This is a genomic window from Acidobacteriota bacterium (assembly GCA_039683095.1).
Classification (GTDB): Bacteria; Acidobacteriota; Aminicenantia; order Aminicenantales; family Saccharicenantaceae; genus RBG-16-66-30.
This window is the reverse complement of sequence record JBDKSB010000012.1, coordinates 339,932-397,602: the sequence shown is the minus strand read 5'-3', so window position 1 is coordinate 397,602 and position 57,671 is coordinate 339,932. Positions and strand designations below refer to the sequence as shown.

44 protein-coding genes (2 of these 44 running past the window's edge) are annotated in these 57,671 nt (G+C 68.7%); 35 read left to right on the top strand and 9 right to left on the bottom strand.

The annotated features are described in order from the left end of the window. From ABFD52_09670 to ABFD52_09540, 27 genes are all read left to right on the top strand, one after another. Positions 1-1,072: the 3' portion of a flippase gene (locus tag ABFD52_09670; protein ID MEN6561030.1), read on the top strand. Its footprint begins 464 nt before the window's first position; the window shows 1,072 of its 1,536 coding nt (coding positions 465-1,536); its start codon lies off the left edge, out of view; the stop codon is at positions 1,070-1,072. Then, entirely contained in the window at positions 1,069-2,244 is a 1,176-nt protein-coding gene (locus ABFD52_09665; GenBank protein MEN6561029.1) for a glycosyltransferase family 4 protein, read from the top strand. Before ABFD52_09670 ends, ABFD52_09665 begins: the two co-directional genes overlap by 4 nt. After that, positions 2,234-4,258 carry a glycosyltransferase gene (locus ABFD52_09660; GenBank protein MEN6561028.1) on the top strand — a complete coding sequence of 675 codons (2,025 nt, stop codon included), beginning with the start codon at positions 2,234-2,236 and terminating at the stop codon, positions 4,256-4,258. The genes ABFD52_09665 and ABFD52_09660 overlap by 11 nt, the downstream gene beginning before the upstream one ends. Beyond that, positions 4,255-5,526: a glycosyltransferase family 4 protein gene (locus ABFD52_09655; protein ID MEN6561027.1), complete on the top strand. Its 1,272-nt coding sequence runs from the start codon at positions 4,255-4,257 to the stop codon at positions 5,524-5,526. Before ABFD52_09660 ends, ABFD52_09655 begins: the two co-directional genes overlap by 4 nt. After that, complete coding sequence (locus ABFD52_09650) at positions 5,523-6,728, top strand: O-antigen ligase family protein (protein MEN6561026.1); 1,206 nt, start codon at positions 5,523-5,525, stop codon at positions 6,726-6,728. The genes ABFD52_09655 and ABFD52_09650 overlap by 4 nt, the downstream gene beginning before the upstream one ends. Next, a complete protein-coding gene (locus ABFD52_09645; protein MEN6561025.1) occupies positions 6,725-7,936 on the top strand; it encodes a glycosyltransferase family 4 protein in 1,212 nt (403 codons plus the stop codon). Before ABFD52_09650 ends, ABFD52_09645 begins: the two co-directional genes overlap by 4 nt. An 8-nt stretch (positions 7,937-7,944) precedes the next feature. Next, on the top strand, positions 7,945-9,012 hold the full coding sequence (locus tag ABFD52_09640; GenBank protein MEN6561024.1) for a VanZ family protein: 1,068 nt from the start codon (positions 7,945-7,947) through the stop codon (positions 9,010-9,012). A 2-nt stretch (positions 9,013-9,014) separates the two neighbouring features. Then, on the top strand, positions 9,015-10,205 hold the full coding sequence (locus ABFD52_09635; protein ID MEN6561023.1) for an NAD(P)/FAD-dependent oxidoreductase: 1,191 nt from the start codon (positions 9,015-9,017) through the stop codon (positions 10,203-10,205). 20 nt (positions 10,206-10,225) lie between these two features. After that, on the top strand, positions 10,226-11,494 hold the full coding sequence (locus ABFD52_09630) for an outer membrane beta-barrel protein (protein MEN6561022.1): 1,269 nt from the start codon (positions 10,226-10,228) through the stop codon (positions 11,492-11,494). Between the two features lie 22 nt (positions 11,495-11,516). Next, positions 11,517-12,371, top strand: a complete 855-nt coding sequence (locus tag ABFD52_09625) for a polysaccharide biosynthesis/export family protein (protein ID MEN6561021.1) — start codon at positions 11,517-11,519, stop codon at positions 12,369-12,371. A gap of 24 nt (positions 12,372-12,395) precedes the next feature. Next, positions 12,396-14,738: a polysaccharide biosynthesis tyrosine autokinase gene (locus tag ABFD52_09620; GenBank protein ID MEN6561020.1), complete on the top strand. Its 2,343-nt coding sequence runs from the start codon at positions 12,396-12,398 to the stop codon at positions 14,736-14,738. Further along, positions 14,735-16,129, top strand: a complete 1,395-nt coding sequence (locus ABFD52_09615; GenBank protein MEN6561019.1) for an O-antigen ligase family protein — start codon at positions 14,735-14,737, stop codon at positions 16,127-16,129. The genes ABFD52_09620 and ABFD52_09615 overlap by 4 nt, the downstream gene beginning before the upstream one ends. 8 nt (positions 16,130-16,137) lie before the next feature. Then, positions 16,138-17,835, top strand: a complete 1,698-nt coding sequence (locus ABFD52_09610; GenBank protein ID MEN6561018.1) for a hypothetical protein — start codon at positions 16,138-16,140, stop codon at positions 17,833-17,835. A 90-nt stretch (positions 17,836-17,925) separates the two neighbouring features. Beyond that, positions 17,926-18,711 (top strand): carboxypeptidase-like regulatory domain-containing protein, encoded by a 786-nt coding sequence (locus ABFD52_09605; protein MEN6561017.1) that lies wholly within the window; start codon positions 17,926-17,928, stop codon positions 18,709-18,711. A gap of 54 nt (positions 18,712-18,765) precedes the next feature. Further along, positions 18,766-19,944 carry a nucleotidyltransferase family protein gene (locus tag ABFD52_09600; GenBank protein ID MEN6561016.1) on the top strand — a complete coding sequence of 393 codons (1,179 nt, stop codon included), beginning with the start codon at positions 18,766-18,768 and terminating at the stop codon, positions 19,942-19,944. A gap of 1 nt (position 19,945) precedes the next feature. Further along, positions 19,946-20,746, top strand: coding sequence for an ABC transporter ATP-binding protein (locus ABFD52_09595; GenBank protein MEN6561015.1), 801 nt, complete (start codon positions 19,946-19,948; stop codon positions 20,744-20,746). Beyond that, positions 20,743-21,546 carry an ABC transporter permease gene (locus ABFD52_09590; protein MEN6561014.1) on the top strand — a complete coding sequence of 268 codons (804 nt, stop codon included), beginning with the start codon at positions 20,743-20,745 and terminating at the stop codon, positions 21,544-21,546. Before ABFD52_09595 ends, ABFD52_09590 begins: the two co-directional genes overlap by 4 nt. A gap of 110 nt (positions 21,547-21,656) precedes the next feature. After that, complete coding sequence (locus ABFD52_09585; protein ID MEN6561013.1) at positions 21,657-22,289, top strand: hypothetical protein; 633 nt, start codon at positions 21,657-21,659, stop codon at positions 22,287-22,289. A gap of 1 nt (position 22,290) precedes the next feature. Then, a complete protein-coding gene (rsmD, locus tag ABFD52_09580) occupies positions 22,291-22,962 on the top strand; it encodes a 16S rRNA (guanine(966)-N(2))-methyltransferase RsmD (GenBank protein MEN6561012.1) in 672 nt (223 codons plus the stop codon). Beyond that, positions 22,959-23,828: a hypothetical protein gene (locus tag ABFD52_09575; protein MEN6561011.1), complete on the top strand. Its 870-nt coding sequence runs from the start codon at positions 22,959-22,961 to the stop codon at positions 23,826-23,828. The genes rsmD and ABFD52_09575 overlap by 4 nt, the downstream gene beginning before the upstream one ends. A 35-nt stretch (positions 23,829-23,863) precedes the next feature. Then, positions 23,864-24,121, top strand: coding sequence for a 50S ribosomal protein L31 (rpmE, locus tag ABFD52_09570; protein MEN6561010.1), 258 nt, complete (start codon positions 23,864-23,866; stop codon positions 24,119-24,121). 10 nt (positions 24,122-24,131) lie between these two features. Further along, positions 24,132-25,235, top strand: coding sequence for a peptide chain release factor 1 (gene prfA, locus ABFD52_09565; GenBank protein MEN6561009.1), 1,104 nt, complete (start codon positions 24,132-24,134; stop codon positions 25,233-25,235). Beyond that, entirely contained in the window at positions 25,225-26,076 is an 852-nt protein-coding gene (gene prmC / locus ABFD52_09560) for a peptide chain release factor N(5)-glutamine methyltransferase (protein MEN6561008.1), read from the top strand. Before prfA ends, prmC begins: the two co-directional genes overlap by 11 nt. 131 nt (positions 26,077-26,207) lie before the next feature. Beyond that, positions 26,208-27,350 (top strand): hypothetical protein, encoded by a 1,143-nt coding sequence (locus tag ABFD52_09555; GenBank protein MEN6561007.1) that lies wholly within the window; start codon positions 26,208-26,210, stop codon positions 27,348-27,350. A 7-nt stretch (positions 27,351-27,357) separates the two neighbouring features. After that, positions 27,358-29,058, top strand: coding sequence for a tetratricopeptide repeat protein (locus tag ABFD52_09550; protein MEN6561006.1), 1,701 nt, complete (start codon positions 27,358-27,360; stop codon positions 29,056-29,058). Positions 29,059-29,089: 31 nt separating this feature from the next. Beyond that, positions 29,090-30,181 (top strand): hypothetical protein, encoded by a 1,092-nt coding sequence (locus ABFD52_09545; GenBank protein MEN6561005.1) that lies wholly within the window; start codon positions 29,090-29,092, stop codon positions 30,179-30,181. 563 nt (positions 30,182-30,744) lie between these two features. Then, positions 30,745-33,798 (top strand): TonB-dependent receptor, encoded by a 3,054-nt coding sequence (locus ABFD52_09540; protein MEN6561004.1) that lies wholly within the window; start codon positions 30,745-30,747, stop codon positions 33,796-33,798. A 65-nt stretch (positions 33,799-33,863) separates the two neighbouring features. Here ABFD52_09540 and ABFD52_09535 read toward each other — a convergent pair whose 3' ends face one another. Continuing rightward, positions 33,864-34,682 carry a tetratricopeptide repeat protein gene (locus tag ABFD52_09535; protein ID MEN6561003.1) on the bottom strand — a complete coding sequence of 273 codons (819 nt, stop codon included), beginning with the start codon at positions 34,680-34,682 and terminating at the stop codon, positions 33,864-33,866. 104 nt (positions 34,683-34,786) lie between these two features. Between ABFD52_09535 and ABFD52_09530 the strand changes: the two genes are divergently transcribed. Next, positions 34,787-36,874, top strand: coding sequence for a GWxTD domain-containing protein (locus tag ABFD52_09530; GenBank protein ID MEN6561002.1), 2,088 nt, complete (start codon positions 34,787-34,789; stop codon positions 36,872-36,874). Here ABFD52_09530 and ABFD52_09525 read toward each other — a convergent pair. The 5 genes from ABFD52_09525 to ABFD52_09505 form a co-directional block, all read right to left on the bottom strand. Continuing rightward, positions 36,819-39,014 carry a sulfatase-like hydrolase/transferase gene (locus tag ABFD52_09525; GenBank protein MEN6561001.1) on the bottom strand — a complete coding sequence of 732 codons (2,196 nt, stop codon included), beginning with the start codon at positions 39,012-39,014 and terminating at the stop codon, positions 36,819-36,821. The genes ABFD52_09530 and ABFD52_09525 overlap by 56 nt on opposite strands. Before the next feature lie 76 nt (positions 39,015-39,090). Beyond that, a complete protein-coding gene (locus ABFD52_09520) occupies positions 39,091-41,943 on the bottom strand; it encodes a TonB-dependent receptor (GenBank protein ID MEN6561000.1) in 2,853 nt (950 codons plus the stop codon). 493 nt (positions 41,944-42,436) lie between these two features. Then, positions 42,437-45,190: a pitrilysin family protein gene (locus ABFD52_09515; protein MEN6560999.1), complete on the bottom strand. Its 2,754-nt coding sequence runs from the start codon at positions 45,188-45,190 to the stop codon at positions 42,437-42,439. A 339-nt stretch (positions 45,191-45,529) separates the two neighbouring features. Further along, on the bottom strand, positions 45,530-46,099 hold the full coding sequence (locus ABFD52_09510; GenBank protein MEN6560998.1) for a flavodoxin family protein: 570 nt from the start codon (positions 46,097-46,099) through the stop codon (positions 45,530-45,532). 5 nt (positions 46,100-46,104) lie between these two features. Beyond that, entirely contained in the window at positions 46,105-46,929 is an 825-nt protein-coding gene (locus ABFD52_09505) for an HD domain-containing phosphohydrolase (protein ID MEN6560997.1), read from the bottom strand. A 111-nt stretch (positions 46,930-47,040) separates the two neighbouring features. Between ABFD52_09505 and ABFD52_09500 the strand changes: the two genes are divergently transcribed. Continuing rightward, positions 47,041-48,357 carry a hypothetical protein gene (locus ABFD52_09500; protein MEN6560996.1) on the top strand — a complete coding sequence of 439 codons (1,317 nt, stop codon included), beginning with the start codon at positions 47,041-47,043 and terminating at the stop codon, positions 48,355-48,357. Here the strand turns inward: ABFD52_09500 and ABFD52_09495 are convergent. Continuing rightward, positions 48,354-50,363, bottom strand: a complete 2,010-nt coding sequence (locus ABFD52_09495) for a diguanylate cyclase (protein ID MEN6560995.1) — start codon at positions 50,361-50,363, stop codon at positions 48,354-48,356. The genes ABFD52_09500 and ABFD52_09495 overlap by 4 nt on opposite strands. Positions 50,364-50,525: 162 nt before the next feature. On the opposite strand from ABFD52_09495, the gene hutU reads away from it, so the two are divergent. From hutU to ABFD52_09465, 6 genes are all read left to right on the top strand, one after another. Continuing rightward, positions 50,526-52,196, top strand: coding sequence for a urocanate hydratase (gene hutU, locus ABFD52_09490; protein MEN6560994.1), 1,671 nt, complete (start codon positions 50,526-50,528; stop codon positions 52,194-52,196). 337 nt (positions 52,197-52,533) lie between these two features. Next, positions 52,534-52,749 carry a hypothetical protein gene (locus ABFD52_09485; protein ID MEN6560993.1) on the top strand — a complete coding sequence of 72 codons (216 nt, stop codon included), beginning with the start codon at positions 52,534-52,536 and terminating at the stop codon, positions 52,747-52,749. A gap of 67 nt (positions 52,750-52,816) precedes the next feature. After that, positions 52,817-53,872, top strand: a complete 1,056-nt coding sequence (locus ABFD52_09480; GenBank protein ID MEN6560992.1) for a 6-bladed beta-propeller — start codon at positions 52,817-52,819, stop codon at positions 53,870-53,872. Beyond that, positions 53,869-54,339, top strand: a complete 471-nt coding sequence (locus ABFD52_09475; protein MEN6560991.1) for a redoxin domain-containing protein — start codon at positions 53,869-53,871, stop codon at positions 54,337-54,339. The genes ABFD52_09480 and ABFD52_09475 overlap by 4 nt, the downstream gene beginning before the upstream one ends. Continuing rightward, complete coding sequence (locus tag ABFD52_09470) at positions 54,312-55,046, top strand: hypothetical protein (GenBank protein MEN6560990.1); 735 nt, start codon at positions 54,312-54,314, stop codon at positions 55,044-55,046. The genes ABFD52_09475 and ABFD52_09470 overlap by 28 nt, the downstream gene beginning before the upstream one ends. Before the next feature lie 9 nt (positions 55,047-55,055). Continuing rightward, complete coding sequence (locus ABFD52_09465) at positions 55,056-55,760, top strand: ATP-binding cassette domain-containing protein (protein ID MEN6560989.1); 705 nt, start codon at positions 55,056-55,058, stop codon at positions 55,758-55,760. 60 nt (positions 55,761-55,820) lie between these two features. Here ABFD52_09465 and ABFD52_09460 read toward each other — a convergent pair whose 3' ends face one another. Further along, entirely contained in the window at positions 55,821-57,095 is a 1,275-nt protein-coding gene (locus ABFD52_09460) for a glucose-1-phosphate adenylyltransferase (protein ID MEN6560988.1), read from the bottom strand. A 7-nt stretch (positions 57,096-57,102) separates the two neighbouring features. Beyond that, a protein-coding gene (locus ABFD52_09455; protein ID MEN6560987.1) for a hypothetical protein crosses the window boundary here: on the bottom strand, positions 57,103-57,671 show its final stretch. The gene runs 1,810 nt beyond the window's last position; only the last 569 of its 2,379 coding nucleotides appear in the window; the start codon falls outside the window, past its right edge; it ends in the stop codon at positions 57,103-57,105.

Sequence of the window (57,671 nt, the reverse complement as noted above, 5' to 3'; positions counted from 1 at the left end):
CTTCGAGCTGGTCAACGCGGTCAAGGTCCCGCTGAACATCCTGTTCTACGTCCTGCCGCTTCTAGGCGTGGCCCTGGGCTATTCGCTCCCGGGGATCGTCGTCCTGCTGGTCCTGTCGCGGGTCGCGGCCATGGCCGCCTGGGGGGCGATGGACCTCCGCGTCCTGCCGGCCCTGCGGGCCCGGCCCGTCCTGCGCCGAGACCTTGTCCGGCCGCTCTTTTCCTTCAGCGGCTGGCTGGGGCTGTCCGGCATCCTCTACGCCGTGACGACGTCCATCGACCGGCTGGTCATCGGCTCGCTGCTCTCGGTCGAGGCCGTGACCTACTACAGCGCGCCGTACGAGGCCATCAACCGGATCGGGGTCGTCCCCGGCAGCCTGTCGATGGTCCTGTTCCCGGCCTTCAGCGCCCTCGACGCCGGCCGCCGGGCCGAGAAGATCGAGGCGCTCTTCGCCCGGTCCGTCAAGTTCCTCCTGCTCACGACCGGGCCGATCTTCGTGCTGCTGATGTTCTTCGCCGGCGACGGCCTCCGGCTCTGGCTCGGGCCCGACTTCGCGGCCCGGAGCACGTTCGTCGTCCAGATCCTGGCCGCCGGCTTCCTCGTCAACACGGTCATCGCCGTGCCGAACAACTACCTGATCGGCATCGGCCGGGTCGATGTCGCGCCCAAGTACCAGGCCGTCGAGCTGGCGGTCTTCACGGCCCTGATCTGGGCCGGGGCCAGGCTCGCCGGCATCAACGGCGTGGCCGCCGCCTCGGCGCTGCGCCTGACCGCCTTCTCGGTCTTCCTGATGATCGTCTCGTTCGCCCCGGGCCGGATCCGCTTCGGCTACGTCTGGAAGAACGGCCTGGGCCAGGCCCTGTCCGTCCTGGGGCTCTTCGCCGCCGGCCTGGCGGTCAGCCGCGCCCTGGGCTTCGGGCTGTGGGGCGCCGGCGCCTGCTCGGCGGCCTTCGCCGCGGCCGCCTGGTTCCGCCTGCTCGACCCCGAAGAACGCGGTTTCGTCGTCCGGGCGCTCCGGCCCCGGCGGACACCGGCCCCGGCCGCGGCGGCGGGAACGGAGGAGCGGGGATGACGCCGCGCGTCGCCGTCGCCCATCCCTTCCTCGTCGCCGGCGGCGGCTCGGAGGCCTGCGCGTTGTGGACCATCCGAGCCCTGCAGGACGACCACCGGGTGACCCTCGTGACCATGGGCCGCCCCGACCTGGCGGCGCTCGACGCGAAGTACGGCGCGGGCATCGACCTGGCCGGGCTCGAGGCCCGCTTCCTGCCCCTGCTCCCCGGGACAAGGACGGGGGGCGACGCGCTGCGGGGCGTCCCGCTGGCCCGCTACTGCCGCCGCCATGCCCGCGAGTTCGACGTCATGATCTCGGCCTACAACGCCATGGATTTCGGCAGGCCCGGCATCCAGAGGATCGCCGACTTCTCCTTCGACGAGGGCCTGCGCCGCGAGCTCGATCCGGCCGAAGGCGCGATCGCCGCCGCGAGCCCGCTCCACAGGGCCTCGGCCTGGAGATCGGCCTATCTCGGTCTGGCCCGGGCCCTGGCCGGGGACTGCAAGGAGGCCTGGAAAAAGAACCGCACCGCGGCCAACTCCGAGTGGACCGCCGGGGTCCTGCGCGACCGCTTTGGCCTGGCCTCCGAGGTCGTTTATCCCCCCGTCGCCGGTGCCTGGCCGCGCCTGCCCTGGAGCGAGCGCGAGGACGGCTTCGTCGTCATGGGCCGGCTGGTCCCGGAAAAGGGCATCGACCTCGTCATCGACATCCTCGGCCGTGTCCGGGCGCGGAAGCCCGTCCACCTGCACATCCTCGGCCGCCGGGTCGGGAGCGCCTACGCCCGCGAGATCGAGGACTTGGTCCGGCGCAACGCGGATTGGGTGCGCCTCGAGGGCGAGATGTACGGGCCGGAGAAAGAGGCTTTCCTGGCCAGGCACAAGTACGGCATCTCCGGCCGCCGGGCCGAGCCGTTCGGCATCGCCGTGGCCGAGATGGCCGCGGCCGGCCAGATCGTCTGGGTCCCCGACCGCGGCGGCCAGACCGAGATCGTGGCCGACCCGCGGCTCGTCTACGCCGGGCGCGACGACGCCGTCTCGCGCATCGGCTCCGTCATCGGCGTCCCGGCCGTCGAAGCCGATCTTCGCGCCGGGCTCGAGCGCCGGGCGGCCACTTTCGCGCCGGAGCGCTTCGCGGCCGGCATGCGCCGCATCGTTCGCGATTTCCTGGAGGACGGCCGCCGCCATGGAGCCTAGGATCGCCTTCGTCGTCGCGACCAAGGACCGTCCGGACGAGCTGCGCCGGCTCTGGGCGAGCTTGCTCGCACAGAGCCGTCCCCCCGACGAGGTCGTCATCGTGGACGCGAGCGCGCGCCCGTCCCCGCCGGCCGGGCCGGGCGGCGGCCGGCCCGAACAGCGCTTCATCCGCTCGTCGATCGCCTCGGCCTCGCGCCAGCGCAACCTCGGGCTCGGCGCCGTCGGCCCGGACGTCGATCTCGTCGGCTTCCTCGACGACGACGCCGTCCTCGAGCCCGGCGCCGTCGAGGCGATGCTGCGCTTCTGGTCCCAGGCCGGCCCCGACGTCGCCGGGGCGGCCTTCAACATGGCCAACCATCCGCCGCTCGGCCTTCCCGGCCTCAAGCGGGCGCCGCTCGCCGAGCGCCTGGGCTTCTATTCCCGCCGCGGCGGCAAGGTGACCGCCTCGGGCTTCCAGACGATGATCGGGCCCGTCGACGCCGACGCCTGGGCCGATTGGCTTCCGAGCGGGGCCTCGGTCTGGCGCCGGGCCGTTTTCTCGCGTCATCGCTTCGACGAATGGTTCGAAGGCTACAGCTACCTCGAGGACCTCGACTTCAGCTACCGCGTCGGCAAGACCGGCCGGCTGGCCGTCGTCGCCGCCGCCCGCTACCTGCACCTGCCGGCGGCCGGGGGCCGCGGCGGCGGATGCGAGTTCGGCGTCCGCGAAGCGCTCAACCGCGTCCGCTTCGTCCGCAAGAACCCCGAGCTTTCCCTCGTCAGGTGCCGCGCGGCCCTCACGGCCAGGATGCTGATGAGCGTCGCGGCCGGCATCAGGGAGTTTCGGCCGGCGCATCTCGCGCGGGCCTGGGGCAACGCCGTGGGCCTGGTCCGTTCGCTCATCGAGCCCGGGCCGGCCGGCGGCGGCCGGGCCGCGATCCTGGTCTACGGCCAGGTCCCGCCGCCCCACATCGGGTCCAACGTCATGACGCGGCATTTCCTGGAGGCCGCGCGCAAGAGCGGCTTCGAGACGGTCCTGAGCCGGAAATCCCTGTCCGGGGACGTGGCCGACGTCAACAGGATCCGCCCCGCCAAGCTTTTCCGGCTTTTCGCCACCTGGGCCCGCTTCGGGAGCCGGATCCGGCGTGTCCGTCCCGCCTTGGCTGTTGTCTTCTCGTCCTCGACTGTCGTCGGGCTCGCGGCCGAATCGGTCATCGTCGGCCTCTGCCGCCTGGCCCGCGTCCCGTATGTGCTTTACCTACACACGGACGTCCACCGGCGGCTCCCGGCCGCGCCGTTCCCCCTGCGCCCGGTCCTTGCCGCCGAGTTCCGTTCGGCCGCCGCGTGCCTGGTCCTGGGCGGCGTCTTCCGGGACGAGCTGGAGCCGTGTCAGCCGGGGCGGGTCTTCGTCCTGCCGAACTGCGTGGACGATCCGGCCGGCCCGAACGGGACCCGTCCGGCCGGCGCGGCCCCGAAGATACTGTTCCTGTCGAACATCGAAGAGTCGAAAGGGATCATGACCCTGCTCCGGTCCGTCCCCCTCGTCCTGGCCCAGGCTCCGGGCGTCACGTTCTCGATCGTCGGCCCGTGGCGTGACGCGGCCATCCGCCGCCGGGTCGAGGACTTCCTCGCCCGAAACGCCCTGAAACGGTCGGTGATCCTGGCCGGCGAGGCCTACGGCGACCGAAAAAAAGAGATCATGGCCCGGCACGACATCTTCGTCCTGCCCTCGCGGCGGGAGGCCTTGAGCCTGGCCGTTCTCGAGGCCATGCGGGCCTCGCTGCCGGTCGTCTCGAGCGACGTCGGGGCGATGTCCGAGGCCGTCGTCGACGGCGTCACGGGCTTCCTCGTTCCGCCCGACGACCCGGAGGCCCTGGCCCGGCGTCTGCTGGACCTGGCCCTGAGCGCCACGCTCAGGTCGGCCATGGGACAAGCCGGCCGGCGCCGCTACGAACAGGAGTTCACGCCGGCCGTCTACGAGAAGAACGTCCGCGATATCCTGGCCCGGATCATGCCCGCGGAGGCCTCGTCGTGAAAAGGCTCAAGGTCCTGGTCTCGGCCTATGCCTGCCATCCGCTGGCGACCGAGGGATCCTTCCCCGGCGAGGCCATCCTGGGCTGGAACATCGTCCGGCAGCTGTGCCGCTTCCACGACGTCACCGTCCTGACCAGGCCGTACAACAAGGAGGCCCTGGAGCGCGGCCTGAAGGAGAAGGGCCTCGAAGCGACCTGCCTTTATCCTTCGCTGCCCCGGGCCTTCTCGCCCCTGCTCCGGCATTATCTCGGCTTCTCGCTCTATTATCTTTTCTGGCAGATCCGGGCCTGCGGCCTAGCCCGGCGGCTCGTCCGCGGCGGCTCTTTTGATATCTTCCACCAGGTGACTTTCGCCAACGACTGGATGCCGAGCTTCATCGGCGCCTATCTCCGGATGCCTTTTGTCTGGGGCCCGCTCGGCGGCGCCCACCGGACCCCTCCGGCCCTTTTGGCCGAGCTCGGGCCGCGCTTCCGGAGGAAGGAGCTGGTCCGGGAAGCCCTCAAGGACCTCTGGCGGGCCACGCCCTTCCGGCGGCGCGGCCTGAAGCGGGCCGCGGCCATCCTGGTCTGCAACCGCGAGACGGAGACCGCCCTGGCCGCCGCCGGTCCCCGGCTGAGGTTCTTCCCGGTTAACGGCATCGACGCCGCCGAGCTGCCTCCGGCGCCGCCGGCGGGCGATGCGCCAAGCCGGGGGTTCCGGGCGCTCTTTGCCGGCCGTCTCGACCCGATCAAGGGGCTAAAGCTCGGCGTCCGGGCCTTCGCCGCGCTCGGCCGCTCCTGCCCCGGCGCCACGTTCGAGATCATCGGCTCCGGCGAGGCCGAAGCCGAGGTCCGGGACCTCGTCCGGCGTCTCGGCCAGGAGGACCGCATCCGCCTGGTCCCCTGGCTCGACCGGCCGGAGCTGATGCGGCGCATGCGCGACTGCGACGTCCTTCTTTTCCCCAGCTTCCGAGACGGGGGAGGGGCCGTCGTCGTCGAGGCCATGGCCTGCGGCAAGCCGGTCATCTGCCTGGATACGGGCGGCCCGGCCTTTCACGTCCAGGACGCTTGGGGCATCAAGGTCGCGCCGGGCGATCCGGCCTCGGTCGTCGACGGCCTGGCGGCCGGGCTGGCGCGCCTGGCCGGGGACCGCGCCCTCCGGGAGCGGATGGGCCGGGCCGGCCGGGAGCGGGTCGCGTCGTTCTATCTCTGGGACAAGCTCGGCGACAGGCTCGCGGAGATCTACCGGGAGGTCCTTTCGGCGGGCCGGGCGGAGGAGGGGCGCCCATGACCCTGGCGCTCATCCTCTGGGGCCTGGTCTGGGGCGGCATGTTCACCGGACCGTACAACTTCATCCCCTGGCCGTCGCTCTACGACCGCCTGGCCCTCTTCCAGGCCGTCCGGGCCTTCCTGCCGCCGGCCGCCGCTTATTTCTGCGTGCTCTGGGCCCTGGCCTCGCGGGCCCGCTTCCGCTTCGGGCTGACCACGCTCGGCTGCCTGACCATTTACGGGGCGTTCGGCCTGGTCGCCTCGGTCTTCTATTCGCCCGATCCGGTCACGGCTGTCTACTGGGGCTCGGCCTACCTGGCGCCCCTGCTTGTCGCCTGGTTCGTCATCGAGCTTCCCGAGCCGCTGCCCGCGCTCAGGACCATCCTGCGGCTGAACGGAGCCATCATAACCCTGCTGCTGCTGGTCCTCCTGCCCGAGGCCTATCGCTTCGGGTTCGGCCGGGCTACGCGCTACGAGGTCTATCGCATGCCCTTCGGACTCGGCGAGGTCCGGGCCAACGGCGTCGGCCGCTACGCCGTCATCGTCCTCATCCTGGCCGGCGTCAGCCTGGCCATGTCGGCCACGAAGAAGCGCCTCCTCTGGCTGCCGATCGTCCTGCCGGCCGCCTTCATCCTGATGCAGACCCAGTCGCGCTCGTCCCTGCTCGGCCTGGCCGTGGCCAGCATGCTCTACGTCGTCGTCCGCGGCGTCGACCTCCGCTTCCTCGTCGCCGGCCCGGCCGTGGCCTACATCATCTGGATCTCGGGCGTGACCTGGCGGGCCAAGGGCGCGCTCGGCTCGCTCGTCTTCCTGACGGGGCGCGAAAGCACCTGGCGGAAGGGGCTGGGCCGGATCGGGGAGTCGCCCTTCTTCGGCTGGGGCTTCCAGGCCGACCGCCTCCTGCTCGATTCCCAGCACATGCACAATTCGTATCTCCACGCCGGCATCCAGGCCGGCCTGCCCGGGGCCCTGCTCTTCACCGCGGGCATCATCGTCCTCTGGGCCTTCCTGGTCAGGAGCGGCATCCTGAGGCGGATCGCCTCGGCCGAGGCGCCGGACCGGGCCCTGCTGACGCAGTCCGTCCTCATCCTCGGCTTCCTGACGGCCCGCAGCGCCTTCGAGTCGACCGCCGCCTTCTACGGCGTCGACCTCCTGCTCTTCGTCCCGGCCGCCGCCTACCTCTATCAATGGGCCTTCGACCATCCGGCCCCGGAGGGCCAGTGAAGATCCTCATCCACACGATGTACTTCTTCCCGGACTTCGGGAGCGCGCCGGTGCTCATGGACGAGCTAGCTCGCGGCCTGGTCGCCGCCGGCCACGAGGTCGAGGTCGTGACCACGCTGCCGCGGACGCGGGGCGCGGAGTTCCGCGGCCTGCTCTCCTCGACCCGGGTCGAAGGCGGGGCCGTCGTCAAGCGCCTGTGGGCCAACAGCGCCTCGCACCCGCTGGCCCGGCTCCTGGCCTGGAATATCTACACCGTTGGGGCGCTGGCCAACCTCCGGACCGTGCGCCGGGGCGACGTGATGTTCCTGCGGACGCCGCCCCTCCAGCTGGGCGTCCCGGCCCTGTTCGCCAAGGCCCTGCGCGGGGCCCGCGTGGTCGTCAACGTCCAGGACATCCACCCGGACCTGGCCATCGAGTCGGGCCTCCTGAAGAACCCGGCCGGCATCCGCTTCGCCCGGGCGCTCGAGAAGTGGGTCTACGGGCTGGCCGACCGCATCGTGGTCATCAGCGACGGCTTCGCCCGGAACCTCCTGGCCAAGGGCGTCCCGGCCGCCAAGATCGAGGTCCTGCCGAACTGGGTCGACACGGACTTCCTCCGGCCCGGGCCCAAGGACAACCCGGTGGCCCGCCGGCACGGCCTGGACCGGAAGTTCGTGGTCATGTATTCCGGGACGATCAGCATCAGCAGCAACCGGGCCCTGGAGAGGGCCCTCGAGGCGGCCGCGCTCCTGGCCGGCGACCGCGAGATCCTCTTCGTCCTGGTCGGGGAGGGGCTGAAGAAGCGGGAGCTCGAGGACAAGGCGGCGGCCCTGGGCCTGGCCAACGTCCTCTTCCTGCCCTTCGTGCCCTATCCCGAGCTGCCCGACCTGCTGGCTTCGAGCGACGTCCTGCTCGTGCCCCTCGACCGGGCCAAGTCGGACCTGTCCGTGCCGTCGAAGCTCTACACCTTCATGGCGGCGGGCCGGCCCATCCTCGGCCTGGCCGCCCCGGATTCGGAGGTGGGAGCGCTCCTCCGCGGCAACGATTGCGGCCTGGCCGCGCCGCCGGACGATCCGGCGGCCGTCGCGGCGGCCGTGCGGGCGCTGGCGCGGGAGCCGGAACGCCGCCGCGCCCTCGGAGCGAACGCCCGCGGCTACGCCGTCCGCCGCTTCGCCAAGGACAAGGTCCTGCGCTCCTATGACGCGCTCTTGAGGTCCATGGTATCCTAAGGGTCCCGATGTCGAAGCTCAAGAAGTTCCTCGTCTACGTCCTGCCGCTCCTGCTCTGGATGGCCTTCATCTTCCCGGTCTGGAACCGGGCCCTGGGCTCGAGCCGGATCTACGACATCTTCGCCGGCGTCTTCCGCTGGCTCGTCCCGCACGCTTCGGCCCGGGCCCTCGGCGCGGCCTACATCGTCTTCCGCAAGAGCCTGCATTTCGTCGAATACGGCTTCCTGGCCTTCCTTTTCTACCGGGCCTTCCGCGGCGGCCGGGGCCCGGCCTGGTCGCGGAAGGCGGGCGCCCTGGCGGCGGCCGCCGCGATCGCCTATGGCTTCCTCGACGAGTTCCTCCAGTCGTTCGTCCCCCGGCGCGTCGGCAGCCCGATCGACTGGGCCGTGGATGCCGCGGGCATCCTGACCGTCATGACGATCGTCGCCGCGGCGAGCAGAAGGAAGGACCGGAGCGGCGGCGGGGCGGCGGTCCTCAAGCGGACGTTCGACGTCGCCCTGTCCTCGCTCGGACTCCTGCTCTCGGCGCCGCTCTGGATCGTGATCTCGCTGGCCATCCGGCTCGAGGACCGCGGCCGCGTCTTCTACGCCCAGGACCGCGTCGGCCTGAACGGCCGGACCTTCCGGGCGCTCAAGTTCCGGTCGATGATCGAGGACGCGGAGTCGGGGAGCGGCCCGGTCCAGGCGACGGCCCGCGATCCCAGGGTGACGCGCGCGGGCCGGATCCTGCGGGCCACGGCCATGGACGAGCTGCCCCAGCTCCTCAATATCCTCAAGGGCGACATGAGCTTCGTCGGCCCCCGGGCCCTGCGGCCGAACGAGAAGGAAGTGAACGACGGCGCGGCCCCGGTCGCGCTCGCGGACATCCCCGGCTACCGGGAGCGCCACGCCGTCCGGCCGGGGCTGACCGGCCTGACCCAGGTGTTCCTGCCGGGCGAGACGCCGCGAAGGAAGAAGTTCCGCTACGATCTCGTCTATGTCCGGCGGCGCAGCTTCGCGCTCGATTTGCGGCTGATCGCGCTGTCGTTCTGGATCACCTTCCGCGGGAAATGGGAGTCGCGGGAGCCCAAGGTCTGATCATGTGCACGTCCGACGTTATCGTGGTGGGAGCGGGGCCGAGCGGGCTGCGGACCGCGGCCCGGCTGGCCGGCGCCGGCCTGGACGTGCTGGTCCTGGAGAGGAAGCCGCGCGTCGGGGCGGGCGTCGTCTGCACCGGGATCGTCGGCCTGGAGGTCTTCGACGACCGCGGCCTCGACCGCGGCGCGGTGGTCGACGATCTCCGCCGGGTCCGGCTGGTCTCGCCGCGCGCCAGCGAGCTCGTCTACGAGCACCCGCGGCCGTTCGCCTGCGTCGTCGACCGGGAGCGCTTCGACGGCGGCCTGGGCCGGGCCGCGGCGGCGGCCGGCGCCGAGATCATCTGCGGCGCCAGGGTCGAGGACATCGCCGTCGTCCGCGGCGGCGTCCAGGTCAAGGTGGCCGGCGCGAACGGCGGGGTCAGGCGCGAGAGCGCGGCCGTGGCCGTGCTGGCCACGGGCGTCGATTACGCCCTTCAGAAGCGGACCGGGCTGTCCTCGCCGCGCGATTTCCTGAAGGGGGCCCAGGTCGAGCGGACGACGCCGGACGCGGACATGACGACCCTGTTCTTCGGACGGAACGTGGCCCCCGGCGCCTTCGCCTGGTCGGTCCCGGCCGGCCCGGGCCGGGCCCGGATCGGCCTGCTGACCCAGAGGGACCCCAAGGGCTGCCTGCGCCGGCTTCTCGAAAGCCGCTTCGACGGCGCGGTCCCGCCGCCGGACGGGCCGGAGGCCATCCGGACCAGGCCCGTGGCCCAGGGCCTGCTCGCCCGGACCTGCGGCGACCGGATCCTGGCCGTCGGGGAGGCCGCCGGGCAGACCAAGACGACGACCGGCGGCGGGATCAGCTACGGCCTGGCCTGCGCCGACCTGGCCGCGGACGTCCTCCTCGAGTGCTTCGGCCGCGGGACCTTCGGCGCGGCCGCCCTGGCCGCCTACGAACGGCGCTGGAAGGCCCTGCTCCGGAAGGAGATACTGGTCGGCCGCTGCACCAGGCGCATGTGCGCCCGCCTGAGCGACGGCCGCATCGAGAGCCTGTTCCAGCTGGCCAGGACCGACGGCATCGTGCCAATCATCCGCGACAAGGCGGACTTCGACTGGCACAGCGGGCTTATCTTCGCCCTGCTCGAGCGGCTCTCCTTCATGAAGGTCTTCCGCGAGGTCCGGGACCGGCTCGGGCCGAACGATCTTTCCTAGATCCCGATAAAGAATCCCCCATGAAACGAACGATCGCCTGCGCCGCCGCCATCTGCGGGCTGGCCCTGGCCGCGGTTGCGCCGCTGGCCGGCCAGACCTACCGGAGCTTCCGCGAGGAGTACGAGGCGGTCCGCCAGCAGAACGGGCTCCGGCTCGGCTCTCTAAAGCTCGTGCCCCGCTTCCGGCTGACGGACGTCGGCTACGACTCGAACGTCTATTTCCGGGCCGAGGGAAGCCAGGTCGTCGCGGACGCCACGGCGACCGTCTCGCCGGAGCTCCGCGGCTACTGGCTCGGCGGCGGCTCGCTCATCCTCTCGGTCACCGAGAACCCGGAGTACCTGGCCTTCGCCCGGGAGAAGGAGCTGCGGGCCTTCTCCAACAGCTTCTCCGCCGGCCTGCGCTGGCTGGCCCTGCGTCGCTTCTCGCTCTCGGGCGAGTACCATGTCCTGAGCCACGTCCGCCGGGCCCTGAGCGAGTTCGCCGGCCGCATCCGGGACACGGCGACGGGAGGCGCGGCCGGCCTGTTCTTCGAGACGCCGCGGGGCACGGCCATCGGGATCACCGCAACGGTGGACGATTTCCGCTACCAGGACGTCGCCTCGAGCGCCCCGGACGACGCCTACGGCCGGGCCCTGGACCGCCGCGAGACGTCGGCGGCCTTCGAGGTCCACTACCGGGTCTTCACCCGGAGCTATCTCTTCGGCCTGGCCGAGTGGCGGGACTACGTCTTCCGCTTCGAGGGGTCGGCCTGGCGCGACGGCTCGTCGGTCGAGGCCGTCGCCGGCTTCCGCTTCCCTCTCACGGGCCTGGCCCGCGGAGAGGTGCGCCTCGGCTGGAAATCGTTCCGGCCCGATTCCCCGGACCGGAAGGCCTTCAACGGCCTGGTCGCGGCGAGCGAAGTCTCGCTGCGCCTCGGGCTCGCGGCCGTCAGCCTGGGCTTCGACCGGGACAACGCCTTCTCGTACAACGAGAGCGCCTATTATTACGTCGACACCCGCGGCCGGCTGACCCTGTCGCTCTATCTCGGCCGGTCCCTGCGGATCGACGGCGGCCTCCAGCTCGGCACGATCGTCTATCCCGAGCCGCAGACGGTCTGGACGGGAGGCGGCGCCGTCATCGTCGACCGCCGCCGCGACAGCCAGAGGAACTTCTCCGTCGGCCCGGTCCTCCGGATCTCCGGCACGGTCGGGCTCGGCCTGACCTACAATTTCTACAAGCGGACGTCGAACGCCCCCGGCTTCGACGTCCGCCGGAACTTCGTCGGGGCTTTCGTCACCTATGAATTCTAGCCTCCGGCCAAAGGAGCCTGCCATGAACGCCATCGCCCGGATCGCCGCGATCCTCCTGCTGGCCGCGGCCGCCCTCGGCGCCGCGCCGGCCGGCCCGCAGGACACCGGCGCCGAATACAAGATCGGCCCCAAGGATCTCCTCGAGATCACCGTCCTCGGGGTGCAGGAGATCAACAAGATCGTCGTCCGCGTCTCCGAGGAGGGCCGGATCACCCTGCCGCTCCTGGGCGAGGTCGTGGTCGGCGACCTGACCAAGTTCGAGCTCGAAAAGAAGCTGGCCGGGCTGGCCGGCGAGAAGATCGTCGTCAACGCCCCCCAGGTGACCGTCCATATCGTCGAGTACCGCAGCCGGCGCGTCTCGGTCGTCGGGGCGGTCGAGAAGCCGGGCCCGTTCGAGCTCCTGGGCCGGCAGACGGTCCTGGCCGCGATCTCCGAGGCCGGCGGACTGACCCGGGACGCGGGCGAGGACATCTTCGTCATCCGCCAGCTCCCGGGCGGCGAGAGCACCTCCATCCGCCTGTCCATCGACGGCCTGTTCGTCCAGGGCGACCCGAAGCTCAACATCGCCCTCGAGCCGGGCGACGTCATCAACGTGCCCGTCGACAAGGCCGTGCCCATCTACGTCTTCGGGCAGGTCAAGAGCCCGGGCGCACTCCAGGTCAAGCGCTCCAGCCCGCCGACCCTGACCCAGGTCATCGCCCAGGCCGGCGGCTTCACCGACCGGGCCAACCGCAAGAAGGTCCGGATCCGCCGCAAGGACGCGGCCGGCCAGGAGCTCGAGTTCACCGTCAACGTCCGCGACATCCTCAAGGGGAGGATCAAGGACATCCCCCTCCAGCCCAACGATACCGTGTACGTCCCGGAGAGCCTCCTCTAGGCCGGGCGACCGGGGAGAACCGCCATGAAAGGTTTCAGCAGCAAGACGGACAAGAAGGAGATCGACCTCCTCGAATACGTCCGGATCGTCCTCAAGCGCAAGTGGGTCCTGGTCGTCTTCACCGGGATCCTGGTCGCGCTCGCGGCCATCATGTCGTTCACCAAGACGCCGCTCTACCGGGCCACCGCCAGCCTGCTCATCGACGAGCCGGGGGCGAGCCTGCTCAACATCCAGGACGTCCTCAACGCCGGGGGCTACTACCGCAGCGACTACCTGGGCACGTACTTCAACACCCAGCTCCGGCTCCTGACCAGCCGGTCGCTGGCCGAGCGGGTGGCCAAGCGGCTAAACCTGGCGGCCCGGCCCGAGCTCAGGCAGGCCGGCGGCCCGCGCGCCGGGCTGCTGGCCGGCCTGAAGTCGGCGGTCACGTTCCGCTGGCTCTCCGGCCGCCGTGCCGGCGCCGCGGCCCCGCCCGCCGCCGCCGGGGCCTCCGCCGCGAGCTTCGCCTCGGTCGTCCAGGGCGGGCTCAGCATCGCCCCCGTTCCCGAGACGCGGCTCGTCAACGTCAGCTACGTCTGTCCCTACGCGGCCCTGTCCGCCGACATCGTCAACGCCGTGGTCGAGGAGTTCGTCAGCTTCTCCGTCGAGTCCCGCTACGAGGCGACCAAGCAGACCTCGGAGTTCCTGACCGAGCAGACGGCCCAGCTCCGCGACGAGCTCAAGCGCAAGGAGGAGGACCTCCAGAAGTACGGCCAGGAGAAGAACCTCCTCTACCTCAGCGACAACGAGAGCACGGTCGTCAACAAGTTCGCCGACGTCAACACGGCCCTGACCACGGCCCAGATCGAGCGCTACGCCAGGGAGTCGGCCTACCTCGAGCTCAAGAACCTCAACGTCGACAGCCTGCCGGAGTCGGTCAGCAACCCGACCATCCAGGCGCTGCGGACGACCTACACCCAGGTCAAGTCCGACTTCGAGGAGAAGGGCCGCATCTACCGGCCCGAGTATCCCGAGATGGTCCAGCTCAAGGCCAGGCTCGAGGCCACCCGCAACACGCTGCAGGAGGAGATCCGCAAGGCCGTCGACGGCGCCGAGTCCGAATATCGCGCCGCCCTCAAGAAAGAGAATTCCCTGCGGGGGCTCCTCGACGAGCAGCGGGGCGACGTCACGCGGATGAACAAGAACGCCATCTTCTATCACACGCTGAGGACCGAGGTCGAGAACATGCGCACCCTCCTCAGCACGCTGGTGGCCAAGCAGAACGAGATCCAGGTCTCGAGCCAGCTCGGCGGCCTGCGGACGAGCAACATCAAGGTCGTCGACCGGGCCCTCGTGCCGCCGGGCCCGTTCACGCCCGACATCCGCCGCAACCTGCTCATGGCCCTCCTGGCCGGCCTGTTCGGCGGGCTGGGCCTGGTCTTCCTCATCGAGTACCTCGACAACACGGTCAAGGGGCCCGAGGACGTGGAGAAGGTGGCCGGCCTGCCGTCCCTCGGCGTCATCCCGTATCTCTCGGCCGAGGCGGGCCGGAAGAAGTCAGACGTCTACGGCTCCTACCGCTCCTACGGCGCCGAGGAGGCCAAGGGCGCCGAGGGCCCGCCCGCGGTCCGGGAGATCGAGCTCATCAACCACCTCTATCCCAAGTTCTCCATCGCCGAGGATTACCGGACGGTCCGGACCTCGATCCTGTTCTCTCACGCCGACGGCTCGCCGAAAACGATCGCCTTCACCAGCACCCTGCCCCAGGAGGGCAAGACGGCCACGGTCTCCAACCTGGCCGTGTCCTTCGCCCAGCTCGAGGGCCGGGTCCTCCTCATCGACGCCGACCTGCGCAAGCCCCGCCTGAGCAAGGTCTTCGCCCTGCGGAACGCCAACGGCCTCAGCAGCTACCTGGCCGGCAAGAGCTCCTTCGAGGAGGTCGTCCAGAAGACCAGTATCGAGAACGTCTGGACGGTCCCGAGCGGCCCGCACCCGCCGAACCCGGCCGAGCTGCTGAACTCGAAGCGGATGAAGGAGCTCCTGGCCCGGGCCAAGGACGAGTTCAGCGTGGTCCTGCTCGACACGCCGCCGGTGCTGGCCGTCATCGATCCGGTCATCGTCAGCTCGCTCGCCGACTCGACCGTCTTCGTGGTCCGGGCCGGCAAGACGACGCGGCGGTCCCTGCAGCGGGCCGTCGAGGAGGTCCGCCGGTCCAAGGCCGACATCATCGGCGTCGTCTTCAACGAGGTCCGCGTCGGGCGGCAGGCGATCGGCACGCCGTTCTACCATTACTACGAATACGAGTACGAGTCCGCCGAGCCGAAGGATGCCGGCGACCGGGCCGGGTCCGGCGCCGCGGCCAGGAGCGGGGATCCGGGGCGTTCATGAAAAAGAAGATCCTCGAATACGGGCTCCTGGCCCTGCTCCTCTGGAGCCCGCTGCCCGCGGCCTCGGTCGAGGAGTGGTCGATCTTCGTCATCGAGCTCGTCGCGGCCGTCCTGGCCGGGGCCTACCTCCTCCTCGACCCCAAGCCGGGCCTCAATCCGCGCCTGGCGCCGGTCGTCCGGAAGGCGGCGCCGATCGCCGCGGCGCTCTTCGGCTTCCTGGCCCTCCAGGTCGTGCCGCTGCCGGCCTGGCTCGTCCGGATCCTCTCGCCCGGGAGCTACCACTTCCGCGAGATCTACGCCCCGGAGTTCGCCAAGATGAAGTTCATGACCCTGTCGATCGCCCCCGCTTCGACCGTCGCCGCCGGGCTCTTCCTGGCCGCGCTCGTCATCCTCGGCGCCCTCGTCCTGCGGACGGTCGTCCGCGGCCGGCAGATCCGGACTATCCTGGCGGCCCTGGCCGCTGCCGGCGTCTTCCAGGCCATGTACGGGCTCTTCGAGCTGACCCGCGAGAGTCCGCGCCTCCTTTTCTATAAGAAGCTGTTCAGCCCGGAATCGGTGACCGGGACGTTCGTCAACCGCAACCACCTCTCCGGCTACCTGGAGATGATCGTGCCCCTGGCCCTGGGCCTGGCCCTGGCCCGGATGAACATGATGACCTTCGGCGTCAAGGGCTTCCGCGAGAAGCTGATGCTCTGGACGTCCAAGGGCGTCCTGGCCAACGTCCTCATCCTGGCCGGCGTCGTGGTCATGTCCCTGGCCGTCATCCTCTCGAACTCCCGGTCCGGGGCGGCCGTCCTGGGCTTCTCCGTGTTCCTCTTCCTCGGCCTCTCGGTCGCGGCCTTCAGCCGGACCGGCTTCCGCCAGCCCTGGATCGGCAAGCCCGTCCGCTGGACGTTCCTGTGCGTCACCGTCCTGGCCGTCGCCGTCGGCGTCGGCTCGACCATCCGCCGCTTCTCGCTCGACTCGCTCCTCCGCGAGGACCGGCCCCAATACTGGGCCAACACGGTCGAGATCATCGGCGACTTCCCGCTCTTCGGCACGGGGCTGGGGACGTTCGCCTCGGCCTACGGCGCTTACGAGAAGACAGCCTCGTCGGAGCTCCTCCTGACCCACGCCCACAACGACTTCCTCGAATACGCCGCCGAGCTCGGCCTGGTCGGCTTCGCCCTCCTGGCCGGAATGATCCTCTATCTCGCCGTGTCGGCCTTCCTGGCCTGGCGGCAGCGGCGGAACCCCCAGGCGCGGGCGCTGGCCCTCGGGGGGCTCGTGGCCCTGGCCGGGGCCGGCCTTCACGCCGTCACGGATTTCAACCTGCACGTCCCGGCCAACATGGTCCTGTTCGCCGTCGTCCTGAGCCTGACGCTGGTCATGGCCTACTACCGGAAGACTTGAGGTCCGCCGTGAAGAAGAAGATCCTGTCGCTCGCCGGGCTGGCGGTCCTCGTGGCCGTCCAGGCCGCGGTGGCCCGAAACGCCTGGCTGTGCTGGCGGGCCCGGGGCGTCGAGTCCCTCCCGGAGGCCAAGATCCGCCTCCTCCGGCGGGCCGACCGCCTCTTCCCCTGGAACGAGGCCGTGCCTTTCGAGCTCGGCAAAGCCTATTTCCAGCAGGGCGCGGAGGCCCTGGGCGACCCGGCGGCGCGCGACCGCCTGTTCGGGCTGTCGCAGGCCTCGTTCCTGCGCTCGCTGCGGCTCAACCCGGCCTCGCCGGCCGCCCATTTCGAGCTCGGCCAGACGCTCCTTTATATGAGCTACCTCGGCCGGCCGGCGCCCCTGCGCTACTTCGACGAGTACCGCCGGGCGGCCGAGCTCACCGGGCACAACAGCCAGATCCGCTATGACGCGGGCAAGATCCTGCTCGGCCGCTGGCCGGACCTCGCGCCGGAGGAGCGGGATTTCGTCGCCGGCCTTCTCCGGAGCTCGCTGGCCGGGCGCGACCAGGATCGCCTTGTCGATTTCCTGGAAACCTGGAACGTCACGCTCCGGGATTACGACCTGGCCGGCCGGGTTCTGCCGGACGAGGCCGGCGCGCTCAGGACCTACGCCCGCTTCCTGGGGGAGCGGGCGCTCTCCCTCGAGGCCCGGCAGGCGGCGCTGGCCCGGGCCGACGCCCTCGAGGTGGCGCTGGCCAGGGCCGATCTCGACCAGGCCCGTCGCGAGGCCGATTCCTTCCGGACGGCGGAGGCCTCGGCTCGCTGCTCGACGGCCGTCGAAGCCCTCGGCTCCGTCCGCTTTTACCAGGACTTGGCCGGCCGGCCGCTCTTCGACCCCCGGGAATACGCCGAGGCGCGCCGGGGCGCCCGGCGGCTCCTGGCCATGAACCGCATCGACGAGACCCGGTCGTTCGCGGACCGGGACGGAACGATCGCGGCCTATCTCGCGGTCGAGGACGATTTCACCGCCCTGAGCGAGTTCGAGACCTTCATCAAGGAACGCGGGCTCCTCGCCGAGTCCGACCGGGATTCCCCCTTCAAGGACCTCGAGACGCTGGCCTTCCGCCTGGCCCTCGACTTCCAGCTGAACCGCTACCGGGACATCGCCAGGATGGGCGCGCTGCTCTCGTCGAGCTCGCTTGTCATCGCCCCCTCGGGGCGGCCGAGCTACGTCCGCATCCTCAAGCTCATCGGCGAATCGAACTTCAAGCTGGATAACATCTACGAAGCCGAGCGGTATTACCGCGCCGCCCTCGAGACCGTCCCGGACGACCTGGGGGCGCTCCTGGGCCTGGAGCGCTGCTACGGCCGCCTGAACGACGAGGCCAAGGCCGCCGAGGTCCGCCGGGCCGTCGACCGGCTGACCAGCCCGCCGTCGATCGATCTGGGGGGCCGCCCCGTCCCCAAGGGGGGGTCGTTCAAGATCGACCTCGTCACGGGGGGCGGCCGGCGGACCGTCCGCCTGGAATTCGCGCCGGCCGGGCCGTCCGGCCGGGCCCTCGTGTCCGTCTTCCTGGACGGCCGCGTCGTCTGGGAAGGTTATGGGGAGGCTGGATTCGCGGAATTCGCCGCGACCCTGGCTCCGGGGTCGTCGACCCTCGAGGCGGCGTCCGTCAGCGACACGGTCAGCCTCGTCCGCCTGACGATCTCCGGGCCCGGAGCGACGTAACCATCATATCCGATGGAGATGGAGCGGGTTATGGGCCTTGACAAGGGCCCGATCGGACGCTTATCATATTTATTGCCAAGGAGGAAGCCCATGAGGCGAGGTGCCAAGGGTGTATTGTGGGGATTGGCTTTTGTGCCGATCCTTATCCTGTTTTCATCGTTTGCGGCCGCCCAGGAGCCCGGCACGGGCAACCTGGTGGGGTTCGTCTACGGCCAGGACGGTTCGTCGCCCGTCGCGGGGGCGGTCGTCGTCGTCCGGAACCTGACGACCGGGATCATGACCGAAGCCGCCGCTTCCGACGCCCTGGGCTCGTTCAGGATCCAGGGGCTCGGCCCCGGGCTTTACGCCTTGGGCGTGAAGTCGGCGTCGCGGACGTTCAACTCCCAGGACTTTTTCGGGATCACGGCCCTGCAGACCTCCAAGCTGGCCATCGCCCTGAACCCGTATGACAGCGTGGCCGCCGCCGGCGCCGCGGCCGTCATCAAGGAGCAGAAAGAGAAGGGCGAGGCCTTTGTCGGGCGGGTTGTCCGGTATCACCCGGACAGCAAGGAGGCCGAGATCCTGGTTGAGATCGGGCTGATCCAGGTCGAGGACCGGATCCATGTCAAGGGCCAGGTCACGGACTTCTACCAGGACAACCGGGCCCTCAAAGCCTACGGGGCCAGGACGAAGCGGGTCACCTCCGGCTACACGGCCCTGCTCAAGACGGCCAAGCCGTGCCAGGAGGGCGACTTCGTCTACGTCGTCTGCAAGCGCGGCGTTCCGCCGTTCTTCCTGGCGCCGCTCGGCGTCGCCGCGATCGTGGCCGGGGCCGTGCCCCTGTCCGCCACCTTCGAGGAAGAGCACGCCTCTCCCTACAAGATCCGGAACGACTAGCGGGTCCTGACCCCGCCTTCGGACGGCGCGGCTCCCGCGCCCGGACATTCTTCCTTGAGCGAACATCTTCCCTTTGCCCTGCTCGCGCACTGCGCCCGCCCCGGCTGCGACGCCGGAGCGGCGGGGGAGGCCGTCCGCCTGGCCGGCGAGATCCGGGATTGGGACCGGGTCCTGAGCCGGGCCGGGAGGGAAGGCCTTCTGCCGCTCGTCTACTGGACGCTGCGCGACCGCGCCGAGGCCATGCCGGGTTCCGCCCGTGACCGGCTCCGGCTCGCCTACCTGAGGAACCTCGGCCGGGCGAGCCAGGTCTACCGCGAGCTCGAGCCGGTCCTGGCCTCTCTCCGCCGGGCCGGCCTACGCGCCGCCCTGACCAAGGGCGCCCGGCTGGCCATCGACGTCTATCCCGACATCGCCCTGCGCCCCTTCTGGGACATAGATTTCATCGTCCATCCCTCGGACTGGGGGGAGGTGCGGCGCCTCATCGTCCATCTCGGCTTCGCCGAGGTTTCGGGCCGGCCGGAAGGGGAGAGCGTCCCGCCGGACCGGCCGCTCGACTGGATGTTCTCCCCCTACTTCAAGAAGGGCTCGCTATTCCTCGAGTTCCACGCCCATCCCCTCGGTCTCCACTTCCCGAGGCGGGGGGAAGACGGCTTCTGGTCCTCGGCGGGCCGCCTGGCGGTCCGGGGCACCGAGGCCCTGGTCCTGCCGGCGGAGAACGAGCTCTGCTATCTCTGCGTCCACGTCCAGCAGCACTCGTACGACCGGCTCATCTGGCTGGCCGACATCGCCCGGCTGGCGGGGCGGCCGGAGCTCGATTGGGACTGGATCTGCCGCATCGCCGGCGACGAGCGGATCAGGGGTCCGGTCTTCTACGGCCTCCACCTGGCGGAGAGGCTCTGGCCGGGGTCCGTCCCGGCGTCGCCGCGGGCCGCCCTCCGTCCCGGGCCGGTCGAGTCGGCCGGGCTCCGGCTGCTCTGGCCCGAGGCCGCGACGGCCGCCCGGCGGGAGGCGCCGGCCTGGCCGTACTACATGCCCTCGATCTTCTCGCTCTGGGAGCGCCGCGATCCGGTCCTGGCGGCGCGGACCCTGAGGGAGATCTTCTTCCCGCCCCGGGCCTGGCTGGCCTCGGCGACCGGCGTCGCCGCATCCTCGCCCCGGATCTGGTGGCGCTACCTCGAACGGGTCTTCCGGCCGGCCGTCACCGCGGCCCGGCGGATAACGGGCGCGAAGTGAGATGAGCGAAACGCCGGCCGTTCTCGTCCAGGGCCTGGTCAAGAGGTACCCGGTCTTCCGCGGCTTCCGGGAGCTTATCCGCCATCCCCTCGACCGGCGCACGGTGACCGCGCTCGACGGGCTCGACCTCGAGATCGGCCCCGGCCGGGTCTTCTGCCTGCTCGGGCCGAACGGGGCGGGCAAGACCACGCTCGTCAAGATCCTGGCCGGGCTCGTCCTGCCGGACGGCGGCCGGGCCCTGGCCGGCGGCCGCGACGTCGCCCGCGAGCCCGGACCGGCCCGGTCGGCCGTCGGCTGCGCGATCGGCGACGAGCGGAGCTTCTACTGGCGCCTGACCGGCCGGCAGAACCTCGAGTTCTTCGGCGCCCTCTACGGCCTGCGCGGGCCGGCCCGCGGCCGGCGGATCGACGAGCTGCTGCGCCTCGCCGGTCTCGAAGAAGCCGCCGATCTCCGCTTCAGCGGCTACTCGACCGGCATGCGCCAGATGCTGTCCCTGGCCCGGGCGCTGCTCGCCGACGCGGCCATCCTGCTCGTCGACGAGCCGACGCGCTCGCTCGATCCCCAGGCCGCCGACCGGGCCCGGGCCTTCCTCCGCGGCGAGCTGGCAGGCCGCCGGGGCAAGACCATCCTCTGGGCCACCCACGATCTCGGCGAGGCCGCCGACTGCGCCGACGACATCGCCGTCATCAGCCGCGGCCGCATCCGCCTGAGCGGCCCGGCCGCGTCCCTGGCCGCGGGCGGGCGCGGGGCCCTGCGCCGGGCCTATGAACAGGCCGTCGGCGAGGCGGAGGGCCGGCCGTGAGCGGCGTCCTGGGCGCCTTCCTCCGGCGCGATTTCCGGGAGGCCGTGACCTACAAGTTCTCGTTCGTCTCGTCCATCGTCGGCATCCTCCTCTCGCTGGCGACGTTCTACTTCGTGGCCAAGCTGGTGCCTCCGGGTTCGCCGTCGCTCGGTCCGTTCGGCGGCGATTATTTCTCCTTCGCCGTCGTCGGGGTAGCCTTCTCCGGGCTCCTGGGCATGTTCCAGGAGGGACTGAGCGCGGTCATCCGGAGCGCCCAGCTGTCGGGGACGCTCGAAGCGCTGCTCGTGACCCCGGTGCCGATCCCGGTCATCCTGTTCGGCTCGTCGCTCTATTCGCTCCTCTTCCAGATCTTCCGGACCGCGCTCCACCTGGCCGTGGCCGCAGCCTTCTTCGGCCTGGCCTTCGGCCGGATTGACTTCGCCGGCGTCGTCGCGGTCGGCCTGCTCACGGTCGTCTGCTTCCTCAGCGCCGGCGTCCTCTCGGCCAGCTTCATCCTCGTCTACAAGACCGGCAACCCCTTCAGCTGGATCCTGGGCACGGTCTCGGGCCTGCTCGGCGGCGTCGTCTTCCCCGTCTCCCTCCTGCCGCCGTGGATCCGCTGGGCGTCGTCCCTGCTGCCCGTCACCTACGCCCTCGACGGCATGAGGAAGTCGCTCCTGGCCTCGTCGCCGTTCCGGGCCGTCCTGCCCGACATCGTCGCCCTGGCCGTCTTCGACGTCCTTCTCGTGCCCCTCAGCCTGGCCGCCTTCCGCCTGGCCGTCCGCAAGGCCAAGAAGGACGGCACCCTCTCTCATTACTGATCCCTCCCGTTTCCCGTCCGTCCCCGCGCTCCGGGGATCCTCTCCAAAGGCCGCGAACGGCCTGTTTTCTCCGATCCCCTTATCTGCTAACATAAGGGCGGAAGCACGTCATGATGTTTCGATCGAGAGCCCCGCGCCCGTCCGCCTGGGCGGCTGGAGCGGTCCTGATTGCCGGCGCGGCCCTGGCCGTCTTGGCCGAGGTGCCGCCCGAGGTCCGGGCCAAGGCTGCCCCGGTCTTCGCCGCCCTGGACAGGATCCAGGCCGAGGCCCGGCAGCTTTCTCCCTCCCGGAAGAAGCCCGTCCCGGCCGTTCCCGCGGCCGCGCCGGGATCGCGCCGCCTGACCTTCAGCGAGGACGAATTCAACGCCTACACCGCCTGCCGGCTCGAGGCCGAGGGCGGCCCGTACGTCAAGGGCGCCGTGCTCAAGCTCCTGGCCGGCGACAAGGTCGAGGGCCGCATCAGCATCGACCTGGGCCAGCCCCAGGCCGGCGGCGTCCTGCCGCAGAAGCAGGACCTGCTCTTCGCCGCCCATATCCAGACCGGGGACGGCAGGATCCGCATCACCATGGACAAGCTTTTCCTGGGCGCCCAGGAGATCTCGCCCGCCTTCATCGACCTGGTCATCGGCGTCGTCGCCCGCCTCCAGGGCGTCGCGCCGACGTCCCTCGACGATTGGTACGAGCTGCCGCACGGCGTCCTGCGCCTCGAGACGCGGCCCGGCCAGGTCGTCGTCATCTACTGACATGATCAGGATCATCAGCGGCATCTACAAGGGGCGCCGTCTCAAGCTCGTGCCCAGCACCTCGGTCCGCCCGATGCAGGACAAGGTCAAGGGGGCCCTCTTCAGCATCGTCGGCGGCCGGCTGCCCGGCGCGGCCTGTCTCGACGGCTTCGCCGGCACGGGCTCGATCGGGCTCGAGGCCCTGAGCCGCGGCGCGGCGAAGTGCGTCTTCGTCGACGAGTTCTATCCGGCGGTCAAGGTCATCCGCGCCAACATCGCCCGGTGCGGGGCCGAGGAGAAGTCCGTCGTCCTCCACCGGGAGTTCAACCGGGCCGTCATCGACCTGGCCGGGGAGGGGGTGCGCTTCGACGTCATCTTCCTCGATCCGCCCTACCGGCTCCTGGAGGAGCGGAACCCGCTCAAGGTCATCCGCAAGCGCGGCCTGCTCAAGCCCGGCGGCCTGATCGTCCTCCGCCATTTCTTCAAGATCAAACCCAAGCTCGGCGACTTCAAGCTCGAGCGCCGGGTGGACATGGGCGACGACATCCTGGAGCTGTTCACTTCCCTGCCGTCCGGTCCGGGCGCCGGAACCGCCGCCGAGGCCGCCGTTGAGGCCGCGGCCGAAAGCGCCCCGCCGAAGCGGTCCGGGACCCGCTTGCCCGCGAAGCGGCGTTCCCTTAAAATAGGGACATGAAGAAGGCCGGGGCGGCTGATCCTTTCTGGGACGAATCCCCGATCGTTGACGAGTCCGACATCTTCACCGAGCTCCATGTCACGCAGGGGAGCTCCCTCTTCCTCGGCCGCTACTCGCTCAACGAGGTCCTGGCCGTCCTCAACAAGAAGGGCTTCCTCAAGGAGGCCCGCAAGCGCTTCCTCTGGCCGCTGGCCTACGATCTCGACTCGTCCGAGTACCCGACACAGCGGCTGCAGATCTTCCTGCGCGAGCCCGCCCCGGACAACCTGATCGTCGACATAAAGGTCAAGGAGTGCGACTTCATCGCCAGGCAGACCGCGGACGGCCTGCCCGCGCTGCCGCCGCAGCGGGCCCTGGCCTTCGAGTGGCTGACCATACAGAACCCCCTGGTCAAGCCGGGCGAGCCGTTCTCGCCCATGCCCGGCCAGACCCGGCCCGGCCTGAGCCTACGGGCCAAGATCAAGGACCTGTTCGTCTACCTCGGACGCCTGACGCACAAGGACTGCCTCCTGGCCTTCCCGGCCTATTTTCACAACGGGGTGCTCTTCTCGCGCTACTTCCACTTCTGGGACCCGCTCAAGGAGGCCGAGCTCCTGGCCATCCGCCGGGAGTTCCGCCACATGCCTTTCCGCCAGCTGGCCTGGGTCGTCCACCTGAACTGCCTGCGGCGGGCCGACGGCAGCGTCTTCGAGTGGCAGGCCGCCGAGCAGCTCTTCCCCTTCACCCGCCCGCTCAAGGAGTATTTCGACTCCCGGCGCTATAAAGAGGTCGTGAAAACGGGGCTGAAGGCCCTGTCCTTCACCGTCGACAAGGACGAATTCGAGAGGAAATCCGCCGACATCCCCACGCTTTGCGGCGGCGCATAGATTCTGCTATAATACCGCGCTCAAGGAGATCGTCCATGAAAAAAGACGTCCATCCCGAATACCAGGACTGCCTCGTGACCTGCGCCTGCGGCAGCACGTTCATGACGCGGTCAACGAAGAAGGAGATCCGGGTCGAGATCTGCTCCCAGTGCCACCCCTTCTTCACCGGCAAGCAGAAGTTCATCGACAGCGCCGGCCGGGTCGAGAAGTTCAAGAAGAAATTCGGCGACGCCAAGGACTTCCGGAACCGGAACATCAAGAACCTGGCGAAGACCAAGAAATCCTCGCGTTGATCCGCGACCGATGATCCCTGAACTCCAGGCGATCGAGGATAAATACCGTCAGCTGACCGCCGCCCTCTCCGACCCCGCGATCGCCGCCAATCCGCAGAAGATCCGCGAGCTGGCCAAGGAACGGGCCGAGCTCGAGCCCGTCTACCGCAAATTCCAGGAGTGGACGCGCGTCCGCAAGGACCGCGCCGAGACCCAGGCCCTCCTGGCCGACCCGGCCAGCGAGCCCGACCTCAGGCGCCTGGCCGAGGGCGAGGCCGCGGACCTGGAGGCCCGGGAGAACGCTCTGGCCGGCGAGCTCCGGACCCTGCTCCTGCCCAAGGACCCCAACGACGGGAAGAACGTCATCCTGGAGATCCGGGCCGGGGCCGGCGGCGACGAGGCCTCGCTCTTCGCCCAGGACCTATTCCGCATGTACGCCCGGTTCGCCGAGAAGCGGGGCTGGAAGCTCGAGGTCGTCGACACCAGCTTCTCGCCGGTCGGCGGGGTCAAGGAGGCCATCGCCGAGATCCGCGGCGCCGGCGCCTACGCGTTGCTGAAGTACGAGAGCGGCGTCCACCGCGTCCAGCGCGTGCCGAAGACCGAGGCGGCCGGCCGCATCCACACCTCGACCGCTACTGTGGCCGTGCTGCCGGAAGCCGAGGAGATCGACCTCAAGATCGACCCGAAGGACCTCAAGATCGAGGCCTTCGGCTCGTCGGGCCCGGGCGGCCAGAACGTCAACCGGAACTACACGGCCATCCGCATCACCCATAAGCCGTCCGGCCTCGTCGTCTCCTGCCAGGACGAGAAATCCCAGCACCGGAACAAGGAGAAGGCCCTCCGGGTCCTGCGCTCGCGGCTCATGGACATCGCCGAGCGGGAGCGGCAGGCCAAGATCGCCGACCACCGCCGCTCCCAGGTCGGGACGGGGGAGCGGAGCGAGAAGATCCGGACCTACAACTTTCCCCAGTCGCGCATCACCGACCACCGCCTGAACGAGAACTTCCACAACATCGAAGCCGTCCTGGACGGGGACCTCGACGAGATCCTGGGACATCTCGTCAGCCAGGCCCAAGCCCAGGCGCTGGGCGAAACCGCTCCCGAGGGCGGCCAGGCCAAGGACGTTGGACGCTAACACGACGACCCTAAGCGAACTCTTCCGCACCGGCGCCGCCCTTCTCGGCGGCCGGCCCCAAGCCCTCCTCGAAGCCAAGGTCCTCCTGCTGCGCGCGGCCCGGCTGACGGAGGAGCGCTACCTGGCCGCCCCGGACAGGCCGTGCCCGCCGCAGGCCGAGGCGTTCTTCAGGCGCCTGGTCGAACGGCGGCTGGCGGGCGCGCCGCTGGCGCACCTCGCCGGGACCAGGGAGTTCTGGTCCCTCCCGTTCGAGGTGGGCCCGTCCGTCCTCGTGCCGCGGCCGGAGACCGAGGGCCTGGTCGAGAAGGTCCTCGAGCTCTCGAGCCGGGAGGACGAGGACATCGTCGACGTCGGGACGGGCAGCGGCTGCATCGCCGTCGCCCTGGCCCGGGAGCTGCCGCGGGCCCGGATCCGGGCCGTGGACGTCTCCGAGAGGGCGCTGCGGGTGGCCCGGAGGAACGCGGCCCGCCACAAGGCCCGGCGCATCGAGTTTCTGCGGAGCGACCTGCTCTCGGCCTTCCGCGGCAGCGGCCTCAAGTTCGATTTCATCGTCTCGAACCCGCCCTATGTCTCGCGCGCCGAGTGGGAGGTCCTGCCGGCCGACGTCCGGGACTTCGAGCCGCGACGGGCCCTGTTCGCGGGGGAGTCGGGGCTCGACGTCATCGAGCGGCTGGTCCGGCGCTCCGGGTCCTTCCTGAAGCCCGGCGGCTACCTCATCTTCGAGATCGGCGAAGGGCAGAGGGACAGGGTGCTGGGGCTTTTCGGCAGGCGCTGGACCGAGATCGAGACGGCCTGGGACCTGGCCGGCAAGCCCCGCGTCATCACCGCCCGCCGGGCCTGAAGCCGGGCCGTTGCGGGCGGGGTCGCCCGACAGGCTGTCATTGAATGATCTCCTGGACTCCGGACGCCGACCTGTGATAGATACACGCTCTTATTCCGGGCCGATCAGTTTCGCACAGGAGGTGGCCGATCATGGGACCAAGCATGGGCCGGACCCCGATCCCCATCCTCCTGGCGCTCGCGGCGGCCGTGACGGCGCTGCCGCCGAGGGCCTCCGGCCAGCAGGCGATGTGCCGGGAAACCCTCGACGCCTGGCTCCGCGACCGCGGCCTGAACGCCCGCTGGAACGGCGGTCATACGGCCGTCATCATGGTCCGCGGCGGCGTCGAGTACATCTGCACCTGTCCCGACCAGAACCGTCCGCCCGTTTGCAGGCCGGCAGGCTCGGGCGGTTCGGGAGCGGCGGGTCCCGATGCCGTATCGTCCGGCCAGATCGCCGAGAGGGCGATCCAAAACATCGTGTCGGGGCTCATCGGCGGCCTATTCAGGTCGTCCGCCAAGGATGACGCCGAGTCGGAAGCCGCCGCTCTCCGGGCCCGCGAGGCGGCGCTCCGGGATCAGGAGGCAGAGCGGCAGAAAGCCGTCGCCAGATGGGAGGCCTTCGAGGCCGGAGAGCTGAAGCGGCTCGAAAAGGCCCGCCGGCAGGGGGGCGAAATGCTCGTCCCTGCGGGCGGCGCCAATGCCCCTCTCGTGCCTTTCCAGCCGGTCGCCGCGGCATCGGTCCGGGGCAAGGAGCCCGGATCGGCCGCGGACCGGGCTCGCTGCGCCGCCTACTTTTCCGAACGGGCCCGCGACCTTGCGGCCCGGGGGAAGAACGACGAGGCCGAGTTCATGACCCTCCAGGCCCAGAAGGCCATGTCCGGCGAACCCCTTGACGAGCCCTGCCGGGCGAAGGCGAGCGCCGGTCCGGCCGCGGGGCCAGTTGCCGCCACGGAGGTCATGGACCAGTACAGGAACCAAGTGCGGGCGCTCCTCGACACTTCGCGGAAGCTTATCGAAGTGAGACGGCAGAAGGTCGACGCGGAGGCCGACCTCCTCGAAGCCCGGACGAGGATCGCCGACCTCAAGCAGCGGGCCGAAACCGCTTCCAGCCCGAAAGATGCGCGGGAGGCCGACGCCCTGCTCAAGGAGCTCGAGGCCGTCAAGGGCGAGGCCGAGAACCGGCTGAAGATCGCCTCGGACAACGAGAGCGGCCTGCTGGAGGAGGCGAAGCGGGCCGGCGACCAGGCCCGCGAGCTCGAATCCAGGCTCGGGCCGGCCGGGAACGGAAAGTGAGCCGGCGATGACCGGGGATCAGGCTGTTCGACGGACGGTCTCCGCCGGGCTCCTCCTGGGCGTTCTCGCCGGGGCGTCCGGCTTGGCGGCCCAGGACCGGAAGGGAGTGTCCGCCTATTCCGCGGGGGACTTCGAGAAAGCCACCGCCATCTTCGGCGATGCGGCCGCGAGAAGCAAGGACGCCGAGACGCGATGCAGGAACCTGCTGATGATGGCCCGGTCCTGTCGGGCCGCCGGCCGCGCCGGCGAAGCGGTCCTCGTCTACCGGGAAGTCCTGGCGCGCGTCGAGCAGGGCTGGACCTGGGTTTCCTCCCGGAAGATCAAGAGAGATTTGGGCTGGGCCCTCCTCGAATCCGGCGATCCGGCCAGTGCCGTCGCGAGCTTTGCCGAAGCCGTGACCGACGCCCTCGTCCGGGAGCGGCCGACGGACGCCGCCGAAGCTTATGCGGGGCTAGCCGAGGCCTATCGAGCCGGCGGATCGCCGGATGACGCCCTCGCGGCGCAGAAGAGCGCGGTCGAGCTCTCTCCCCGGGACCCGCGCATGTATCTGGCGTTGGCCTCGATCTACGTGGGGATGAGGCGCTACGGGGACGCCTTGGCCGCCGCGAACTGCGCCGCCGATATCAACCTCGACGCCATAAGCCGGCGCGCCGCCGGGCCGGCCGCCGCGGGCGGGGCCGGCGACGGCCGGCTCGACGCCGAGTGCTTCCTGACGGCAGGCTCCGTCCGCCTGGCGATGGGGGACCTGAAAGGCGCCCTGAACGAGTTCTCGAAGGCCGAGGGCTGGGTGAGGAACAACCCCTGGCCGGTCCATGGCCAAGGCCTGGTCCATGAACGGGCCGGCCGGTTCCCTGAGGCGGCGGCCGCCTGGGACAAGGCCGTCGCGCTGGTCCCGGCCGGGTCGAAGGCCTCAGCCACGCTCCTCGGCTGCCGCAGCCGCGTCCGCCGGGAGATGGGCGATCGGGACGCGGCGCGCCGCGACGCCGAGGCGGCCTGCGCGGCCGCTCCCGGGGACGGCGACGCGCGGACGGCCCTGGCCGCCGTGCGGCTCGACGAAGGCCGGCCCGACCAGGCCCTCGGCCTGCTCCTGTCCGTGAAGGGCGATCCGCGCGCCCGCCTGCTCGAAGCGAGGGCCTGCGCGGCGAAGGGCGATCTCGAACGGGCCGGCGCGATCCTCGCCAAGGTGCGGGCCGCGGAGCTGATGGCCCCCCGGGCCGACCTGGCGAACGCTTTGGCCGCCCTTTTCGAAGCTTCGCGAGACCTCGTCCGGGAGAGGCTGGAAAAGGCGGACGCCGCGGCGGCGGCCGGCCGGCGGGCCGAGGCCTTGGCCGGATACGCCTGCGCCGTGCGCTTCGCCGACACGACGACCGCCGCATCAGTTCGCGGGAAGGTCGAAGCCCTTTTCGCGGCCGATCCGTCGCTGGCCCGCCTGCCCGACGGGGCGCGGCGGCTGGCCCTGGGCGGCGACGCCCGCGTCAAACAAGGCCGGTTCCTCGACGCCCTCGATGAATACGGGGCGGCCCTCGGCCTGGCGCCCTTCGACCGCCGGCTCCTCGTCAACACCGCCCTTCTTTGCGGCCAGCTCGGATATTATCGCGCGGCCATCGGGCATCTGACGACCGTGATCGGGCTCGATCCCGAAGCGCCCTCCGCGACTGCGGCCCAGGCACAGATCTGGGCCTGGGAGCGCCTGCAGGAGCGCCGGTGAGACGCCGCGGCGGACCCGCGGGAGACTGGAGATGATGATGAAGAGGATCACGAAACCGAACCTGGCGGGCCTGGCCGTCCTGGCCTGCCTGCTGCTTGCCGGCTCGGCCTCGATCCTTCGCGGCCAGGCCGACCAGGACCCGGACGGGGCAAAGGCCTTTCTGCTCGGCGCCTATTTGAAGACGCAGACTGTCATCGAGCGGACAGAGGCCGATCTCGAGAAGGTGAAGCGGGACATCCAGGCGGACGACGGGCTCATCCGCAAGCTCGAGAACATCCGGTCGCGGGCCAGGCAGGCGAACGACGCTCGGGCCGAGAAGGCCGCCGAGGAGACGCTGCGGACGGCGCGGGCGGCCGGAACGAAGAACGAGGAGACATGGGCCGCGCTCGAGCGCCTGCGGGCGAGATCGATCGCTTCCCGGGATGCCCTGCGGGGCCGGATAGACGCGCTCGGCCGGACCCCGGGCCCGGATCCGCAGCTCCGCGGGCTCGTCTCCGACCTTTCCGGCAGCGTCCGGATCGCCAAGAAGAGCGGAGAGATCATCGACCCGGCCTCGGGCGGACCAGTCTTTCTCGAAACGGGGGACGCGATCACGACCGGGCCCGGCGGCCGGGCCGAGCTCCAAACCCTGGGAGGCCGCGCGGTTGTGCGCCTCGGAGGGGAATCCGAGATCAGGCTGGCAGGGGACACGGTCGACAAGCAGGCCATGGAGCTCGTCAAGGGCCGGATGTACTCCGCCGTGGACAAACCCGAGGAGCTGGAAGCCAGGCTGTCGGGGCCGAAGCCCGGCCGGCATTTCGAAGAGCCCGGCAGCCTCGACAAGCTGACGGAGAAACTCCTCAGACCCTTGCGGCGGCTGGCCCGGAAGTGGTTCGAGGTCATTCATAGTCCCACGGTCGGAAGCATCCGGGGAACCCGGTTCAGCTTCGAGGTCAAGAGCGACGGAGGAACGGAGCTCGCGGTCTACGAAGGCGAGGTCGAACTCCGCAATATCGTGAACGGCAAGACCGTCATCGTGGGCCAGGGCTTCAAGGCGACCGCCGCGCAAGACGGCATCTCGGAGCCGCTTAAAATGGAGACGATCGACGCCTGGTGGGAGAAGCAGCCCGGTACCGTAAGGTAACGGGCGCCCCGCGTCATCACCGCCAGCCGGGCCTGAGCCCGGGCCGCTGCGGGCCTTGGCCGCTCACCTCTTTCGGGCCATCCCGGCCTGATCCCTCCTTCAGAACGGGCCGTGCTCCGTCTTCAGCCCGGCCTCCCGCCGCTGCCGACCGGGGACACGCAGGTGCGCGTCCCCGCTGCTGTTGGCGCTGTCGGGGACAGGTGCGCACGTGTCCCCAAAACGGCGAGCATAACGGTTCGCCACGTTCAAAAATTCGAATATTTTCGGCGACTTATTCAATCTTTCAGATGGCTACATCCCGTTGGATAAAATTCGAAAATCTGAACTTTTTAAATGTCAGAATATAAATAAAATACCCCCTTTCCAGCCATGGCACGCTTATTGCTAAAAATGGAAACGGCCGGTTAATAAGATCGACGTCCCGGGGCCTGGCTCCGCTTTAGAAACCGCGGCCTGCGCTGAAGGGGGACTCGAGAAGGAGGTGATCGATCCGGGAGAAAGAACCACTATTGGGGGAAAAGGGGCATTCCGTTTTCCATCCATGAGAAAGGGGGAAAGAAAGAATGGGTAAGAAAGTAGCGATTTTAGCGGTGTTCCTGCTCGCGATCGCCAGCTTCGGGCTCGCTCAGCAGGTCAACGCCAAGCTCTTCGGCGTCGTCAGCGATTCCGAAGGCAATCCGCTGCCCGGGGTGAGCGTCATCGCGACGTCTCCCAAGATGGTCGGCCAGGCCACCGCCGTGTCCGACTCGACGGGCACGTTCCGCCTCATGGGCCTGGTGCCCGGCACCTACAAGGTCGTCTTCTCGCTCCAGGGCTTCCAGACCCTCGTCCGCGAGGGCATCATCGTCAGCCTGGAGCAGACGATCACGCTTCATGAGACCCTGCAGGTCGGGACGCTGGCGGAGCAGATCACGGTCGTCGGCAAATCGCCCTTGATCGACGTCAAGAGCACGGTCAAGGGGATGACGATGACCAAGGAGGTCTTCGACAACCTGCCCAAGGGCCGCGACTTCGATTCGCTGATCACGGCCATCCCCGGCGTTTCCAACGAGAGCATCATCGGCGGCACGTCGGTCGACGGCGCGTCGGGCCTGGAGAACGTCTATTACATCGACGGCACCGACGTCACGGACATCGTCTACGGCGACCGCGCCCAGGGCGCGGCCTTCGAGTTCGTCGACGAGGTCCAGGTCAAGGCCTCCGGGTATCAGGCCGAATTCGGCGGCTCGCTGGGCGGCGTCGTCAGCGTCATCACCCGCTCCGGCGGCAACGAGTTCCACGGCGAGGTGGTCGGCTACTACAGCGGGTCTCCGCTCCGCGACAAGTACCGCGAGACGCTGGAGCTCAACCTGGCCGACGACTCGGTCGCGACCTATTACCCGTACGAGGTCCTGACCGGGCGGAACCGGGACAACCGGTTCGAGGTCGGCGCTAGCCTGGGCGGCTATATCATCAAGGATAAGCTCTGGTTCTTCGGGTCGTTCCTGCCGGTGTTCTACGGTAACACCCGGACCGTCAACTACACCAGCGACGGCGTCACGGTCGATGCCACGAGGGACTGGTTCCGTAGACAGACGAACATCAACTTCAACGCCAAGCTGACCTCCCAGCCCTTCAAGAACGTGCGCCTCTCCGCCTCGTTCGTCAACAACTGGTACGAGTACAAGGGCGACCTGTCGAACGCGTACGGCGACCCCAACCCGACCGTTTCCTACGACGACTACGGCTTCACCTATCCCAACTACTCGGCCAGCGCCACGGCCGACATCACCCTGACCAACAACCTCTTCGTGTCGCTCCGCGGCGGGTATTTCATGACCAACCAGAACAATCAGCTCGTGGCGCCCACCACGCCCTGCTTCCAGTTCCTGACCGAAGCGCCCGGCGGCTACTTCCGGACGACCAACATCGGCCTGGTCGGGCTGGACGGGACCCCGGTCCCGGTGGAATACCAGAGGCCGACCGGCTACTATAACTACGCCCGGGCCAACTCGCCGGTCGTGAACAAATCCCTCAACGAGAAGTACAGCGTCAACGCCGACCTGACCTACTACCTCACGGCCGGCGGCGAGCACGCCTTCAAGATCGGCGCACAGTGGGTCCGCCAGGGTCAGAACTACGACGCCACGGCGAACTATCCCGTGCTCTTCTTCGGCTGGAATCGCGACTTCGTCGCCTACAGCGTCAACTATGGCCGCGGCAACTACGGCTACTACGGCGTCCGCGGCAACGACGTGACCGGTCCCTACGGCGATTTCTACGACGCCTACAGCAACCGCTGGGCCCTCTACATCCAGGATTCCTGGACGATCAAGGACCGGTTCACGATCAACCTGGGCCTGCGCACCGAGTCCGAGTACATCCCCTCCTACGCCACGGGCAATCCGGAGTTCGAGAACATCAAGGCGGTCAAGTTCGGCTTCGGCGACAAGCTGGCGCCGCGCTTCGGCTTCGTCTATGACGTTTTCGGCGACTCGACCCTCAAGGTCTTCGGATCGCTGGGCTGGTTCTACGACGTCATGAAGCTGCAGATGGCGGCCGGCTCCTACGGCGGCTTCAAGTGGAAAAGCACCTACTACAAGCTCGACACGTACGAGTGGGACAAGATCGGCGTCGACGGCTACTTCCCGGGCGATTTCCTCCTGCCGGCCCCGTACACCTTCGATTTCCGGCCGGTCTCGTTCGACTCGACCGATCCCGGCATGAAGCCGATGAGCATGCGGGAGATCAGCCTCGGCGTCGAGAAGAAGCTGATGACGGACCTGTCGGTGTCGCTCCGGTTCGTCAACAAGCACCTGCTCTGGGCCATCGAGGACATCGGCGTCCTGCTCCCCGAGGGCGAGTTCTACTACACGACCAATCCCGGCGGGGCCTTCATCAAGGAGAAGTACGCCGCCGCCCGGGCCGCGGGGCTGATCCCGGCCAACGCCCCGGATTGCCCGAAGGCCACGAGGAACTACTACGGCGTCAACTTCGCCGTTGACAAGAGGTTCTCCAACGCCTGGATGGCCGGCTTCTCCTACACCTGGAGCCGGCTGTGGGGCAACTACAACGGCCTGGCCTCGGGCGACGAATACGGCCGCACCGACCCGAACACCGAACGGTACTTCGACCTCTGGTACCTGGCCTTCGACCGGAACCTCAAGCCTGTCGACGGCGTCCTGCCCGGCGACCGGACGCATTACTTCAAGGCCTACGGTTCCTACACGCTCCCGTTCGGCCTGACCGCGGGGCTCATCGTCAACGCCTATTCGGGCCTGGCGACCTCCACGGAATGGGCCCTGGACGTCCAGGGCTACCTGCCCAACGGACGGAACGATCTGGGCCGGTCGCCGTTCACGCTCTTCGCCAACGCCTACCTGGCCTACCAGTTCAAGGTCGGGAAGAACAGCTTCGAGGTCAACCTGAACGTCGACAACGTGACCAACACGAAGACGGCCCAGCGGATCTACGCCATCTATAACCAGGGCACGGTCACGGTCCCCGAAGATGTCATCGCTTCCGGCTCCGGCTGGGACATCAATGATTACTCCCCCGTTCTCGATCCCCGGTTCAAGCAGAAAATGAACTTCTACGGGCCGATCAGCGCCCGCGTCGGGCTCCGGTTCTCGTTCTAGAGCGCACGACCGATGATGCGCCAAGGCCCGCCCCCGCGTCCGCGGGGGCGGGCCTTCCTTTTCGCTTATTTCCCGGCCAGCCGCTGCTCCAGGTCCTTCTTGAAGGCCGGATTGACCTTGACGCCGTTCTTCTCGGCCTGGTTGAGGAAGTCGAGGGCCTGTTGATAGTGACCGGCGGCGAAATAGATGCTGGCCAGGTTGTTGTAGGCGGCCCCGTGCCCGGGATCGAGACGGACCGTTTCCTGGTACTCGCGGGCGGCGTCGGCGAACTTCTTCATTTTGAACAGGATGTTGCCGTGGATATAATGATAGACGGCGGGCAGGCCCATCGTTTGGGGCACCGGGTTCTCGAGCTGCCGGTCGATCTGGGCGATGAGGTTCTTGTCCTGCTGCATCCGGCCCTCGGCGGCCGCCGTGGCCGACACGGTGGATTCCGACCGCGGCTGGCCCCGGAGCACGGCGACCTCATCTTCGGCGGCCCGGATGCTCTCCTCGAGCTTGGCCTTCTGTTCCCGGAGATCGTTCATCATCTCCTGGTGGGTGAAGCTGTAGAGCTGGCCGATCTCGGTGAACGAGCGCTCGGCTCCCTCGATCGAGGCCAGGGCGGGGCCGAGATCGCCCCGCCGGAGCTCGATCTGGGCCCGCAGGTACTGGGCGTCGGGATTCTTGGGGAACATCTCCAGGCAGTCCCGGATCTTGGCTTCGGCCTGGTCGAATTTCCCCTTGGCGAACAGAGCCTTGGCTTGCTCGAGCTTGGCGTTGGACGCCTTGTACTTCTGGACCATGGCCCGTTCGTCCTGTTTGAACCCGATCTGAGCGGCTCCGGCTCCCGCGCCGACGATCGATGCGAACAGGAACACGACGACACCGGTTCTCAAAAGCATGTCCACCCCTCCTCAAGAAACCTGGATGGCCTGACGGCCGTCCCTATGGTAATCCCTAACTGGACCGGCGTCAAAGGGGGACGGAGCGGCGACTGGGAGGACGCATGAAACGGACGGAAGTGATCATCGGCATCGCGCTGCTGGCCTGCCTCGGCTTCGGCCTCGCCTCCGGCGGCCAAACCGCGAAGAAGGCGGGGGGCCTGCCGGAGCGCTATCGGACCTGGCTCGACGAGGAGGTCGTCTACATCATCACGCCGAAGGAGAAGGAGGTCTTCCTCCAGCTCACGACCGACCGGGAGCGGGAGCGCTTCATCGAGGCCTTCTGGAGGCAGCGCGACCCCGACCCGAACACGCCGGAGAACGAGTTCCAGAAGGAGCACTACCGGCGCATCGCCTACGCCGATCAGAACTTCGGGCGGGACACGCCCGGCCCCGGCTGGCGGACGCCCATGGGCCAGGTCTACATCACGCTCGGCATGCCGAACCAGATCGAACGGTACGAGAACACGACCGAGCTGCGGCCGACGATCCTCTGGTTCTACGACGGCATGGCCAAGCTCGGCCTGCCGAACACCTTCTACGTCGTCTTCTTCAAGAAGGACGGCGTGGGCGAATGGGTCCTCTACAGCCCCGTCAGCCACGGCCCCAGGGAGCTGATGGTCGACTCCTACGCCGACCCGACGGACGCCTACGCTGCCTTCAAGCAGCTCATGGCGATCGAGCCGGCCGTGGCCGGCGTGTCCCTGTCCCTGATCCCGTCCGAGAGCGGACAGATCACGCAGCCCTCGATCGCGTCCGAGATCCTCATCCAGGCCCAGATCCCCTCGGTGCCCCGGGAAAAGGTCAAGGACATCTACGCCGAGAAGTTCCTCAAGTACAAGGACTCCGTCGGCGTGGAGTACACGGCCAACTACGTCGACAACGATTTCGCCGTCCATGTCTTCCGCGACCCGTCGGGGATCGCGTTCGTCCACTATCTCATCGAGCCGTCCAAGCTTTCCTTCGAACGGCGCGGCGACCGATACGCGACGACGCTGCAGATCAACCTCCTCGTCTCCGACGACCGCGGCCGGGCCGTCCACCAGGGCGAACGCCTGCTGCCGATGGAGTTCAGCGGCGAGCAGATGGAGAATCTGAAGACGAAGCTCTTCAGCTTCCAGGACCTTTTCCCCCTGATCGAGGGCTCCTACAACCTGAGCGTCCTGGTCAAGAACGCGGCCTCCAAGGACTTCACGTCCGCCGAAGCCAAGATCACGATCACGCCTCCGGGCGGGCCCGAGATCGGCCCCCTGGTCCTGGCCAACCGGACGGTCGAGAACTCGTCCTATCAGGGCAAGAGCAAGCCTTATCTTTTCGGCGCCCGCCAGTTCGTGCTCTCGCCCCGGGCCGATTTCGCGCGGTCGGACACGCTTTATCTTTTCTGCCAGGCCCTCGGCCTCGGCCCGTCCTTGCGGCGATCGGGCGCCCTGCGGATCGCCGTCTCCGACGACAAGAAGGTCGTCTTCGAGACGCGCCGCTCCCTGGCCGAGACGGCCGGCTTGCCCGACGTCTTCGAGGCCGTGCCCCTCGCCTCCCTGGCCCCGGCCCTGTACACGGCCCGGGTCGAGGTCCTCGACCAGGCGGGCGCGACCGTGGCGTCGCGGGAAGCGGGATTCTACGTCTCGCACGCCGAAACGCTGCCGCGCCCCTTCGTCGTGTCCTACCCCCTGCCGCCGCCGGGCGATCCGGTCTACGACAACATGATCGGCAACCAGTACCTGGCGAGCGGCGCCCTGCCCGAAGCGGGGCGGTGGCTGGCGAAGGCCTTCAAGGCCTCGCCCGGATCGGCCAAGCTGGCCCTGGATTACTGCAAGTGGCTGCTGACGACAAAGGACTTCGCCGGCCTGCGGGCGATCGCCGAGCCGCTGTTCAAGGACAAGGCCCGGCACGAGTTCTCCGGGCTCCTCGGCCAGGCGGCCGAGGCCCAGGGTGATCCCGGCGCGGCCGTGATCTTCTACCAGGACTACCTGGCGGCCTACGGCTCGAACATCAACGTCATGAACTCGCTCGGCGATTGCTGCCTCAAGCTGGGCCGGACCGAGGAGGCGCTGGCGGTCTGGAAGAGATCGCTCGAGATCAGCCCCGGCCAGGACCGCATCAGGAAGCTGGTCGAGTCCCTGGAGAAGAGATCGCCGGCCGGAGCTCCTTCCTGAGCCTTTCGATGACGCCCCGGACCTCGTCGATGTCCTTGGCCTCGTCGCGGGGCGAGGCGCAGCGGACGTAACGCTCGAAGAGGCCGAGGGCCTCTTCCCTGCGGCCCATCCGGAGATAGGCCCGCCCGAGGTTGTAGAGGGCGTTCGCCAGCCCGGGGTCGAGCTCGAGGGACTTCTCCCAGGACTTCACGGCCTCATCGATCCGGCCCTGGCGGTACAGGACCGCGGCCAGGCCGTTGCGGGCCGAGGCCAGGTCGCCGTCCAGCGCGATGGCCGAGCCGTACTGGGCCGCCGCCTCGTCGTATCTCTTCAGGGCCAGGAGGGCGTTCGCCAGGTTGTTCGCGGCCATGGCGTCGTGCGGGTCGAGGGTCAGCGATCGCCGAAAGGCCGCGGCCGCGTCCTCTAGCCGTCCGCTCTTGTAGAGGCTGACCCCGAGATCGTTGTGGGTCTCGGCGGCGTCCGGGTCGAGGGCCAGGGCCCTCTCCAGGACGCGGATGGACTCCTCGAGCCGGCCGGCCTCCTGCAAGCAGAGGCCGAGATGGGCCAGGACCTGGCCGTTGACCAGGCCGCGGCCGACGGCCTCCTCCAGCATGCGGATGGCCTCGTCCCCCTTGTTCATCTTCGTCAGGTTGTAGGCGGCATGATCGTAGACGACGATGTCCCCGGGCTCGCGGCGCAGCAGGTCCCCGTAGATCGCCTCGGCCTCCTCGAGCCGGCCGGCCGCCGAGGCGTTCGCGGCCTCGTTGAAGAGGTTGTCGAGGCCGATCATCGTCTTGGGATCCGGCCGGGGTCCGCCGGCCGCGGCGGCGGCGCCGCCGACGACGTAGCCGAGGGCCCGGAGCTTCTCGCGGGCCTCTCGGCCTGGTCCCGGCCCCTGCGGCGGCCCGGCAGACCCCGCGGCCTGGCGCCGGACCTCGGCCTCCAGATCGCGGCGGAGCCGCCCGGCTACGTCCGGGCGCTTGTCCAGGAGATTCCGGGTCTCGCCGGGATCGGCCGCGACGTCGTAGAGCTCGGCGGCCGGGGCGTCGACGTATTTCCACGAGGGCGTGCGCAGGCCGCGGAGCGGAGCCCAGTTGCGGCCGAGGAGAGGGCTCATCGACTCGACGTAGATCGCGCGCCCCGCTTCCGTCCGTCCGGCGTCCGGGCGGGTCAGCAGCGGGACGAGCGACCGGCCGGGCAGGCCCTTCGGGGCCGGCCAGCCCAGGAGCTCGAGAACGGTCGGGAGGACGTCGACCAGGCCGGCCTGGGCCCCGACGGTCCGGCCTCCGGGCCGGATGCCCGGCCCGGCGACGATCAACGGAACGCGGAGCGTCGCGTCGTAGATGAAAATGCCGTGGGTCTTCTCCTCGTGATCTCCCAGCCCCTCGCCGTGATCGGAGGTCACCACGATCAGCGTGTCAGCCGTCCGCCCGGCCTCGTCGAGCGCCGCGAGGAGCCGGCCCAGGCAGGCATCCGCGTAGGCGATCTCGCCGTCGTACTCCCGGCCGGCGAAGTCCCTGTCGTAGGGGGGCGGCGGGTCGTAGGGCGCGTGCGGGTCGAAGTAGTGGGCCCAGAGGAAGAAGGGCTCCCGGCCGCGTCCACGGATCCATCGGCCGGCCCTCTCGCTGACATCCCCGCCGCGCCGCTCGACGAAGGCCAGGTCGCGGGCCTTGTTGCGGCTCCCGTAGAGGTCGTCGTAGAGGTCGAAGCCCCGGGCCAGCCCGAACCGCGAATCCAGGGGAAAAGCGCCCACGACGGCGGCCGTGGCGTAGCCCCGGGCGCGGGCCGCCTCGGCCAGGGTCGCCGGGCCCGGGCCGAGCCGCTGGCCGTTGTCGCGGACGCCGTGGGAAGCGGGCAGGAGGCCCGTGAACAGCGTGCAGTGGGAGGGCAGGGTGAGCGGGACGTGGCTGAACGCCTGGTCGAACCTGACCCCGCGCCGGGCCAGCCCGTCCAGCGCCGGCGTCCGGGCCTCCCTGTCACCGTAGGCCCCGACATGGTCGGCCCGCAGGGTGTCTATCGTGACGACGAGCAGGCTGAGCTTCGCCGGCGGGGCGGCGGCCGCCGCCACGGACGGGGAGAGGACGGTCGCGAGAAGACAAAGAAGGAAGACCGGGCCGAACTGGCGGAAATTCCCGCCCCGGCGTTCCAGGCATTCACCCACGTCATTAATATAGCAAAAGAAGGGGAACTCCCGCGAGTTCCCCTTCGAACCGTCGAAAACGCGCGTCAGCCGGCGCTCAGAACTTCCACTTCAGGCCGAGCCGCAGGATCCGCGGGGCGAGAATGGTGTAGACGCTGTGGAGCCCGCTGGTGACCTCCTGTTCCCAGTCCAGGGGCGTGTGGGCGTTGAGCGAGTTGAAGACGTCGGCCATGACCTCGAAGGTGCCGAGCTTCCTGGCGTTGAAGACCTTGCTGAGCCGCAGGTCCAGGATGGTCATGCTGGGGTAGCGATGGCTGCCGAACTTCTCGAACTCGACGTTGACCTCGCCCTGGTTCACCCCGTCGAAGAGAAGGTAGCGCTGGCTCGGCATGCCGGAGCGGAAGTTGAAGAAGCCGCCCACGGTGATGCCGAAGGGCAGCTCGTAGCTCCCGATGACTTTGACGATCCAGGGGCAGTCGTTCCAGGCGACGACGTCGTCCTCGAAGACACGGTTGTTGGGATCGTTGACGGCCGTGATCGGCAGCTTGACGTTGCTCCGCCCGTAGCTGACCGAGGCCTGGCCCAGCCAGTGGTGGGAGAATTTCTTCCGCAGGCTGAACTCCACGCCGCGGTAGGACTCCTTGTATCCGTTCCGGGTCGTCACGTAGTAGTCGATGGCGGCGAGCTTGTCCTCGTTGAGGCTGTAGGCGTTGACCGTGATGCCGTCGTCGGCCGTGCCGAGCTCGCCGTCGGGGCCGGGATCGGTGACCGGGACGGCCGCGTAATCCGTGACCGGGTCGACGGCCCGGTTGTAGGGGAAGAAGAGGCGCTTGGTCTCGCGGTAGAGGAAGTTGACGCTGGCGCCGATGTCGTTGGTCACCCGCCGCTCGAGGCCGAGGACGGCCTCGTTGATGTAGGGGGCCTTGAGGTGGGGGTCGATGGTGTACTTCGTGGCGATGTCGGTGTAGATGATCTCGCCGAGCTCGTCGGTCTGGGCTTCATGGTCGCTGTTGAAGTCGCCGAGCCAGTCGTAATCGACTTCCCAGTAGCTCGTGGCGATGACCCGGTAGGCGGGATCGTAGCTGACCTGGTAGGAATAGCGGGAGAGGTTGAACTTGAGGACCGTGGAACCGTCGTTGAACAGGTCGTAGGTCAGGCCGAGGCGGGGGTAGAGAACGTTCCAGTCGACGACGTTCTTCATCTTCGGGGACGACGTCGGCACGGCCTCGCCCGTCCGCTCGGTGTAGTAGTCGGTCCAGGCGTTGCCGGGGGCGCTGGTGGCGTCGTTGTGCATGTGGGTGCTGTCGAAGCGCAGGCCGAGGTTGACGGTCAGGTGCTTCTTGAGCGTGAAAATGTCCTGGAGGTAGACCGAATAGATGTCGTTGGTCTCGGCCCACTGGATCTGGCGCCAGGTCCAGACCTCGCGGGTCCCGGTCCGGTCCATGTTGCTGAAATAGAGCGTGTGGTTCCCCGGGAACTGCCGGTCCGTCTTGAAGGGCGTGTGCTGGTAGTCGAAGCCGACCTTGATCTCGTGGTCGCCGCCGAGGAAGTCGTCCTTGAAATAGTCCGCCGACGCCGTGAAGGAGAGCCGGTCGCTGTAGTACTTGGAATACTGGTAGTAGGCGTCCTGGTACATCCGCGGGTAGGGCGTGGAATAGCGGATCAGGACGGACGGCTTGCTCAGGTCCACGGACGACTGGGGGCCTTCCTGCCACCAGGTGTTGTAGTAGCCGAGCTTGAAGTTCAGGAGGAGGTTGGGGCTCAGCGTCCAGGTGTCCTCGCCGTGCAAGTACCAGGCCGGGCCCTTCTGGTCCCAGGTCACTTCCTCGGGACGGCGCGTGCCGGCGGCACGGTTGGGCTGGATCTTGTTGTCGAAATTGACCCAGACCATGACCCGGTTGTTCTTGGAGGTCTGCCCGGTCAGCTTGCCCGTCCAGTGGATGAGGTCCGTGTACTCGGTGCCCGGCTGGCCGTTGACCTCGTAGCCGATGATGAAGCGGTTGATCTCGGTCCGGCGGAAGGCCGTGTAGAACCAAAGCCGGTCCTTGACGATCGGTCCGCCGATGTCCCCGCCGTAATCGTCGTAGTACTTCGTCGGGTTCCCGGCCCCGGCGCTCTCGTAGTCCGGCGTATCCGGGACGTTGTTGGCCTGGATCCACTTCCAGTTGGGCTCGGCGTAGCCGCTGAGCCCGCCGCTGAACGTGTTGCCGCCGGACTTGGTGACCATGTTGAGGACGACGCCGCTCGACTGGGTGTCGACGGCGTGGGCGCCCGTCTCGATGGAGATCTCGGCGAACGAATCGAAGTCGAAGTACATGACCGAGGCCCCGTTCATGGCCGCGTCGGTCACCGTGATGCCGTCCAGGTTGTACTGGGTCTGGCTCCGGAGGGTGCCGTGGGAGTAGCCGCTGCTCTGCGAGCCGCTGGCGTTGCCGCCGACGTTCTGGGCGTTCATGACCATGCCCGGCGTCATCTCCATGAGGCTCCACGGATCGCGGGCGCTGGGCAGCTTCTGCAGCATGTCCGCCGTGAAGTTCGTGGAGATCGTGGCCGACTTGATGTCGACGACCGGCTTCTCGCCGACGACGGTCACGGTCTCCTGGATGGCCGCCGCCTCCAGCGCGGCGTTCACCGTGGTCGTGGCGCGCAGGGCCACGCTGACGTCGGTCTTGACGAGCGTCTTGAACCCGGTCAGCTCGAAGGTCACCCGGTAAGTCCCGATGGGCAGCAGGACGAACCTGTAGGTGCCGCTCGTTGAGGTGACGGCGGCCGCGGTCTCCCGGATAATGGCCGGGCTGGCGATGGTCACGCTCACGCCCGGCAGGGGATTGCCTTCCTGGTCCTGCACCCGGCCGGCGATGATGCCCGTTTGGGTGGAGTCCTGGGCCGCGAGAAGCCCGGCCGCGAGGAGGACGAGCAGGACGCCCAAACCTGTTTTGGCTTGTCTCACGATGGCCTCCTTTCGACGATGCGGATGATGAAGGGAAGGAGCCCTGACGTGATTATTCGGCGTTCGGTTATCCCCATTCCCCTCCCCCGCATGATAGGGCCGCTCCAAAGCCGATGTCAAGCCTTAACAATGGGGGACATGATTACCCGTTTCCTATTTTTTCCCCTGTAAAGAATTCGGGACATGATACCATTTTTTAGCTCTCCCTGGCCTGCCGATCAGGGCGTTTCGTCCGATCTTCAAGGCCTCCTTTCCAGTCTGCGCGATCCGCCGCCAGGCCCGCATCGCGACGGGTTTCGAAGGATCGGGAGCGAGAAAAGTGGGGGGGGCGGGGGACAGGCCGGGAGCGGAGTCCTCGAGGCGACCATCAGAAGCATGGCGGAGCGACACGGAATGGGGCCCCCGGAAAGAAGGGACCGCAAAAAAAGGGGGGCGGGTCGCCCCGCCCCCCGCTCAGATCTCAGGAAATAGGGGTATAAGTATCATGTCCCCTTTATTTGACGACGTTGCCGTCGGCATCGATGACTGAGATCTGCGAGAAGCCGAGCTCGCGGATCTTGGGCTCGATCTGGGCCCGGTCGCCGACGATGATCCAGACGACGCCCTCGGGATGGACGGTCTTCACCGCCGCCTTGGTCAGGTCGGCGATGGTCAGCTTCCGGACGAGTCCCGGATACTTCTGGTAGTAGTCGTCCGGGAGGCCGTACTCGACCATCTCCTCGAGCGATCCCAGGACGGCCCCCATGGTCTCCCACTGGCCGGGCAGCCCCAGGACGATGCTGTTCTTGGCGTTGGCGTACTCGTCCTGAGTGATGGGTTTCTTGCCCAGGATGCCCTCGAGCTCGCCCTTGATCTCGATCATGGTCTCCTTGGTCTTGTCGGACTGCACGGGCGCCAGGACCAGGAAGGGCCGCTGGCCGCGGGCGCCGGGGATGGCGCTCTGGGCGCCGTAACTCCAGTGCTTGTCCTCGCGGATGTTCATGTTGATGCGCGAGACGAAGTCGCCGCCGAGGATGGTGTTCATCGTCGTGATGGCGACGTTGTCCGGATCGGCCGACGAGGGCGCGGGGTGGCCGCAGACGACCATGGATTGGGGCGCGCCCGGCTTGTCCATGATGTAGACGACCGGCTTGGCCGCGATCGGGACGGCCGGGATCTTCTTCTCGGGCGTCCGTCCGGCCGCCCAGCCCTTGAAGAGCGCCTCGAGCTTGGGCTTGAGCTCGGCCATGGTCGTGTCGCCGACCACGATCAGCGTGGTTCCCGAGGGCTTGAACCAGGTCTCGTGGAACTTGACCAGGTCGGCCCGGGTGATCTTGGCCACGGTGTCGGCGTAACCGGAGCCGGAGAAGGGGATGGCGTAGGGGTGGCCGGCGCCGTAGACGAGCCTGGGGAAGACGCGCAGGGCCATGCCGAAGGGCGAGGCCTTCTCCTGGGCGATGCGGGCGATCTGCAGCTTCTGGAGGCGCTGGAAGTCCGCCTCCGGGAAGGAGGGGTTGAGGATGACGTCGGCGTAGATCGCGAGCGCCGGGTCGAGCTTGTCCTTGAGCGTTGTCAGGGAAACGGACGAGACGTCCAGGTTCGAGCCCGTGCCGAGGCTGGCCCCGAGCATGGCCAGCTCGTCGCTGATCTGGAGCGAGGTCCGCTTGGCCGTGCCTTCATCGAGCATGTTCATGGCCAGCGAGGCCGTGCCCGCGAGGCCGCCCTGGTCGGAGGCGTAGCCAGCGTCGAGCGTCAGGGCGAAATGGACGACGGGGATGTTGTGGCGCTCGGCCAGCAGGACCTTCAGCCCGTTCCCGAGCGTGGCCCGCTGGATGGCCGGGAACGTGACCTGAGGCGAAGGGCCGACCGCGGGCATGGTCTTCCGGTCGGCGCCGGACGTGTCGGCCTTGAGGGCCGGATACGGATGGACCTCGAGGATGTACACGCCGTCGGCGAGCCAGCGGTTGGCGCTTTCCTTGAGCGTCTCCGGCGTGGCGTCCTCGACGTGCTTCAGGGTTTTCTTGTAGGCGTCGGGCGAGCCGCCGTAGACCAGGCTCGAGGCCAGGATGTCGGACTTGCCGCCGAAGCCGCCGATCCGCTCGATGCCCTGGACGAAGCGGGCCCGGTACTGGATCTTGACCCGCTCGACCTCGGCCGCGGTCGGGCCCTCCTTGAGGAACCTGGCCATCTCTTCGTCGATGGCCTTCTCGACCAGGGCCAGATCGACGCCGGGCTTGGCGTCGGCCTGGATGGCGAACTGCCCGCCGATCTCGCGGGCGTTGATGTAGGCCCCGACGGCGCTGGCGATCTGGTCGTCATAGACCAGGCGCTTGTAGAGCCGGGAGGTCTTGCCGTCGGCCAGGATGGAGCTCGCGAGATCGAGCTTGTCGGCGCACTCGGTGCCCCAGCCCGGGACGTTCCAGAACTTGTAGATCCGGGCCTGGGCGACGCGGTCCTGGACGGACTCGCGGTGGGTCCCGGCCATCTTGGCGGTCCAGGCGGTGGGCCGGGCGACGGGAGGCGAGGGCGGGATGTCGCCGAAATACCTCTTGACCTTCTCGAGCGCCGTCTTGGCGTCGATGTCGCCGGCGATGGCGATGACGGCGTTGTTCGGGCCGTAGTAGGTCGAGAACCAGGTCTGGAAGTCCTCGAGCTTGCCGCTGTCGAGGTCCTGGATCGAGCCGCCGACGGACCAGGAGTAGGGGTGGCCCTGCGGATAGGTGCCCTTGCAGATTAGGTCCTCGGTGATGCCGAAGGGCTCGTTGTAGCTCTGGCGGAGCTCGTTCTGGACGACGCCCCGCTGCTCGTCGAGCTTGGCCTGGGTGATGGCGCCCTTGAGGTGCCCCATGCGGTCGGACTCCATCCACAGGACGAGGTCGAGGGCCGAGACCGGGACGTTCTCGAAATAGTTGGTCCGGTCCTCGTTGGTCGTGCCGTTGAGGTCGGTCGCCCCGACCTTCTGCATGGGCTTGAAGTAGTCGTCGTTGTAGTTCTCGCTGCCGTTGAACATCAGGTGCTCGAAGAGGTGGGCGAAGCCGGTCTTGCCGGGCTTCTCGTTCTTCGAGCCGACGTGGTACCAGACGTTGAAGGCGACGATCGGCGCCTTGTGGTCCTCGTGGACGATCAGGGTCAATCCGTTGTCGAGGACGAACTTCTGGTAGGGGATGTCGACCTTGGCCGTCTGGGCGGCCAGGAAGGGGGCGGCCAGGACGACCAGGCCGGCGGCCAGGGCCGCCACGGCGGCCCGACGGGACGGGGAACTGCGCATGAATGGCTCCTTTTCTTGAGGATGAATAGAATTATACGCCGAGATAAATATTACGGGAACGGGGCCGGCGAAGTTTCAACGATGCGGGACATGATACCCGTCCCTCTCGCGGCGGCGATGGGCGTTGCCTCGAAGATCCCCGTTGCCGGAGAGGGGGACCCGCGAAGCGGGGGGGGACCGTGCGAACTGGTTCCCAGGGGGGGGCCGGGGGGCAAAGGGCAATGCCCTGAGCAAAGCCGAAGAGAGGGATTATCCCGGAATCTGGAGAAGAACCCTTAGAAAGACATCGTGTCCTGCTTTTTCAACAGGCGGGAAAATAGGAAACGGGTATCATGTCCCTCATTTTACGAGGGAACGGCCGAGGGCGCAGGCCTCTTGCATCATGGCCTTGTTCCGCTTCGCGGCCCCGGCCCGGCCCCCGCCGCAGTGGATCATCCCGACGATCGGAGAGTCCAGAAAGGCAAAGGCGTCCTGGAACGAGCGCATGGCGTTGAGCGCGCCCGATTCCCGGAGGCCGGCGGTCCCCGAAGCGAGGATGATGCCGACGCGCTTGCCCTTGAGGTCGCGGTACTTCCCGGCGCCGAAGGCGTAGAGCCGGTCCATGAACAGCTTGGCCTGGCCGCTCATCGTGAACCAGTAGACCGGCGAGGCGATGAGCAGGGCGCCGGCGGCCTTGATGTCGCCGTGAAGGGCCGTCAGGTCGTCGGCCTGGACGCAGCCGCGGGCCCCCGGCTTGTGACACGCCTCGCAGGCGAGGCAGGGCGCGAGCTTCATCCGGGCCAGGCGGACCACCTGGACGTCGGCCCCGGCCTCCTCGGCGCCGCGCGCGGCCTCGGCGGCCAGCACCGCGCTGTTGCCCCGGGCCCGGGGACTGGCCATCACGACCATAACCTTCTTCGCTTTCGCCATGGTGATCACCTTGCGGCGGACGGCATCCCGTCCGGATCGAACGGCGGCATCAGCCTGGTCGTCTCGAAGCGGATCTTCTCCCAGACGGCCAGGTCCATGCCGCAGAAGACGTCGACGACCTCGGGATCGAACTGCCGGCCGGCGTTCTTCTGAAGCTCGCGGCGGGCGGCCCTGAAGTCCCTTGGCGCGCGATAGGGGCGGTGGGAGGTGACGGCGTCGAGCGTGTCGGCCACGGCGAAGATCCGCGCCTCGATCGGGATGGCCTTCCCCTTGAGACCCTTGGGATAGCCCGAGCCGTCGTAGTGCTCGTGATGGCACAGGATGATGGCGCCGACCTCGCGGACGAGCTTGACGTCCCTCACCAGGCCGTAGCCCAGGGCGGGATGGCGCCTGATGATCTCCCATTCCTTCGGGGCCAGCGGTCCGGGCTTCTTGAGGATGGAGTCGGGGATGGCCATCTTGCCGGCGTCGTGGAGCAGGGCGCCCTTGCGGATGCTGTCGAGAGCCTCCGGATCGCTGATGCCGGCTGCCTCGGCCAGCACGTGGCTGTAGCGGGCCACGGTCTTGGAATGGCCGTACGTCTCGACGTCCCGCAGGTCGAGGGCGGCCATGAAGTTCTCGAGGGTGGTGTCGTAGGCTTCCTCGAGCTCCCGGGCCTTGCGCAGGTGCCGGGCCAGCTCCTTCTTCATCCGGCGCATTTCGGAGGCGTCGGGCGCCTCGGGCAGGCTCGTCCGGGCATCGACGTCGATGCCGCGTTCGGACAAAAATGCGCAAATCTCCGCCCGTTTTTTGTCATCCTTGACGACCAGCAGGACCCCGTCTTCCTTCATTTAGGTTTTCTTATACCCCTTTTCATTTTCGTGTTCAAGTTCGGCCAAATTTTCTTGACAATCCGGCGACCGAATCTTCATAATAGGCGCGCTAAGGTTGAAGGAGCGGCTATGGAACACGACCCGAACATTTTCAGGGATTCGTCTCAAGTCATCCAGGAAGTCGAAGAGCAGCTCGAGCGCATCCTCCAGAAGAAGTTCCGCGACGTCGACTCCGATCTCATCGAGCGCATCAACCGCGAAAAGGAAGCCGCCCGCCTGCGCAAGGAAGAGATCGAGCGCGACTTCGAGAAGGAGAAATCTTCCCTCAACGATTACCGGACCATGGTCCGCGATTTCGAGGAGCAGCGGGCCGGCCTGCTCAACGAGGCCCGCGATCGCTTCCAGAAGGTCCTGAAGTTCCAGGCCGAGATCGACGCCCTGGCCAAGTCCACGGTCGAGGAGATCAAGCGGGTCAACGAGATCCAGGACCATCTCGAGGCTATCCGGCAGCAGACCTCCGAGCGGGCCGCCTTCCTCAAGAACGACCTGCGCGAGCGCTTCGGCATCGTCGCCGAGGTCATCGACGAGGAGCCGTCGAAGGCCGCCGGGTTCGATCTCGACGACGAGCTCGAGAAGCTGCGAAAGATCAAGGACCTCCTGGCCATCGAGTCCGCCGCCGCCAATCTCGGGCGGCTGGGCGGGCAGCCCTTCGCCGAGGAGGACCTGGCCCGGATGGACGCCGACGCGCGCCGGGCCGTGCCCGACATCCCCCGCATCCCCGACCTGATCTCCGGGGCGCCGGCCGCCGAAAAGCCGGAAGCCCCCGCCGCGGCGCCGGTGCCCGCGCCCGAACCGGAACCCGTTCCGGTCGAGGCCGCCCCCGCGCCTGAGCCCGAACCGGAACCCGCTCCGGCCCCTGCGCCCGCGCCCAAGATCACCGGCGGCGTCGCCGAGGAAGAGGTCGAGGCCTGTATCGAAAGCTACCGGCGCACCGAGCCGGCCAACGGCCTGGGCGAGATCCACTATTTTCAGAAGGACCGGACGCCCATCGCCGATCCGGAGAAGCTGCTGTCGACCGTCGACCGGACGCTCGAAGAAGGCCAGCGCCTGTCGGTCCGGCTCGGCCAGACAGAATCGCCCAAGGACCAGTTCTTCATCAAGCAGGAGCTCATCAACTGGCAGGAGGGCCTGCGGGCGCTCTTCCTGCGCGTCGTCCGGATGTGCGAGAAGGACGCCTGGGTGCTGCCCCGCTACACGGAAGCCGTCCTCAATCCCCAGGTCCTGCGCCGGCTGCTCGAGCGGCTGAGCATGGAGAACTGGAGCAACCTCGAGGAGTTCGCCGCGTTCGCGGCCTACGTGGGCGAGATCCGCAAGGCTTTCCAGGCCCGCGTCACGCCGCGGCTGCCCTACCTGCTGGCGCTCCGGGACGAGATCGAGGAAGGCTAGAGCGCGTCCCTCTTCCGGAAGTGGGAGAGATAGCTCTCCAGGCTCCGGATCTCCTTGAACGTCAGGCTCTCGAACTTGATCCCCGAGTAGTAGAGGCCCGCGTCGCCGCCGCCCTTTTCGGAATAGACGACCGTGCTCCGGATGGGCGTGGCCGTGTCCTCGATGATCAGGATGGTTTCGAGCGAGATCCCCCCGGCGACGGGAGCGTCGGAAACGATGCGCGCCCCCTCGAGGCTGATGTTGACCGTCTTGGCGACCCGGAAGCCGCCCTCTTCGCGGACGAGGAAGGGCGTCGAGACGTTGAAGCGCTCGTACTTGCGCTTCTCGCGGAAGCTCGGGGCGGTTCGGCCCGCGATCTCGCATTCGCCCAGGTCCTGCGAGGCGAAGGAGCAGACCCGGTTCTTGTTGGCCGGCGCCTCGCCGGGCTCGCGGGGCTTGAGGTCGGGTCGGCGCTTGCCCTTGGCCTCGGCCAGGGCCAGGTCGGCCTCGCCGGCCAGGCGCTTGATCTCCTTCTTGGTCAGCGGGGCGGGCTCGCCGCCGGCCTCCTTCGGAAAGACCGTGACGCCGAAAGACATGGTCAGGTTGCCGCGCGGCTGGAACTCCTGGAGCTCGAAGTAGTGGTCCTCGACGTTCTTGCGGATGCGCTCCGTTAGCTGGGCCGCCTCCTCCACGCCCTTGACGCCCATCAGGAAGAACAGGAACTCCTCGCCGCCGTAGCGGCAGATGACGTCCTCCTCGCGGATGGCCAGCTTGAGCACGTGGCCGAGCTCGCGCAGCAGCCGGTTGCCGGCCTCCTGCCCGTTCCGGTCGTTGTAGGCCTTGAACCAGTCGACGTCGCCCATGACCAGGGCCATGGCGCCTTCCTCGCGGCGGCGCTTGCTCAGGGCGTTGACCTTCTGGAGGACCCGTTCGAAGAAGGGCTCGGGCCGCAGCAGCCCGGTCAGGGGGTCGTACTGGATGAGATTGAGCTTGGCCATGGCGATGGCCATGTGGTCCGACAGCCCGCGCAGGGTCTGCTGGTCCTCGCGGCTGAAGCCTTCGGCGACGAGCTGGCCGCCGGCGGTCTTGTTGGTGACCTCCAGGACGCCGATGACCCGCGGCCCCTGCATGATCGGCACGCCGAGCAAGCTCTTCGGGGCGGCCTTGAGCAGCGAGGTGTAGCGCTTGCTCAGGCGCCGGTCATAGGCCAGGCTGGCGATGCTGATGTCGTGGCCGAACCGGGCCACCGAGGCGGCGAAATCCTGGGACTCGAGCGGGGCGATGTACCTGGAGAAGTCCGAGTGGATCAGGAAGGTGTTGTCCCAGACCAGGGGCTTGAGGTAGCGGCCGATGACCTCGTTCTCCTCCAGGAGGTAGACCGAGACGCTGGCGGCCCGGACGATGTCCCGGATGTCGGGGACGATGTCGAGCAGGCTGCTGACGTCGTCGGCCCCGTAGATCCGGCGCAGGATGGATTCGAACTGCCGGCGCTCCTTCTGCGAGCCGACGTAGCGGGCCTCGATGGCCAGGCGCTTCTCGACCTCGTGCAGGAAGCCGGCGTTGAGCAGCCCCTTGATCTCGCTGATCTCGCCGAGCACGTCCTTGACCTTGACCTCCTGGAGGCCGAGGGAGCGCCGCAGGTCGGCCGCCTCGGTTTTGAGCCGGGCGATTTCGACGACCCGGCCGAGGGCCCGGAGGAAGGGGATCTCTCGCGGCGCGGCGGGGGAGGTCAGGCAGACGTCGATGTCGACGGCGGCCGGCCAGCCTTCGGCCGCGCGCGCCAGATCCTCTTCGGCCGCCCCGGTGATGAGGACGCCGGTCGGCGGCCGGACCATGGAGCGGAGGGAGAGCGAAGCGGCAAAGGCCGCGTCGACGACCGCGGCCGCGACGCCGCCCGCGGCGAGATCGGGCAAGGCCGCTTCCGGGTCGGTCTGCGTCGTGACCGGGCCGTGCTTCTGGGCCAGGCGGGCCAGGCGCTCGGCTTCCGCAGAAGACGGATGGATTACGACAATACGCTTCTGGATCATAGCCCTCGCTGCGTCTTTCTTGCGAAAGAGCCGCGTCCTCTTCCTTTTCCTCCCATTATTTACAACAGAAGGCGGCCCGGGTCAACCGCTTTTTTCCGGTTTTGAAAGGCCCGCCGGGCTGTGGTATATTTTTCGCAGATAACGCCGCAGAGGAGACAAAATATGGCCAAGCCTGCCTCCGAGCCGATCCTGAATATCCGGGCCCCGAGGGGTTCCCGCCTGACGACCAAGGGCTGGTCGCAGGAAGGCGCCCTGCGGATGCTCATGAACAACCTCGACCCGCAGGTGGCCGAGAAGCCGGCCGAGCTCATCGTCTACGGGGGCACCGGCAAGGCCGCCCGCAGCTGGGAGGCCTACCGGGCCATCGTGGCCAGCCTGAAGAAGCTCGAGAACGACGAGACGCTCGTCGTCCAGTCGGGCAAGCCGGTGGCCGTGTTCAGGACCCACGCCGAAGCGCCCCGGGTCCTCATCTCCAACGCCATGATCGTCCCCAAGTGGGCCACCTGGGACGAGTTCCGGCGCCTCGAGGCCCTGGGCCTGACCATGTACGGCCAGATGACGGCCGGCAGCTGGATCTACATCGGCACCCAGGGCATCCTCCAGGGCACGTACGAGACGCTGGCGGCCGCGGCCCGGAAGCACTTCGGCGGCTCGCTCAAGGGCCGGCTGACGCTGACGGCCGGGCTCGGCGGCATGGGCGGGGCCCAGCCGCTGGCCGTGACCATGAACGACGGCGTGGCCATCGTCGTCGAGGTCGACCGGCGCCGCATCGAGCGGCGCCTCCAGACGCGCTACGTCGATACGATGACGGACAGCCTGGACGAGGCCCTGAAGCTGGCCAACGAGGCCATGCGCAGGGGCGCGCCCCTGTCGATGGCCCTGCTCGGTAACGCCGCCGACGTCCTGCCCGAGTTCGTGCGCCGCGGCATCACGCCGGACGTGCTGACCGACCAGACCTCGGCCCACGACGAGCTCAACGGCTACGTCCCGAACGGCCTGCCGTACGAGGAGGCGATCGCGCTGCGGACGAAAGACCCCGCCGACTACATCCGGCGCTCGTACGCGGCCATGGCCGCCCACGTCGAGGCCATGCTCGAGCTCAAGAAGCGCGGCGCCCGGACCTTCGACTACGGCAACAACATCCGCGGCCAGGCCCAGAAGGCCGGGGTGGCCGACGCCTTCGACATCCCCGGGTTCGTGCCCGAGTACATCCGGCCGCTCTTCTGCGTCGGCAAGGGGCCGTTCCGCTGGGCGGCGCTGTCGGGCAAGCCGCAGGACATCTACGCCACGGACGAGGCCGTGCTCAAGGAGTTCCCCGAGGACGAGGCCCTGGCGCGGTGGATCCGCAAGGCCCGGGAGCAGGTCAAGTTCCAGGGGCTGCCGTCGCGCATCTGCTGGCTCGGCTACGGCGAGCGGGCCCGCTTCGGCGCGGTCATCAACCGGCTGGTGCGGACGGGCAAGATCTCGGCGCCGGTCGTCATCGGCCGGGACCACCTCGACACGGGATCGGTCGCCTCGCCCAACCGCGAGACCGAGGGCATGCGCGACGGCTCGGACGCCATCGCCGACTGGCCCATCCTCAACGCCCTGCTCAACGCGGTCAACGGCGCCTCATGGGTGTCCGTTCACCACGGCGGCGGCGTGGGCATCGGGCTGTCGATCCACGCCGGGATGGTCACGGTGGCCGACGGCACGGCGGCGATGGGGCGGCGCCTGGAGCGCGTCCTGACGGCCGACCCGGGGCTTGGCGTCGCGCGGCACGCCGACGCGGGCTACCCGGAAGCCGTCGCCTGCGCCAGGAAGAACGGCATCAAGATCCCGATGATGAAGTAGCCGGGCGGGGGCCCGCCGGGGACGCGCGCAAGCGAACCTCTCTCCGGCTTTGCGCGCGATATGTCTCTTGCTCCCCGTCCGGCGCGGAGCGGACTCTGGGGAGCGGAGGTCAGAATCACGGCCGAGTCGCTCCGCCATGCTTCTGATGGTCGCTCCGAAGACTCCGCTCCCTGCCGGTGACCGTCCTTCCTTTCTTTTTTCCGCGATCGTCAACCCGCGTTGCCAGGGCGCGCCCGACCCGGTTTCTATCCTCTTCTTTTTCAAAGGATTGTATCTCCAGATTAAGGCCAGGCAGTGGCATGCGCCTTGCTATATAAGGGGCGAAAGGAGAGAGCCCATGAAGAAGCTGGCGATCTTGGCCCTGGCCGGCCTGATCCTGCTCACGGCGAGCGCGCCCTTCGCTTCGGCCGACGTGAACAATCAGACCGACTGCAACTCCAACCACGTGAAGTGCCGGGAGTACGTCTTCACGATCGACGCGCCCTGGTACAAGATGGCGCTGTTGCTCACCGCCTGCGACGTCGCCTTCGGCAAGTGCATGCTGAGCATCTGAGCGCGGCGGCCGAAGCGGGTCCCCGGTGGTGGGGGCCCGCCTCGGACCGGCGGACGGGGGGACCGGGATGATCGTGACAAGACGCGGAGCGGCGGCGGCCGTTTCGGCCGCCGCCGTCGTTCTGGCCGTCGCGGGAGGAGCGGCCTTCGCCGGCGCGAAAGCGGGGAGCGGACCCGGCGCCGCGGCGGGGGGGCCGGCCGGCCTGTCCGGGCCGGGGGTGGCCCGCCGGAAGGCGGTCGAGATCGGGCGGGCCGCGAACGGCGAGGAAGCGGCCGTGCTCGGGCGGCCCCTGGCCCTGGCCTGGGGAGGCGACCGCCTTTATATCGCCGACGGGCTGGATTGCGCCGTCAAGGTCTTTTCGCGGGACGGCCGGTTCCTGCGATCCTTCGGGCGCAAGGGCGCGGGACCGGGCGAACTGTCGTTGCCGTCGGGCCTGGCCGTCGCGGGCGGCGCGGTCGCCGTCGCCGACAAGCTTAATTTCCGGATCCAGACGTTCGACGGCGACGGGAAGCTCCTCGGCGGCTTCAAAGTCCCTTTCCCGCCGGACCGGGTCTATCACCTGGGGAAAGGACGGCTCCTCGTCACCGCCAACCCCGCCGGCAAGCGGCCGGACGAGCGGCTCCTGCACGCTTTCGACGCGACCGGCCGCGAGGTCTGGACGGCGCTCGACGCCTCGAGGTCGTCCGATCCGGCCCTCGACGCCTTCCGGAACATGATCCTCATCTGTCCGGGCGCCGAAGACGACTTTTATGTCGTCCGCCGGATCGCGGAGCGGACCATCCGCCGCTTCTCGGCGTCGGGGGCTACGCTCGGGGAGATCCCGGTCGACGAACGGCATGCCTTCAGATCCCTGGACATCCCTTCCCTCCGGGGCGCGATCAGGCTCGAGGGCTTCTGCTGGGCCGCGGCCTATGACGGCGGGCGCTTCTATCTCTCGGCCCCCGATCCCCTGGACGGCCGGGACCTCGGACCGGGCCGGACGGTCTCGGTCGTCGACGGGCAGGGCGGTCTCCTGGCCGTGGTCGAGCTGGCCTGCCCCGTTCATCGCTTCCTTGTCGTCGGGGGCCGCATGTTCGCCGTCGACGACGAGGGCGAGCTGCGCATCTTCGAGGTCGGGCGATGAGCCCGGTCCTGCCTTTCGTCGCGGCGGCCGCGCTCGTCGCGGCCGGGCTCCAGGCCCCGGCCGCGGGGCCGTCCACGGCCCGCATCTGCTCCAGCCTCGACGAGGCGGCTCCGCCCGGGACGGGCGCTGTTCTCCTGGTCTTCTTCTCGATCGAGTGCCCGGTCTGCTACGAGGAGCTCTTCGAGACTCGCTATCTCGTCGACCGGGGGGGCTGGCCCGTCGCCGTCGTCGGCGTCGCCCTGGCTCTCCGCGACGACCTCCAGGTTTTCCTCGACAAGCACGCCTGGACCGCGCCGGTGGTCCTCGACCGGCGCAAGACCCTCTTCCGGAAATACAAGGTGGATGCCGTTCCCTACAGGGCGCTGCTCCTGGGAACGGAGGCGGTCTACCGGGACGATCCCTACCTCGGACCGGACGCCCGCCGGAAGGAGCTCGTCCGATGCCTGACCCGGCGCTTCTCGCGCTGACCTGGCGGGCCGCCCGCCGCGGCCTTCTGGCCTCGCCGCCAGTCGTCGCGGCCGGGCTGGCCTTCCCGGCCCTCATCGTCTGGACGGGCCTCCACGAATCCTACGGGACCGCGGCCAGGCTCTTTTTCTTCCTCCTGCCCCATCTCTTTCTCGTCGGCTGCCAGGACGCCGTGCGCACCGAGGTCGAGAGCGGGGCCATGGAGAGCGTCCTCTTCCTCGGCGGCCGGTTCCGCGGCTACCTCGGCCTCAAGAGCCTCGTCGTCGCCGCCGTCATCGCGGCTTACGCCGGCCTGCTCTTCGGCCTGCTGGCGGGCTGGGGCGCGGCGGCCGGCGGCTTCGACGCGGCCTTCGTCCTCCGCTTCGGCCTGGCCCTCCTAGCCGGGCTTTATTACGTCGCGGCCGCCGGCGTGCTGAGCCATTTCCTCAGGGGCGGGGCGAGCGTGCTGGTCCTGCTGCTGGCCCAGGCCGCGGCCGTGATCGCGCTCATCCTGTCGACGACGGCGCGGACGGGGCTGGTCGACTACGCGGCCGCGGGCCGCTTCCCCGGACCTGGCGCCGCGCTCCGGTTCGGCGCGCTCGTCGCCGTCCTGCCGAACATCGTCGTGTCGGGGCGGCTTCCCGTCTTCGCCGCCGGCATCCTGGCCGGTCTCGGCCTGGCCGCTTTTGCCCGATACAGGCTCGTCGCGGCCCTCGAGCTCCGGAAATAGGACTGGTTCATGATCGAAGCGCACAAGCTGGTCAAGAAGTACGGCCGGGTCGAGGCCCTGCGGGACGTCAGCTTCAAGACCCGGAGGGGCACGATCACGGCCATGCTCGGCGAGAACGGGGCCGGCAAGACGACCACCCTGAAGATCGTGCTGGGCTTCCTTCGGGCCGATTCTGGCACCGTGGCCGTCGGCCCGGGCCGGGTCGGCTACGTTCCCGACCGGCCGGCCTTCCTGGCCGGTCTCGACGGCTGGGCTCTCCTCGGGCTGTCCCGGGAACGCCATGACCGCGGCGGGGGCAACGGCCGGGATTTCGGCGCCTCCGTCCTGGCGGCGTCCCGGAGCCTGCTCTTCGATCCGGCGCTCCTGCGGCGCAAGCCCGGCTCCTACTCGGCGGGCAACGCCAAGAAGTTCGCCTACCTCCAGAGCCTTGTCCTCGGGCCGGACCTCCTCGTCGCCGACGAGCCCTATTCGGCCCTCGACCCGCCGTCGGTCAAATGCGTCCGCGACATCTTCTGCGGCCTTCGTGACGCCGGGAAGACCATCCTCCTCAGCTCCCACATGCTGGCCGAGATGGAGAGGATCGCCGACGGCTTCGTCGTCCTCCGCCGCGGCGAGACCATCGCCCATGCCGGGCTCCGGGAATGGCGGCTGCTGCGCGCGGCCAGAAGCGGGCCGGACCTCGAATCCGTGTTCCTCCGCCTGGCCGGCCCGTGAAGCATGGTCCCTGGCGCGATCCCGGGACAGCCCGGGGGCCGTCCCGGCGGACCGGGCCGCTCAGATGACCGTGCCGTCGGGGATGACCGCGTCCTTGGGGACGACGATGATGCCGTCGACGATGGAGCAGCTCTCGGCCGACGCGGCGGCGGCGCCGGCGGCGTTGACCAGCCGGACGCCGCGGCCGATGCGGGCGTTCTTGTCGATGATGGCGTCGCGGATCTCGCAGCCGCTGCCGATGCCGATGTCGGGCACGTTCCGGCCGCGGTTCCGGGCCATGTCCTCGCGGGACTCGTAATAGTCCGCCCCCATGACGACGGTCCGCTCCAGCCTGGCGTTCTCGCCGATGCGCGAGCGGATGCCGATGATCGCGTTGCGGATGTACGAGCGGTTGACGATGCTGCCCTCGCAGAGGACGGCGTCCCGGACGTCGGAGGCGACGATCTTGGAGCCGGGCAGGAACCGCGGCTGGGTGAAGACGGGCCGCTCCTCGTCGTAGAAATCGAAGCGGGGGAGCGGCCGGGTCAGGTCCATGTGGGCCTCGAAGAAGCTGCGGATGGTCCCGATGTCCTCCCGGTAGCCGTCGAAGAAGTGGCCGAAGACCCGGCGCGCGCCGATGGCCTGTGGGATGACCTCCCTGCCGAAGTCCTTGGCGCCGGTGCGGGCCAGGATGTCGCGCAGGACGTCCTGGCTGAAGAGGTAGACGCCCATGGAGGCGAGGTGGGTCCGGCCCCGGGCCGGCGTGCCGAAGCGCTCGAAGACCGACTCGTCGACCCGCAGGCGCTCGACCTCGGCCGGGTCCCGGGGCTTCTCCCGGAACTCGGTGATGCGGCCGCGGCCGTCGACCTTCATGATCCCGAAGTCGCCGGCCTGGCCGGCCCCGATGGGCGTCACGCCGATGCTGATCTCGGCGCCCGAGGCCGCGTGGAACTCGGCGAACTTCCGGTAATCCATCCGGTAGAGGTGGTCGCCGGAGAGGACGAGGACAAGAGCCCCGAGGTCCTTGATGTAATCGAGGTTCTGGCGGACGGCGTCGGCCGTGCCCTGGTACCAGTTCCGGTTCTCGAAAGTCTGCTGGGCCGAGAGCAGGGTGATGAAGTCGCGGTGGAAGCCGTCGAAGCGGTAGGTCGTGAAGATATGGCGGTGCAGGGACTCCGTGGCGAACTGGGTCAGGACGAAGATGCTGCTGACGTTCGAGTGTATGCAGTTGGAGATGGAGACGTCGATCAGGCGGAAGCGCCCGGCCAGCGGCACGGCCGGCTTGCTCCGGACCTTGGTCAAAGGGTAGAGCCGGCTGCCCTGGCCCCCGGCCATGATGATGCCGACCATGTCCATGCTGGCCCTATTTGGCGGCGTTCTGCACCGGCGCCAGATCGTCGATGAGCCACATGCCGCGGCCGTTGGTGGCGATGACCAGGGCGTTGTCGCGCGGCTGGATGGCCATGTCCCAGACGTAGGATGTCGGCAGGCCCGAGCCGAGCACGTCCCAGGACTGGCCGCCGTTCCGGCTGACGTAAACGCCGGTGTCCGTGCCCGCGTAGAGGATGCCCCGGACCTTGGGGTCCTCGCGGACGACGTTGACCGGGCCGCCGGGGATGTCGGCCGCGATCGAGGCCCAGGTCTTGCCGTAGTCGGCCGACTTGTAGATATAGGGATTGAAGTCGTCGTCGTGCCGGCCGACCAGGGTGACGTAGACCGCGGCCGGGTCGTGCCTCGAAGCGACGATCTTCCAGACGTGCTTGTTGAAGGGCAGGCCGGCCGTGATCTCGGTCCAGCTGTCGCCGCTCGTCCTGGTCACCCAGACCCGGCCGTCGTCCGTGCCGGCGTAGATGAGGCCGAACTTGAACGGCGACTCGTCGACCGCCGTGATCGTGGCGAAGGGGACGGCGAAGGGCCAGCGGCCCTGCTGGT

Excerpts from the sequence above, each read along its gene's own strand:
- ABFD52_09665 (MEN6561029.1), top strand. The coding sequence starts at position 1,069 with ATGACGCCGCGCGTCGCCGTCGCCCATCCCTTCCTCGTCGCCGGCGGC.
- ABFD52_09660 (MEN6561028.1), top strand. The coding sequence starts at position 2,234 with ATGGAGCCTAGGATCGCCTTCGTCGTCGCGACCAAGGACCGTCCGGAC.
- ABFD52_09650 (MEN6561026.1), top strand. The coding sequence starts at position 5,523 with ATGACCCTGGCGCTCATCCTCTGGGGCCTGGTCTGGGGCGGCATGTTC.
- ABFD52_09640 (MEN6561024.1), top strand. The coding sequence starts at position 7,945 with ATGTCGAAGCTCAAGAAGTTCCTCGTCTACGTCCTGCCGCTCCTGCTC.
- ABFD52_09635 (MEN6561023.1), top strand. The coding sequence starts at position 9,015 with ATGTGCACGTCCGACGTTATCGTGGTGGGAGCGGGGCCGAGCGGGCTG.
- ABFD52_09630 (MEN6561022.1), top strand. The coding sequence starts at position 10,226 with ATGAAACGAACGATCGCCTGCGCCGCCGCCATCTGCGGGCTGGCCCTG.
- ABFD52_09625 (MEN6561021.1), top strand. The coding sequence starts at position 11,517 with ATGAACGCCATCGCCCGGATCGCCGCGATCCTCCTGCTGGCCGCGGCC.
- ABFD52_09620 (MEN6561020.1), top strand. The coding sequence starts at position 12,396 with ATGAAAGGTTTCAGCAGCAAGACGGACAAGAAGGAGATCGACCTCCTC.
- ABFD52_09615 (MEN6561019.1), top strand. The coding sequence starts at position 14,735 with ATGAAAAAGAAGATCCTCGAATACGGGCTCCTGGCCCTGCTCCTCTGG.
- ABFD52_09605 (MEN6561017.1), top strand. The coding sequence starts at position 17,926 with ATGAGGCGAGGTGCCAAGGGTGTATTGTGGGGATTGGCTTTTGTGCCG.
- ABFD52_09595 (MEN6561015.1), top strand. The coding sequence starts at position 19,946 with ATGAGCGAAACGCCGGCCGTTCTCGTCCAGGGCCTGGTCAAGAGGTAC.
- ABFD52_09585 (MEN6561013.1), top strand. The coding sequence starts at position 21,657 with ATGATGTTTCGATCGAGAGCCCCGCGCCCGTCCGCCTGGGCGGCTGGA.
- rsmD (MEN6561012.1), top strand. The coding sequence starts at position 22,291 with ATGATCAGGATCATCAGCGGCATCTACAAGGGGCGCCGTCTCAAGCTC.
- ABFD52_09575 (MEN6561011.1), top strand. The coding sequence starts at position 22,959 with ATGAAGAAGGCCGGGGCGGCTGATCCTTTCTGGGACGAATCCCCGATC.
- rpmE (MEN6561010.1), top strand. The coding sequence starts at position 23,864 with ATGAAAAAAGACGTCCATCCCGAATACCAGGACTGCCTCGTGACCTGC.
- prfA (MEN6561009.1), top strand. The coding sequence starts at position 24,132 with ATGATCCCTGAACTCCAGGCGATCGAGGATAAATACCGTCAGCTGACC.
- ABFD52_09555 (MEN6561007.1), top strand. The coding sequence starts at position 26,208 with ATGGGACCAAGCATGGGCCGGACCCCGATCCCCATCCTCCTGGCGCTC.
- ABFD52_09550 (MEN6561006.1), top strand. The coding sequence starts at position 27,358 with ATGACCGGGGATCAGGCTGTTCGACGGACGGTCTCCGCCGGGCTCCTC.
- ABFD52_09545 (MEN6561005.1), top strand. The coding sequence starts at position 29,090 with ATGATGATGAAGAGGATCACGAAACCGAACCTGGCGGGCCTGGCCGTC.
- ABFD52_09540 (MEN6561004.1), top strand. The coding sequence starts at position 30,745 with ATGGGTAAGAAAGTAGCGATTTTAGCGGTGTTCCTGCTCGCGATCGCC.
- ABFD52_09535 (MEN6561003.1), bottom strand. The coding sequence starts at position 34,682 with ATGCTTTTGAGAACCGGTGTCGTCGTGTTCCTGTTCGCATCGATCGTC.
- ABFD52_09530 (MEN6561002.1), top strand. The coding sequence starts at position 34,787 with ATGAAACGGACGGAAGTGATCATCGGCATCGCGCTGCTGGCCTGCCTC.
- ABFD52_09515 (MEN6560999.1), bottom strand. The coding sequence starts at position 45,190 with ATGCGCAGTTCCCCGTCCCGTCGGGCCGCCGTGGCGGCCCTGGCCGCC.
- ABFD52_09510 (MEN6560998.1), bottom strand. The coding sequence starts at position 46,099 with ATGGCGAAAGCGAAGAAGGTTATGGTCGTGATGGCCAGTCCCCGGGCC.
- ABFD52_09505 (MEN6560997.1), bottom strand. The coding sequence starts at position 46,929 with ATGAAGGAAGACGGGGTCCTGCTGGTCGTCAAGGATGACAAAAAACGG.
- ABFD52_09500 (MEN6560996.1), top strand. The coding sequence starts at position 47,041 with ATGGAACACGACCCGAACATTTTCAGGGATTCGTCTCAAGTCATCCAG.
- ABFD52_09495 (MEN6560995.1), bottom strand. The coding sequence starts at position 50,363 with ATGATCCAGAAGCGTATTGTCGTAATCCATCCGTCTTCTGCGGAAGCC.
- hutU (MEN6560994.1), top strand. The coding sequence starts at position 50,526 with ATGGCCAAGCCTGCCTCCGAGCCGATCCTGAATATCCGGGCCCCGAGG.
- ABFD52_09485 (MEN6560993.1), top strand. The coding sequence starts at position 52,534 with ATGAAGAAGCTGGCGATCTTGGCCCTGGCCGGCCTGATCCTGCTCACG.
- ABFD52_09480 (MEN6560992.1), top strand. The coding sequence starts at position 52,817 with ATGATCGTGACAAGACGCGGAGCGGCGGCGGCCGTTTCGGCCGCCGCC.
- ABFD52_09475 (MEN6560991.1), top strand. The coding sequence starts at position 53,869 with ATGAGCCCGGTCCTGCCTTTCGTCGCGGCGGCCGCGCTCGTCGCGGCC.
- ABFD52_09470 (MEN6560990.1), top strand. The coding sequence starts at position 54,312 with ATGCCTGACCCGGCGCTTCTCGCGCTGACCTGGCGGGCCGCCCGCCGC.
- ABFD52_09465 (MEN6560989.1), top strand. The coding sequence starts at position 55,056 with ATGATCGAAGCGCACAAGCTGGTCAAGAAGTACGGCCGGGTCGAGGCC.
- ABFD52_09460 (MEN6560988.1), bottom strand. The coding sequence starts at position 57,095 with ATGGACATGGTCGGCATCATCATGGCCGGGGGCCAGGGCAGCCGGCTC.